Source organism: Actinomadura flavalba DSM 45200, assembly GCF_000374305.1.
Lineage (GTDB): Bacteria > Actinomycetota > Actinomycetes > Streptosporangiales > Streptosporangiaceae > Spirillospora > Spirillospora flavalba.
This window is the reverse complement of sequence record NZ_KB894096.1, coordinates 228748-283915: the sequence shown is the minus strand read 5'-3', so window position 1 is coordinate 283915 and position 55168 is coordinate 228748. Positions and strand designations below refer to the sequence as shown.

Sequence of the window (55168 nt, the reverse complement as noted above, 5' to 3'; positions counted from 1 at the left end):
GAGGTCGACTCCGCGCGCACCGGCGCCCGCCGCACCGTCCACCTGCGCGCGGACGACCACGACGCCACGCGGACCACCGCCACCACGCGCGCGACCCTGCCCTGGGACGAACGCCACGAAATCCTGGTGCGCTACGACGCCCTCGGCTACCTCGACGGCCTCCCCACCTCCGTCGTCCTACGCCCCACCCCCAACAAGAAGACCAACAACCCCGACGAACCCGACACCAACCACGACGAGCGAACCGACACCAACGCCACCGCCACCGACACCGGTGCTGGTGGCGGTGCGAACGTCGACGCCGACGGGCAAGCCCGCAACGGCGACAGCGGCGCCGACGATAGCCACGGCTACGACGACGGCAGTGGCGGTGGCGGTGGTGGCGGTGGCGGTGGTGGCGGCGGTGGTGGCGGCGGTGGTGGCGGCACCCGTGCCGACGCCAACGACAACGACGGCGACAACGACGGCGACAACGACGGCGGCGAGGGCGACGGCGGCGACGGCGACGGCGACGGCGAGATCGCGTTCGCCCCGCCGGACGGTACCCGTGCCGCACGCCGCGCCCGATTCGCCCGGGAGCATCCCGCCCTGTACGCCTCCCGGCACGTCGCCCTGGCCACCGGCAAGATCCTCATCGGGCTGCTGGGGCTGAGCGTGCTCGTCCGGGCCCTGCTGCCCCGCATCGACCTGCCCGACCTCCCGGACATGCCGGATATTCCGTGGCCCGATCTGCCCGGCATCCCGTGGCCGCGGCTACCCGACCTCGTCCTGTGGGACTGGCTCAGCGCGGTCCTGCGCACGACCCAGTACTGGATGCCGATCCTCATCGCCGTGGGCGTCGCCGTCCGCGAGGTCGAACGCCGCAAGAACAAGCAGCGCCGCGCCGAAGAGACCGGGGACGACGACCGCACACCGTCCTCCACCGAATAACGCGCCCCGTGGACTCTCCCACCGTGGGAGAGTTCACCCTGGAGACGAACCGGTGATCCACCGGCCTGCCCGGACGAGGAGCGCACGGCATTGAGCGCCATGGTGAAGATCGACGCCCGCGGCGGGCAGCACTGCGAGACGACCACGCTCGGCGTGCTGCTCCGCCACCAGGACCTGGACCTGTCCGAACCGATGATCTTCGGCCTCGGCTCCGGCCTGTCCTTCATCTACTGGGACGCCAAGAACCTGGACTTCCCCTTCCTCGGCGGACGCGTCAAACCGTTCGACCTCACCCGGAACCTCGCCGCCCGCCTCGGCCTGGACCTGCGCGTCCAGGAGACGACCTCCCCCCGCAAGGGCTGGGACAACGTCGCCGCCGCCCTCGGCGACGGCCGGCCCGTCGGACTCCAGCTCGACAGCGCCCACCTGGACTACTTCAGCTCCAAGGCCCACTTCGGCGGGCATGTCGTCGCCCTGTACGGCTACGACGACGAGGTCGCCCACCTGGTCGACACCGCCGCGCAGGGCGGCGCGGTGACGACCACCCGGACCGGCCTGGCCGACGCCCGCGCCGCGCGCGGCCCGATGACCGCCCGGCACCGCTCCTTCACCCTCACCGCCACCCCGGACGCGCCCGCCCCGCACGACCGGATCATCCCCGCGATCACCGCCTGCGCCGACGCGTTCCTGCACCCGCCCATCGCCAACCTCGGCCACCGTGGCGTCCAGAAGGCCGCCACGCTCGTGCCCGGCTGGCTCGAGCGGACCGACGACCCGGGACGCGACCTCCCCCAGGCCGCCCGGCTGATGGAGGAGGGCGGCACCGGCGGCGCCCTGTTCCGCGTCCTCTACCGCGACTTCCTCGCCGAATCTTTGACGGTCGTGGACAGCCGTCACCTGCGCGCCGGCCACGACCTGTACGCCGAGGCCGCGCCGCTGTGGACCGAGGTCGCCGCGCTGATCACCCGCGCGGGTGAGAGCGGCGACGCCGCGTGCCTCCGGCGGGCGGGCACCGTCCTGCACGACCTGTCCCGCATTGAGCACGACGCCATGCGGGCCCTGAGCCGCCTGGCCGACGACGCGCCGCGTCCGGTCAGCCGCTGAGCAGCGCGAACAGTCCCGCGCACGTCAGCGCCACCATCACCACCGCCACCGGGAGCTGCCCGCGCAGCGCCCGGCCCGGCGGGGTCGTGCGCAGCGCCAGGTCGTGCGCGGCCAGCGTCGCCAGGATGTGGCCGATGACGATGCCGTTCACCTGCACCTGCGCCGTCAGCGTCGGCCCCGCCAGGTCGCTGTCAACGCGGTTGCCGGTCGAGCCCAGCAGGTTCCAGCCCGCGCCGAACGGGTCGCTGGCCAGGATGAACGTCGTCTGCCCCTCCAGCAGGAAGAACGAGAAGTAGTGCGCCAGCGTGTAGCCCAGCGCGATCGGCAGCAGCGTGGCGGCGTACCGGCCCGGCAGCTCGGCCGGGTCCTGGCCGGTCAGCGCCGCGCTGGCGCGCAGCGCGCCGAAGTACAGGACGGCCACGGCCCCGATCGCGGCCCCCAGGCCCAGCGTCCCCGCCGCCACGTTCCCCGCCGCGACGTTGTCGCGCCAGAACGTCGTGCGGGTGATGCCGTCGAACCCGGTCGAGCCGATCAGCACGCACGCGGTCGCGGCCAGCCCCGGCACGGCGACGCCGTCCATGAGGCCGGTCAGCGGCGTGCGCAGCACCGGGCGCCCGTCCGCGCGCCGCCCCAGCGGGCTCATCCGCGCCAGCAGCGAGGAATACGCCTCGAACCCGTCCCCGCGCGTGCACCAGTCGCGGCCGAACCACCAGGCCAGCGCGGTGTTCACGGCCAGGTAGCCGACGATCAGCGCGCCGACCAGGCGCGGGTCGGCGCGGCCCGGCGCGACCAGCTCCAGCCACACGAACGCCGTCAGCCACGCCGCCGCCGGCCAGTACCCCACGCCGGACGGCAGCGGACGGCGCCCGGTCACCGGCGTGCGGGTCACCGCGCACACGCCCGCGTGCAGGGTGCGGACGGGATTGACGCGCCGCCACACCGGCCCCAGCAGCACGCTCGCGGGCACCAGACCCACCCAGAACGTCACGTACAGCGCCCACGGCGCCAGGTTGCGCTGCTCGGTCGGCGGCCCCGCGAACGCCACCGCGACCACCAGCGCCGTCGCCGCCAGCGCCAGGACGCGGCCCGCCCAGGTGAGCGCCGGGCCGTCCAGGACGCGGGCGGGCCCGGCGGGCAGCGGACGCCCGCCGCCGGGGTCGATGCGCGGCCGTTTCCACGCGACCGTCAGCACCAGGAACGACACCGCGACCGCCGCGCCGCCGCCGACGATGGCGGCGACCGCGTCTAGCGGCAGGTCGGTGCGCCCGCCCAGGCCGTGCGCCAGGACGTCCACCGCTCAGCCGACCTGGAGCTCGAACAGCCGCAGGTGCGCGCCGTGCAGTTCGGCCTCGAACACCCCGGCGCGGTCGGCGCGGATCTGCACGACGGCCGGGCGGCCCGGCTCCAGCCGCGCGCTCTCGTCATAGCCGTGCAGGTGGAACTCGTCGGCGGCGTCGCTGGTGACGGTGATCTTCACGGTGGTGCCGCGCTCGGCGCGGACGCGCGTCCCGGGCTGGACCGAGGCTTTCCCCGCGGATACATTCACTGTGACGTTCGTAACGTGTTGCTTACCTGCGGGCTCGGTGACGGGAGCCGAGGGGGTCGTCGGCGTGGTGGCCGGGCCGGTCTCGTCGGCCGGTTCGCCGCAGGCCGTGAGGGAGAGGAAGACCCCGGTCAGTGCCGAAATCGCGAGCTTCCTGAGTATGTGCACCGTGACAGTCTCCTGTTCCCGACAGATCCCGCACAAGACCGTGACACTAGACAATGACACATTGATGGGTGACACTCTCCGGCGCGGGGTGGTTTGTACCCCGTTCTCAGGGCAAGGGGAGCATCCGTGTTGGATCGAGTGTCAAGAACCGGAGGGGACCTGCTGCCCCTCCTCGCCCAGGAACCCGCCAAGCCCGCGGGCGGCGCCGCGCTGGACCAGATCGTCATCGCCACCGGCGGGGCCGCCGCGCTGACGGCCGTCCTGCTCGTCCTCGGCTGGGGCCACCGCACCGGCCGCATCACGCTCCTGCAGCGCCTGGCCGACCTGTCCGAACGCGGACCCGGGCGCGGCCTGCCCGGCTGGGCCGCGCTCCCTTCCGTCGTCGCGATGCTGTCCCTGCTCACCGCGCTGCTCGGCATGTACTGGGACATCTCCCTGCACATCTCCCATGGCCGCGACGAAGGCCCGCTGGCCAACATCGCCCACTACCCGATCCTGTTCGGGCTGTTCGGCATCTTCACCGCCGGGGTCCTGTCGGTCGTCCTGCCCAAGGGCGAACGGCCCGGCCGCGCCGCCGTGCGCATCACCCGCGACTGGTACGCGCCCGCCGGCGGCGTCCTGCTGGCCGGAGCCGGGTTCTACGCGCTGCTCGGCTTCCCCCTCGACGACGTCTGGCACCGCATCTTCGGCCAGGACGTCACCCTGTGGGGCCCCACCCACCTCATGCTCATCGGCGGCGCCGGGCTCTCCCTGGTCGCGATGATGATCCTGGAACGCGAGGGACGCCGCTCCTTCACCGGCCCCGCCGACGCGCGCGGGTCCGCCGTGACGCGCTGGGTCCGCCGCGGCATGCTCGGCGGCGGCCTGCTCATCGGCCTGTCGGTCTTCCAGGCCGAGTACGACTTCGGCGTCGCCCAGTTCCGGCTCGTGCACCAGCCGCTGCTCATCGCCCTGGCCGCCGGCTGCGCCCTGGTCGCCGTGCGGCTGTGGGGCGGACGCGGCGCCGCGCTGTTCGCCGTCGCGTTCTACATGCTGGTCCGCGGCGGGGTGTCGGTGCTGGTCGGTCCCGTCATCGGCGAACTGTGGGCGTCGGTGCCGCTGTACATCGCCGAGGCGCTGCTGGTCGAGCTGGCGGCCCTGGTCCTGATCCGCCGCCCGCTGCTGTTCGGCGCCGTGTCCGGCCTGCTCATCGGCACCGCCGGGTTCGCCGCCGAGTTCGCCTGGACGCAGGTCGCGTTCGCGATGCCCTGGACCGGCGACATCGTCGTCGAGGGCGTGCTGCTGGCCACCGTCGCCGGTGTCGCCGGGGGCGTGTGCGGCGCGATGCTCGCCGAGGGACTGGAGGGACGCCTGCCCCGGCCGCAGGTCGCGCGGCCGCTGTTCGCCCTGGCGATCGTGGCCGTCGGCGTCGCCGTCGCCAACGGCCTGATCATCCACGTGCCCGAGGGGCAGCGCGCCACCGTCACCCTCACCGACGTGCGCGGCGGCGAGGACGACCGCACCGCCCACGCCCGCGTCGAGCTGTCCCCCCGCGACGCCGTCGACGACCCCGCCTGGATCGCCGTCACCGGCTGGCAGGGCCTCGGCCTGCACGTCGAACCGCTGATCCGCGAGGCGCCCGGCGTCTACCGCACCAGCGCGCCGATGCCGCTGCACGGAAGCTGGAAGACCCTCATCCGCATCCACGACGGCCGCACCCTGGCCGGCGTCCCGATCTACCTGCCCGCCGACCCGGCGATCGGCGCCGAGGCCGTCCCCGCCGACCCCGAGTTCACCCGCGACGTGCAGAGCGAGAAGTCGATCCTGCAACGCGAGCTGAAGTCCGACGTGCCCGGCTGGCTGTGGCTGGCCGCCTCGGCCGTCGTCCTGCTGTGCACCCTGGCACTGCTGATCGCGCTCGGCTGGGGCGTCGCCCGCGTCTCGCGCGAATACCCGCACCGCGCCGCCGAGACGCCCCGCGAGATGGCCGCCACGTGACGCCCCTGGACGGCGTGCTGGCCACGCACCCCATCGTCAGCGCCGTACCGTTCTTCGTCCCGACGTTCATCGTCGTCGGCGTCATCGGCGTCATCATCTGGCGCGACCGGCGCCGCGGCGACGAGGAGGACGGTGCCGGCGAGTCCTAGAGTGCCGCCATGAACGACTACCTCGAGGAGATGTTCGGCCTGCGCGGACGGGTCGCGATCGTCACCGGCGGCAGCTCGGGGATCGGGAAGGCCATCGCGACCGCGCTCGCGCGGGCCGGAGCGCGGGTCGTGCTCGTCGCACGCGGCGCGGCGGCACTGGAGGAGACCGCCGCCGCGCTGCGCGCCCAAGGGCACGAAGCGGCCTGGATCACCGCCGACCTGGCCTCCCGCGACCAGGTGCGGCGCGCGGGCGACGAGGCCGCCGCCGTGTTCGGCGAACCCGACATCCTGGTCAACAACGCCGCCGTCAACCTGCGCCCGCCCCTGAACGACCTGGACGAGCACGTCTGGGACACCACGATGGCCGTCAACCTGGACGCCCCGCACCTGCTCAGCATGCGGTTCGGCCCCGGCATGGCGCGGCGCGGCCACGGCCGCATCCTGCACCTGTCCTCCCAGCAGGCGTTCCGCGCCTACGCCGACAGCGGCGCCTACGGCGTCGCCAAGGCCGGGCTGACCGCGCTGGCCCGCTCGCAGGCCGAGGCGTGGTCGCCGCACGGCGTCACCTGCAACGTCATCGTGCCCGGCGTCGTGCTCACCCCGCTCAACGCCCGCCTCGCCGGCGACCCCGCCACCGCCGCCGCGCTGGCCGCCCGGACCCTCACCGGCCGCAACGGCCTGGCCGAGGACTTCGCCGGGACCGCCGTCTTCCTGGCCTCGTCCGCCGCCGCCGCGATCACCGGGCAGGCGGTCTTCGTGGACGGCGGCTTCTCCGCCCACTGATCAGCGGCCCCGCGCGACCAGCGCCTCCAGGCCGTCCATCAGGACGCCCAGCCCGAACTCGAAGTCGGCGTCGGTGTCGGCGCTGAAGCCCTCCTGTTGCAGGACGCCGGAGGCGATGACCGACGCCAGCTCCGGATAGGCGGCCGCGTCCAGCCGCGTCAGCAGCGCGCCCAGACCGCCGTCGGGCGCGGCCACGCCGCCCTGCGCCGCGACGGCCGCCGCCGCGTCCGCCAGGTCGCTCTCCAGCGACACCTGGGTGCGGACGAACCCGTTGACCAGCACCAGCACGCCCAGCCGGGTCGCCGCGTCCACCCCCATGCCGCGCATCGCCCGCATGCCGGTCTCCATCCACGCCACCGCGTTCGGCATGATCGGCGGCCCGCCGATCGGGACGCGCAGCAGCCACGCCATCGACGCCGCCGACGCCCGCAGCGCCCGCGTCCACGCCTCCAGACCCGCGCGCCAGTCCGTCCCCGGATCGGGCAGATCGGCGGGCGGGGGACCGACCGCCGCGTCGGCCATCAACGCGAGCAGCTCGTTCTTGGACTCCACGTACCGGTAGAGGGCCATCGTGGAGACGCCGACCTCCCGGGCGACGCGCCCCATCGACACCGCCGCCAGCCCGTCGGACTCCCCCACCCGCAGGCCCGCCGCCACGATGTCGCCCAGCGCCAGCGTGCGCGCCGGGCCCTTGCCCGGCGCCGGGCGCAGCCCCCACGCCAGCTCGACGCTGCGCGGCAGCTCCGTGCCCTCACCCATCACCGACCCCCTGGCTGCGTAGGACCTACACGGTAACGGCCCGTCCCGCCGTTGACGGCACCCACCCTGCTGTGTATACCCTACGCAGTAATTCAGCGTATGCGATACGCAGTACTGGTTCCTGGAGGACCCCGTGACCCACACACCGGCGATCGAGACGGCCGCCCTCGGCAAGTCCTTCGGCGCGGTGCGCGTGCTCGGCGACATCACGCTCACCGTCCCGGCGGGCGGCGTGTTCGCGCTGCTCGGGCCCAACGGCTCAGGCAAGACGACCCTGGTCCGCGTCCTGTCCACCCTCACCCGGCCCGACGCGGGCACCGCCCGCGTCCTCGGCCACGACGTCGTCTCCGAACGGCGCGCCCTGCGCGCCCGCATCAGCCTCACCGGCCAGTACGCCGCCCTGGACGAACTCCAGACCGGCACCGAGAACCTGGCGATGATGGGACGCCTGCGCGGCCTGGGCCGCACCGCCGCCCGGCGCCGCGCCGACGAGCTGCTGGAACGCTTCGACCTCACCGGAGCCGCGCGCCGCCGCGTCCTCACCTACTCCGGCGGCATGCGACGGCGCCTCGACATCGCCGCCAGCCTCGTCACCCCGCCCGACCTGCTGTTCCTGGACGAGCCCACCACCGGCCTGGACCCCCGCAGCCGCCACACCATGTGGGACATGGTCACCGACCTGACCCGCGCCGGCGTCACCGTCTTCCTCACCACCCAGTACCTGGAGGAGGCCGACCGCCTCGCCGACCGCATCGCCCTGCTGGACGGCGGACGCGTCGCCGCCGAGGGCACCGCCGACCAGCTCAAGGCCCGCGTGTCCACCGGACGCCTGGACCTGGTCCTGGACGGCCCCGCCGCCTTCGCCGACGCCCTGCGCGCCCTCGGCGACCGCGCCGTCCACATCGACTCCGAGCACGCCACCCTCGGCGTCACCACCACCGGCGGCGCCGCCGAGATCCGCGCCCTGCTCGACGAACTCGACCCCGACCGCACCGCCGTCCGAGCCTTCACCGTCCGGCCCACCACCCTCGACGACGTCTTCTTCGCCCTCACCGGCCGCGCCCAGGAGGCCACCCGTGTCTGACGTGCTCGCCTACCCCGTCCTGGCCGCCCGCGCCGCCCGCCTCAGCCTGCGCACCGTCGACGCCCTGTTCACCGCGCTGCTGCTGCCCGTCATGATCATGCTGCTGTTCGTCTACCTGTTCGGCGGCGCCATCCAGACCGGCGACACCCCCTACGTCGTGTACGCGCTGCCCGGCGTCCTGGTGCTGTGCACCGCCTACGGCGCCTCGATGACCGCGCCCGCCGTCACCTCCGACATGACCGCCGGGATCATCGACCGGTTCCGCTCCATGGACGTCGGCGGACGCGCCCTGCTCGCCGGGCACATCACCGCGGGCGCCGTCCGCAACCTGGCCTCGGTGGTCCTGGTCGTCGGCGCCGCGCTGCTCATCGGGTTCCGCGGCGACGGCGGCGCGCTGGGCTGGCTCGCCGCGCTCGGCGTGCTGATCGCGTTCATCGTCGCGCTGTCGGCTCTGTCGGCCGCCGTCGGGCTGCTGGCCCGCTCGGTCGAGGCGGCGGGCGGCTTCACCTTCGCCGTCCTGTTCCTGCCCTACCCCAGCAGCGCGTTCGTCCCCGTCGAGACGATGCCCGGCTGGCTGCGCGGCTTCGCCGAACACCAGCCCTGCACCCCCGTCATCGAGGCCGTCCGCGCCCTGCTCACCGGCGCCCCCGCAGGCTCGGCACCCTGGATCGCCCTGACCTGGTGCGGCGGCATCTTCACCGCCTCCCTGGCCCTGGGAAGCTGGCTGTTCCACCGCCGAACCCGCTGAACCCCCCCGAAGCCACCCGCCCGACCTCTGCGGGCGGCCTTCCCACCACGTCCCGGGAGACCGGACCGGCACGTGCGGGTCGCCCTTTCCGCCGGGTGCCAGGAGGCGTCCCGTGCAGCCCGGCGAACCCACCCACGCCCGGACGAGACCGGACCGGCACGTGCGGGCGGCGGCGCGCCGGATGCCGGGAGGCGTCCCGTGTGGGCGGCGGACCCGGTGAACCACGTCCCGGTGGCAACGGGACCGGCGTCTGCGGGCGCGCCCTCCCGCCAGAGAGGGCGGCGGACCCGCCACGTCCGGAGGAGACCGGACCGGCACGTGCGGACGAGCCCTCCCGCCGCGTCCCGTGCCACCGGCGGACCCGCCCACGTTCCGGGAGGCGACGGGAGCGGCGCATGTGGGTGAGCCGGTCCGACCGGCCTTCCGCTCGGCGGTGGGCGGCGCTCTCGTCCGTCGGCGGACGCGCCGGACCGGGTGCGAGAGGCCGGACCGGCACGCGCGGGCGTGCCGGTCCGGCCCCTTCTCACTGGGTCAGGTCGCGTTGCGGCGGACCGTGATCTGGTCGATCTGCTCGGCCAGGTCGAAGTCCCTGGCGGTCAGGCCGCCCGCGCTGTGCGTGGTGAGAGCGAAGCGCAGGGTGCGCCACCGGATGTCGATGTCGGGGTGGTGATCGGCCTTCTCGGCGGGCTGGGCGACCTCGTCCACGACCGCGATCGCCTCCGGGAACGACGGCGCCGTCACCGTGCGGACGATCTCGTCCCCGCTGCGCTCCCAGCCCGACAGCTCGGTCAGGCGCGCGGCGATCGCCCCGTCGCCCAGCGTCTCGGCCATGGTGGAAACCTCCTCGGTCCGGTGCTCGGTCCGTGCTGCTCCTTCCCGCCCGGCACGATTCCTCACTTCCCGGGCGTCAGATCGGAGCGGGCGGCCGGCCCCGCGCCGCGAGGCCGTCACGACGCACCGTCCAGCCGGTACAGGCCGGTGACGGTCGAGCCGCCGACCCGCACGGCCGTGCCGTTCTCCCGCACCCACGCGGTCACCTCGGCGTTCCCACCGCCGGGACCACCACCGCCGCCGACCTGCACGAAGCGCAGCTTCCCCGACGCGGCGTACGCCTTGAGCTTGGCGACCGTCATCGCCGGGTCGCTCCCGGTGAAACCACCCATGGCGATCACGGGCTCACCCGTCTGAAGGATCAACGACGAGGCCGCCTGCGCACTCGGCACCGCCACCAGCCAGCGCGCACCCCCCTGGTTCTGCCGCAGATAGGCGACCGTCGCACGGTCGAGCCCACCCCCCGGCCCACCCATCACGCGCCCGCCACCACGCCGATCCGACACCCCATCCCGCCCCTGCGACCCGGACGACCCGCCCCCCGGCCGCGACCCACTCCAAGCGGAACCAGGCGGCAACCCCGCACCACCACCGGGCGGGTTCACGGAAGCCCCACCATTCCCACCCGAGGCAGCACCACCGGGCGGAGCGCCCGAGGACCCACCGTCACCACCGGGCGGCGTCGCCGAGGAGCCGCCGGTCCCGCCGGGGGCCGTACCGCCAGGCGGCGTACCAGAGGACCCACTGTCACGCCCGGAGCCCGCACCACCGGGCGGCGTGCCCGAGGAACCGCCGTCGTCGCCCGAGCCCGCACCGCCCGGCGGCGTACCAGAGGAGCCGCCGTCACCCCCGGAGCCCGCACCGCCCGGCGGCGTGCCCGGGGAACCGCCGTTCGCGTCGGGGGCCGCGCCGCCGGGTGGTGGGCCGGGCATTCCGCCGGTCTGCCCGTTCGGGGCGGCGCCTCGGCGGGTGCCGGGGAAGCCTCGGCCCATGGGGGCGCCGAAGCCGCCCGAGGACGGGCCCGCCGTCGGGTTCGTCCCGTTCACCGGGGACGACGCCGCCGAGAGCGCGTAGGCCGCCGGGCCGAGCAGGCCCGCCACCAGCGCGGCCCCGGCCGCGACGACGCCCAGCCGCCGGACCCGGCCGCGCAGCAGCAGCCCCACAACCGCCACCACCGTCGCCGCGACGACGACCCACCGCAGCCACGGCACCCAGTCCGGCGTCCGCGCCAGCAGCGCGAACGCCCACGCGCCCGTCACCGCCACGGCCACCGCCAGAACGAACCGCCCCACACCGCCGCACCGCGCGAGCGTCACCGCGCCCGCCTTGCTCGGCGCCGCGCCCGCCCCAGCGCCCGCCGCGTCCGCCCTGCTCGGCACCGCGCCCGCCCCGGTTAGCGCTGCGCCCGCCCTGCTCGGCACGGCGTCCGCCTTGCTCGGCGCCGCGCTCGCCCCGGTCGGCACCGCGCTCGCCCCGGTTAGCGCTGCGCCCGCCCTGCTCGGCACGGCGTCCGCCTTGCTCGGCGCCGCGTCCGCGCCGGTCGGCACCGCGTCCGCGCCGGTCGGCACCGCGCCCGCCCCGGTCGGCACCGCGCCCGCGCCGGTTAGCGCCGCGTCCGCCTTGCTCGGCACGGCGTCCGCCCTGCTCGGCACGGCGCCCGCGCCGGTCAGCGCTCCGCCTGCGCTGGTCGGCGCTGCGCCTGCCGTGCTCGGCGCCACGCCTGCGCCGGTCAGTGCCACGCCTGCGCCGGTGAGCGCTGCGATCGCCGGGGCCATCGCCGTCGTGTAGTACGGGTGCAGCGTTCCCTCCGCGAGCGAGAACACCACGGCGTGCACGGCCAGCCAGCCGCCCCACAGGAGCAGCGCGGCGCGCGGCAGGTCCGTGCGCGGACGGCGCCCGGCCAGCGCCAGGCCCGCCACCAGCATGATCACCGCGAACGGCAGCAGCCAGGAGATCTGACCGCCGAGCACGTCGTTGAACATCCGCAGCGCGCCCGGCTCCCCGCCGAACCCGCCGCCGCCCCCGCGCCCACCGGGACCGCCGCCCTGCCCGAAGATCCGCCCCAGCCCGTTGTAACCGAGGACCAGGTCGCGGACGGTCCCGTCGGTGCTGCCGCCGACGAACGGACGCCGCGACGCCGGAATCGCGTCCACCACGACCATCCACCACAGGCTCGACACCGCCAGCACCACCCCGGCCGCCAGCAGGTGCAGCAAACGCCGCGGCAACGACGGACGCGCCGCCACCAGGTACACCAGCGCCAGCGCCGGGACGACCAGGAACGCCTGCAACATCTTGGTGTTGAACCCGCACCCGACCAGGAACGCCGCCAGCAGCAGCGGACGCAGCCGCCCCCGCTCGACCGCCCGCTGCGCCGCCCACGCGGCGCCGACGAGCAGCAGCACCAGCAGCGTGTCGGGGTTGTTGTCCCGGTTGATCGCCACCGTGATCGGCGTCAGCGCCAGCACCGCCGCCGCGACGATCGCCGCGACCGGCCCGGACGCCCGCCGCACCGTCGCGTGCAGCACCGCCACGGCCGCCACCCCGGCGATCACCTGCGGCAGCAGCAGCGCCCACGTCCCGTAGCCGAGGACGCGCGCGAACAGCCCCATCACCCACAGCGCCAGCGGCGGCTTGTCCACGGTGATGAACGACTCGGCGTCCAGCGACCCGAAGAAGAACGCCGACCAGCTCTGCGTCCCCGACTTCACCGCCGCCGAGTAGTACGCGTTGGCGTCCCCGGCCGCGCTCAGCCCCCACCCGTACAGCAGCGCCGCCACGGCCAGCACCGCCAGCAGCGCGGGCCGCGACCAGCCGGGTTCGCCCCGCCACCGCCGCGTCCGGCGCTCCTCGGCGGCCGGCGCGGGCGCCGTCGTCGTCGCGGTCATCGCGTGCCTCCGATCCGGCGGGGGTGGAAGATCCACGCCCGCATCAGCAGGAACCGGACCAGCGTCGCCAGCCCGTTCGCCGCCACCAGCGCGGCGACCTCCACCGCGCGCGACGCGCCCGGCGCCAGGACGTGCAGCAGCGCCAGGCCGCCGGTGCTGAGCGCCAGGCCGAGCAGGAACGCCAGCCCGCCCTCCACCTGATGACGCAACGCCCCCCGCGACCCGGTCACCCCGAACGTGAAGCGGCGGTTCGCGGCGGTGTTGAACACCGTCGTGACCACCAGCGACACCGCGTTGGCCGCCAGCGGCCCGAGCACGGTCCGCAGCAGCACGAACAGGACGAGCTGCGCGGCCGTGCTGACCGCGCCGATCACCGCGAACGCCGGAAGCTGCCGCCCCATCCCGCGCGGCAGCCGCGCCCGCACCGGCGCCCCGGATCCGGCGCCGCCGCGCAGGCCCTGCCGCGCGACCCGCGCCATGCCGCGCAGGTCGTCCAGCGCGGTGCGCACGACGTCCACGCGGCTGTCGGGATCGTCCACCCAGTCCACCGGCACCTCGTGGATGCGCAGCCCCGACCGCTCGGCCAGCAGCAGCAGTTCGGTGTCGAAGAACCACTCCTCGTCGCGGACCTCGGGCAGCAGCACCTGCGCGATCTCGGTCCGCACGGCCTTGAACCCGCACTGGGCGTCGGTGAACCGCGCCGCCAGCGCCGTGCGCAGCAGCAGGTTGTAGCAGCGCGAGATCAGCTCGCGGCGCGGGCCGCGCACGACGGCCGCGCCGCGCGTCAGGCGGCTGCCGATCGCCAGGTCGCTGTGCCCGGAGATCAGCGGCGCCACCAGCGGCAGGAACGCGTCCAGGTCGGTGGACAGGTCGACGTCCATGTAGGCGACGACGTCGGCGTCACTGCCGCTCCACACGTGCCGCAGCGCGCGCCCGCGCCCCTTGGCCTCCAGCCGCACCGCGCGGACGCCGGGCAGCTCGGCGGCCAGCGTCCCGGCGACCCACCAGGTCGCGTCGGTGCTGGCGTTGTCGGCGATCGTGATGCGGAACGGATACGGGAACGTCCCGGACAGATACGCGTGCAGCCGCCGCACACTGGCGGCCAGCACCCGTTCCTCGTTGTGGACGGGCACGACGATCTCGACCAGGCGGGTGCGGCGCGCGTCCGGCGCGGCCCCGCCGGGAGCCCCCGGCTCGGTGGTCACATGGTTCATGCCGACGAGGCTGCGCACCGGGTGTGGGAGCGGGCTGAGGCGCCGATGAAGGCGGGATGAGAAAGTTCAGCCCGGGGTGCCGGGGAAGGTGAGGCGCGCGAGCGTCCCGCCGCCTTCGGCGGGTTCGAGGACGACGGTGCCGCCCGCCTCGGCGACCACGCGCGCCACGATCGACAGGCCGAGCCCCGAGCCGGGCAGGCTCCGGGCCGACGGCGACCGCCAGAACCGCTCGAAGACGTGCGGCAGCTCGGCGCCCGGGATGCCCGGCCCCTCGTCGCGGACGGTCAGCTCCCCGCCGCGCAACCGGACCGAGACCGTGCCGCCGGACGGGCTGAACTTCACCGCGTTGTCCAGCACGTTGACGACCGCGCGCTCCAGCGACGACGGCTCGCCGCGCACGAACCACGGCTCGGCCGCGGCGTCCACGGTCAGCCCCGGGCCGCGCAGCCGCGCCCGGTCCACGGCACGGCCGACGACGTCGTGCAGCGCGACGTCCTCCTCGGCGGGCGCGGCCTCGTCGGGACGGGCCAGCTCCAGCAGGTCGCCGACGAGGCTGGACAGCTCGCGCATCTGCGCCTGCACGCTGACCAGCAGCCGGTGCCGGGTGCCGGACGGCAGCGCGCGGCCGGTCTCCTCCGAGCGCAGCAGCAGGTCGATGTTGGTGCGCAGGCTCGTCAGCGGCGTGCGCAGCTCGTGCCCGGCGTCGGTGATGAGGCGCTGCTGGCGTTCGCGGGAGGCGGCCAGCGCGGCCGTCATCGTGTTGAACGCGCGGCTGAGCCGGGCGATCTCGTCGGCGCCCTGCGCGGGGATGCGGGTGTCGAGGTCCTCGGTGCGGGCGATGTGCTCGACGACGCCGGTCAGCTCGTCCACCGGCCGCAGCGACGCCCGCGCGATCATCAGCCCGGCCCCGGCCGACACCAGCACGCCGAGCGCCGCGACCGCCGCCAGGGTCAGCGCCAGGTCGTTCAGCGGCCGATTCACCTGGTCCAGCCGCAGCGCGTAGGAGACGGCACCCGCCCGCCCCTCCGGAACCGGGATGGGACGGGTGATCACCCGCACGTCCACCGCCTCACCGTCGGCCGTCGTACCCGAGCCGTCGTGGCGGGCCTCGGCCGACGTCCCGGCGGCGACCGCCCGGTCGGCGCCGGTGATCTCCAGCGTGCCGCCGTTCGGGACGGCGCAGGCGCGGCCGTCCGGGGTGACGAGCTGGACGACGTCGTAGGGCGCGGGCGGGCGCAGCCCCGCGCCCGGGTCGGTCCGCCCGTCGGCGCAGGCGGCGAGCTGCGCGGCGAAGTCGCGGGCGCGCCGGTCGAACATCGGGCCGCCGGGCGGCCCGCTCAGCGCGTCCAGCCGCCGGTCCAGCTCGCGGTAGAGCTGTTCGCGGACCAGGAACCAGCTCAGCGTCGCGCACAACGCCACCGCCACCGCCACCGCCGTCGCGATGAGCAGCGCCAGCCGCCCGCGCAGCGGCAGCCGCCTCATGCGCCCGCGCGCAGCACGTAACCGACGCCGCGCACCGTGTGCACGAGCCGGGACGCGCCGCCCGCCTCGGTCTTGCGGCGCAGATACATGACGTACACGTCCAGGGAGTTGGAGGCGGGCTCGAAGTCGAACCCCCACACCGTCTCCAGGATCTGCTCGCGGGTGAGGACCTGACGCGGGTGCAGCAGGAACAGCTCCAGCAGCATGAACTCGGTGCGGGTCAGGCCCAGCGGGCGCCCGTCGCGGGTGACCTCGCGGGTCGCGGTGTCCATCCGCAGGTCCTCGAAGGCCAGCACGCCGTCGGCCCCGGCCGGGACGGCCATCGCGCCCCGGCGCAGCAGCGCCCGCACCCGCGCCAGCAGCTCGTCCAGCTCGAACGGCTTGACCAGGTAGTCGTCGGCGCCCGCGTCCAGGCCGGTGACGCGGTCGCCGACCATGTCCCGCGCGGTCAGCATCAGCACCGGCACGGTCTCGCCCCGCGCACGCAGCCGACGACACGCCGTCAGGCCGTCCATGCGGGGCATCAGGACGTCCAGCACGACCAGGTCGGGCCGCCCGTCGGCCACCCGGTCCAGCGCGAGCAGCCCGTCGGCGGCCTCCTCCACCCGGTAGCCCTCGAACTCCAGGCTCCCGACCAGCGACTCCCGCACGGCGGGCTCGTCGTCCACGACCAGAATCCGCGCCCCGTCCATCCACCCACCGTAACCAGCGCCGACACCCGGCCCACGCCACCCCGGCGCATTCTCATGCGCTTCTCATCGAGCCCGCCCGACCAGGCACGGGCAGGCCGCGACGCGTGCGGGCTTCACCTACGCCTGAGACGAAGGCGGTCCGGCACGTGCGGGGCATCCGCCTTCCCCGCTTCGGAACGAGGGCCGTCAGGACGCGTGCGGGGCGTGTCCGCCTCACCCGAGGGCCGTCAGGACGCGTGGGGCGGGCGGATCTCGATCGGGTCGGTGGTCAGGATCGCGGCGGGCTCGGCGGACGGTGCCGCCGGGCGCGGGACGCGGCGCGGGAACGGGCGGTAGCGGGCGGCGTTGCGCAGCGCGCTCACGGCGATGGCCGGGGCGTGGCGGGGCAGCGTCGTGACGGTCGCGCGGACCGTCACCGTCGTGGCGGCGGCCCAGGCGTCGCCCGGGACGCCCGCCACCGTCGTCGCGGCGCGCGCCAGGGCGCCCGGCTCGTCGTGCACGACCGTCGCCGTCGCGGTCACCGGCTGCGGGCGGGTGGCGGCCGTCCAGCTCGTGCGCATCACGTCGACGACGACGTCCTTGGCGACGTCGCGGAGCAGGTCGCGCAGGCGTTCCTTCATGGCCAGCCGCAGCGCCTCGCGCATCACCTCGGCCATCACGGTCTCCACCGCGATGACGGTGGCGCGGGTCGCGGTGCGGGCGGCCAGGTCGGTGGCGGTGCGCGCCACGGCGCTGCCCGCGAACGCCGCCAGCAGCCCGCCCGCCGCGCGGGCCGGTTCGCTGCCCGCCGCGCGGGCGGCCAGGTCGGCGGCGGCAGCGGCCACCGGGTACTCCTCGGCGCGGGAGCGCACGGACCCGGCCAGCTCCCGGGCCGCCTCGCGCGCGGTCTCCTGGACGACCTGCACGACCACGTCGCGGCCGACGTCGAGCGCGACCTCCACGGCCACGTCGGCGACGGCGTCCACGATGGTGTCGACGACGATGCGGGACGCGGCCTGCACGACCGGGGCCGTCACGGCGCGGCCCGCGACGTCGCGGGCGGTCTCGGTGGCGCGGCGCGTGAACGGGTTGCGGCCCGCCAACCGGGCGATCTCCTCGGCCAGCGCGCTGGCCGCCGGATGCTGCGCGGCCTGCCCGGCCAGCGCCATCGCCGCCGTCGTCGCGTCGAACGCCGCGCCGGTGACCGCGTTGGACTGGGCGGCGTTGCGCGCCTCGGTGACGGCGCGGTCGGCCGCCGCCGACGCCAGCGAGACGGCGGCGTCGCGGGCGGCGCGGTCGATCGCGCGCCCGGCGGGCGTGCCCGACAGCCGGTCCAGGGCGCGGCCGGCCGCGACGTGCGCGGCGTCCCACCCGGCGGCGCGCACCGGGCCGGTCAGCGTGACGGCGCCCCGGGCGGCGCGCTCGGCGGCGGGCGCCAGGTCGGTGTACAGGTCGCGCAGGGCGCGCGCGGTGGCGCGGTCGAGGCGCGCGGCGAGGTCCGTCCAGTCGGGCGGTGCCGCGTCGTTGCGTTCGTCGTCCATGACCGCGCCCCCACTCAGGTCAGCTCCTGCTGTCACGATAACCGCCGTTCGTCCGGTACCGACTCCTTCTCACGGTGGAACCGGACGTCGTCCGAATGGCCACGGCCCGCATGGGTAGGACCCGTCACGCAGCGTTACGACGGCAAATGGGGGGATTTGCATGGGCGGCAAGAAGATGGAAGGCGACGAGAACCAGCGCCGCAAGAAGGCCCGCGAGGCCCGCAGGGCCGGTTCGACGCCCAGCGCGGAGAACGTGACGACCGGCGCGTCCAAGCAGCCGCACTCCGCGCCCGAGCACGACCCGCACCATCACGCCGAACGGCTCGCGAACATCCACCGGGGCAAGCAGCAGGACACCTCGCCGCGCCCCAAGCCCGGCTACGGCGAGCCCGCGTCCAAGCGGCGCCGGCAGAGCTGATCACCGAGACCACAGGGGGCGAACATGCGGATCTCCGATCCCGGACGGCTGAAGGACGTGCTCGGCGACCTGGCCTTTCCCGCCGACAAGGAGCGCATCGTCGCGCACGCGCGCGACCACGGCGCCGACGAGGTCGAGCTGAAGGCGCTCCGGGCGCTGCCGCTCGGCGAGTACGACGCGCTCTACCAGGTGGAGCGCTCGGTGCCCGTCGACCCGGCGCCCGAACGCACCGGCACCGAACGCGCCGAGCAGCGCCGCGACCACCGGCACGCCGACCTGGCCGAGTACGAACGCCCGGCCCACCGCTCACCCATCGAGGAAGAACTCGACAACGGCTGAACCCACCACCACACCACCCGGCGGCGCCCCAATAGGGCGCCGCCACCCGCCCCGGAGCGGCACGGCCCGCGCGTCGGTCTCGCGAAACGGCAGAGCGGCCCTGTCGCTGGACGACGCCGCGAACACGCGGGGCCGGTCCACCTGGCCGCCCTCGACGCTCGCCGTGCCCAGGTCGGCACGGAGCGCGCGTCCGTCTCGCGGACGATAGAGGGGCACTGTCGCTGGACGACGCCGCAGGCACACGGGGCCGTCCACCCGGCCGCCCGCCGTGCCCGGGTCGACACGGCGAGCGCGTCCGTCTCACGGACGACAGAGCGGCACGGCCGCTGGACAACGGCGCGAACACGCGAGGCGGTCCACCTGGCCGCTCTCGACGCTCGCCGTGCCCGGGTCGGCACGGAGCGCGCGTCGGTCTCGCGGACGGATTGAGCACGCGCCGCTGGAGAGCGCTGTGAACATGGGTGCGCCGGGTTCACCCGGCGGTCACGTGGCGCCCTTGCTCGGGGCGGCCAGGGGCGTCGTCGTGGCGTGCGAAAAGGGCGTGCGGTTTTGGGGGCGTGGTTGTTACAGTGGGGTCGATCCATGAGGAGGTGGACTATGGCCGTCGTTGACGTCGCTGCCCTGTGCAGCGTTCCGGCCGACGTCGACCTCCGGGTGCGCGGCTGAGCGAGGCTCGCCGCCGCCCCTTTCACTCAAGGGTTTCCCACCGTGTCCTTCGCGTCTTCGCACGCTCTGTCCAACCTGGGCTGGAACGACCGGCTCACCGACTCCTTCACCGACCACGCCACCGCCGGGCTCGTGCCCGCCCGCGTCGCCGCCGTGGACCGCGGCCGGTGCGACCTCCTGACCGCCGACGGGCCCGTCAACGCCGCCACCGGCGCGGGTCTGGCGCCCTGCACCGGGGACTGGGCGGCGCTGCGGCCCGGCGACGATCCGGCGATCGTCGCGCTGCTCCCCCGCGCCACGGCGATCGTGCGGGCGTCCGCCGACCGCACCTCGCACGGCCAGGTGCTCGCCGCCAACGTCGACACCGTCGCCGTCACGGTCTCGCTGGAGACCGCCGTCGACCTCGGCCGCGTCGAGCGGATGCTCGCGCTGGCCTGGGAGAGCGGCGCCCGGCCCGTCGTCGTGCTCACCAAGGCCGACCGCAGCCCCGACCCCGACGGCGACGCCGCCGAGGTCGGCCGGGCCGCGCCGGGCGTCGACGTCCTGACCGTCAACTCCCTGGACGGCACCGGCCTGGACGCCGTCGCGGCGGCGCTCACCGGCACCGTCGTGCTGCTGGGCACCTCGGGCGCGGGCAAGTCCACGCTCGGCAACGCGCTGCTGGGCGCCGACCGCCTCGCGGTCGGCGCGGTGCGCGCCGTCGACGGCAAGGGACGCCACACCACCGTCCGCCGCGAGCTGGTGCCGCTGCCGGACGGCGGCGTGCTCATCGACACCCCCGGCCTGCGCGCCGTGGGCCTGTTCGACGCCGCCGGCGGCCTGGCCGCCGCGTTCGCCGACATCGAGGAACTGGCCGGGCACTGCCGGTTCCACGACTGTGCCCACGACGCCGAACCCGGCTGCGCCGTCCAGGCGGCCGTCACCGACGGCGACCTGCCCGAACGCCGCCTGGCCAGCTACCGCAAGCTGGAGCGCGAGAACGCGTGGGCGGCCCGGCGCGGCGACGCCCGGCTGCGCGCCGAGCACGAGCGCCGCTGGAAGACCATCGCCAAGGCGCAGCGCCGGATGTACTCCGACCGCGACACCTGGGGACGGTGACGTCCCGGCCGGGCGCGGGCCGCGCGGCCCGCGCCCGGCCGCTCACCGGTCCCGCCGCTGGGACCGGCGCACCGCCAGGGGCAGGAACACCGCCGTGATCAGCAGCGGATAGAGGACGGCGAGCCACAGCGCGTGGTCGGCCGCGAACGACGCGCCGCCGACACCCGGGTTGCCGAACAGCCCGCGCACCGCCGTCACCGTCGCGGTGACGGGGTTCCACTCCGCGACGACGCCGAGCCAGCCCGGCATCTGCGCGGGCGACACGAACGTGCCGGAGATCATCGTGATCGGGAACAGCGGCGCCCACGCGCCGCCCGCCGCCTCGGGCCTGATCATGAGCCCGACGACGATTCCGACCCACGTCAGCGAGAACCGCAGGAGCAGCAGCAGCGCCAGGGCCGCCAGCGCCCGCAGCGGACCCTCGTGGAACCTCCAGCCGACCACCAGCGCGCACCCGGCCAGGATGGCCAGTTCGAGCACCGAGTTGACCAGGTCCGCGACGCTGCGGCCGAGCACCGGCGCCGACGGCGACATCGGCGTCGTGCGGAACCGGTCGGTGACGCCGCGCGCCGCGTCCGTCGCGACGATCGTCAGCGTGGTCGCCACCCCGAACACCATCGACTGCGCGAACAGGCCCGGCATGAGGAACGCGCGGTAGTCGCCGCCGCCCTCGACGACCATGGCGCTCCCGAACACGTACCCGATCATGAGCACCAGGCCGATCGGCCAGGCGAGCTGGTAGCCGAGCGCGGCGGGGCTGCGGACCCAGTGGAGCAGGTCGCGGCGGGCGACCGTCCAGGCGTCGGACAGCGTCCAGCGCAGGCGCTCCCGGGCCGGGCCGGGAGCGGCGGCGGGGGGTGCGAGGGTCACGCCGCCTCCGCCGCCTGGTGGCCGGTCAGTCTCAGGAAGACCTCGTCCAGCGTGGGCCGGCGCAGCGCCGCGTCCGCGACCCGCACGTCCGCGTCGGCCAGGCCCGACAGGACGGCCGTGAGCGCGGCGATCCGGTCGCGGACGGGCGCGCTGACGCGCAGCTCGCCCGCGTCCACGTCCGGCGCGGCACCGGTGGTGCGGGCGACGACGCCGGTGGCGGCGGCCAGGTCGGACGGGTCGCACAGCACCACCTCCACGCGGTCGCCGCCGACCGCCGACTTGAGCCGGGCCGGGCTGTCGTCGGCGATGACGCGGCCCCGGTCCAGGACGACGATCTGCCCGGCGAGCCGGTCGGCCTCCTCCAGGTACTGGGTCGTCAGCAGGACGGTCGTGCCGCCCGCGACCAGGTCGCGGATCGCCGCCCACACCTCGTTGCGGTTGCGCGGGTCGAGGCCGGTGGTCGGCTCGTCCAGGAACAGCACGCGCGGCGCCCGGACGAAGCTCGCCGCCAGGTCCAGGCGGCGGCGCATCCCGCCGGAGTACCGCGCGACGCGCTTGCGGCCCGCCTCCGCGAGTCCGAACCGGTCGAGCAGTTCGTCGGCGCGGCGCCGCGCGGCCGCCGGGGTCAGGTGGTGCAGCCGTCCCCACATGACCAGGTTCTCGCGGCCGTCGAGGATCTCGTCGACGGCGGGCGTCTGCCCGGCCAGCCCGACGCACCGCCGGACCCGCGCGGCGTCGGCGGCGACGTCGTGCCCGGCGACGGTGACGCGCCCGGCGTCGGCGCGCAGCAGCGTCGCGAAGATCCGCACGGCCGTGGTCTTGCCCGCGCCGTTGGGGCCGAGCAGCCCGCAGACCGTGCCCTCGGGGACGGTCAGGTCGATGCCCGCGAGCGCGTCGGCGCGGCCGTAGCGCTTGCGGACGTTCTCGGCGGTCAGCGCCGCCGTCGTGCCACCCATGCACACCTCCGGTGAACCATTTTGGGACTCTGATGTCTCATTTAGAGTGCCATACGTTCCACCGAAGGTGTCAAGAGATCCGTTCAGCGCTCGACGGCGGCCAGTTCGCGGCGCAGATGGGCCCGCTCGGGCTCGGTCCCCGCCAGGGCCAGCGCCTCGCGGTACGCCTGCGCCGCCTCGGCGGTCCGGCCCAGGCGGCACAGCAGGTCCGCGCGGGCGGCCGCGTAAGGGTGGTGCCCGCGCAACCGGGGCTCGTCCGCCAGCTCGTCCAGCAGCGCCAGCCCCGCCGCCGGGCCGTCGCGCATCGCCACGGCCACCGCGCGGTTCAGCGCCACCACCGGCGACGGGGTCAGTGTCAGCAGCACGTCGTACAGGGCGACGATCTGCGGCCAGTCGGTCGCGGCCAGGTCCGGCGCCTCGTCGTGCACGGCCGCGATCGCCGCCTCGACGCCGTAGGGGCCCGGCGGGCCGCCGGTCAGGGCCGCGACGACCAGCGCCCGGCCCTCCTCGATCATCGGATGGTCCCAGCGCGAGCGGTCCTGGTCGGCCAGCAGCACCAGCGCGCCGTCCGCGCCGATCCGGGCATGACGGCGGGCGTGGACGAGCAGCATCAGGCCCAGCAGTCCCGCCGGTTCCCGCTCGTCCGGCAGCAGCCGCCGCAGGATGCGGGCCAGCCGGATCGCCTCCTCGGCCAGGCCGGGACGCTGAAGCTCGGGGCCGGTGCTGGCCGCGTACCCCTCGGTGAAGATCGAGTAGACGGCCTGCAGGACGCCGGGCAGCCGGTCCGGCAGCTCGGCCGGGCCCGGCACCCGGAACGGGATGCGCGCCGCGCCGATCTTGTGCTTGGCGCGGACGAGGCGCTTGGCCATCGTCGCCACCGGCACGAGATACGCCCGCGCCACCTCGGCCGTCGTCAGCCCGGCCAGGAACCGCAGCGTCAGCGCGCCCCGGTCCTCGGCGGGCAGCGCCGGATGCGCGCAGGTGAAGAACAGCGCCAGCCGCTCGTCGGGGAAACCGTCGTCGGACGCGACGGGCGCCGCTCCGCGCTCGGCGTCGGCCTGCAGGACGGCCAGCCGCGCCGCGTAGACGCGGTCGCGGCGCAGCCGGTCCACGGCCCGGCGCCGGGCCGTCGTCATCAGCCAGGCGCCGGGGTTGGGCGGGACGCCGTCGCGGGGCCAGCGCGCCAGCGCGGTCTCGACCGCCTCGGCGGCGACCTCCTCGGCCAGGTCCAGATCCCCGAACCGGCGCACCAGCGCCGCGAGGAGGCGCCCGTGCTCCTCACGGAAGACCGCCTCGACGGTCGCGTGCGCGGCGTCCCGCCCGTGCTCCACCGGCGTCAGGCGAAGTCGGCGATCGGGCGGACGGTGATCGCGCCGCCGCCGTGCGAGCCGGGGCAGCGCGCCGCCCAGTCCAGCGCGGCGTCCAGGTCGGGGACGTCGATGACGTAGAAGCCGCCGAGGACCTCACGGGTCTCGGCGAACGGGCCGTCGGTCACGGTCCGCTCCCCCGCCGCGTCCACCTGGACGGTGGTGGCGGTCGTCAGGTCGGCCAGCGACTCGGACGAGACGAGGATGCCGGCGGCGCCGACCTCCTTGTCGTAGGCGACCCAGTCCTGCACGGTGCAGGTGTTGTCCATGTCGGCGGACTCGGCCTGGATCAGCAGCATGTACTTCATGGTGGATCTCCTTCGTCGTCGTGTGCCCTCTCCACGAACGGGCCCCGCCCGGATGGACACCACCCGAGAAGAAATTTTCCGATCACGGCAGCGGACGTCCCCGCGCGGCCAGCCACAGCCCGTACCACTCCTCGTGGGTGAGGGCCGGGTCGCGGGTGGCGGCGTCGCGGCAGGCGCGGACGCGGTCGGGCCGCGCGGTGCCGATGACGGGCACGATCCCCGCCGGATGCCGCCGCAGCCACCACAGCACGATCGTCTCGGGCGTGGTGCCCTTGCGGTCGGCCAGGCCGGCGACGAGCCGCGCGGTGGCGTGCTCCTCGGGCGTCTCCTGGCGGCCGGTGTAGCGGCCCCGCGCCAGCGCGCCCCACGCCTGGAGCGTGATCCCGTGCGCGCGGCAGTGCTCCAGGGTGCCGTCGGAGAACCCGACGTCGGCGGCGGCGGGGGTGTTGACCAGGACGCCCTGCTCGACCCACGCCCGGCTGTGCAGGCTCATTTCGAGCTGGTCCGCGACGACGGGCAGGTCGAGTTCGGCCTGGAGCGCGGTGATCTGCGCGGCGCTCATGTTCGACACCCCGACCGCGCGGACGCGCCCCTCGGCGTGCAGGGCGGAGAGCGCGGCGGCGACGTCGCGCGGATCGGCCAGCGGGTCGGGCCGGTGCAGCAGCAGGACGTCGACGGCGTCCACCCGCAGCCGTTCCAGGCTCTCCCGCACCCGGGCGCCGATGCTCGCGCCGCGCAGGTCGTAGTGGCCCGCGCGTCCGTTCGCGGCGAGCCGGATGCCGCACTTGGTCTGCACGGTGATCCGCTCCCGCAGTCCCGGCGACCGCGCCAGCACCTCCCCGAACACCGCCTCGGCCTTGCCCCGGCCGTAGATGTCGGCGTGGTCGAACGCGGTGATCCCGCTGTCCAGCGCCGCCTGCACGACCGCCTCCGCGTGCTCGATCTCGGCGGCGCCGTAGGTCTCGGCGTTCCACTCGCCGCCGAGCCCCATGCACCCGTAGATCACCCGTCCGGCCTCGTCCACCGCGCTCACCCCTTCCGACGTCGCGCGTCCGCTTCGCCTCCCAGCCTCTCACCCGCCCTCAGCGCGGCCAGGTGCCGCGTCAGCGCGACGGCGGCCGCGACGGCGACCAGGGCGCAGACGCCCGTCCAGCCCAGGTGAGCGTAGAGGCGCAGGCCCGCCCAGGAGCCCGCCGTCCCGCCCAGGTAGGAGCACGTCATGTAGGCCGTGTTGAGCCTGCCGCGCGCGTCGGCGCGCAGCGCCAGGACGCGGGACTGGTTGGCGACCGTACCCGACTGCATCGCCACGTCCAGCACGAGCGTCCCGGCGGTCAGGGCCACCAGCCCCACCGTGCCCCCGCGCGCGCCCGCCGCGAGGATCGCCGCCGCGGCCAGGAGGCCGAGCAGGCAGACCAGGGTGACCGCGTCGGCGCCCCGGCGGTCCACCAGGCGTCCCGCCAGGGGCGTGCACGCGATCGTGGCCGCCCCGACCAGGGCGAGCAGGCCCACGGCGCGGGTGTCCAGCCCGTAGACCGGGCCGGTGAGGAGCAGGGCGACGCACGTCCAGACGGCCGAGAAGCCGCCGAAGGCCGCCGCCTGGTACAGGCACGAGCGGCGCAGCTCCGGCTCGGCCCGCAGCAGGCGCAGCGGGTCCAGAAGGGACGGGCGGCCGCCGCGCGCCGCCGGAACGGTGACCGGCAGGACGAACGCCAGCACCCCCGCCAGCAGCAGCACCACCACGGCCGCCGCCAGATAGGGCGCGCGCCAGCCCAGCCACTCCCCGAGCGTCCCGCCGAAGGCGCGGGCCAGCAGCATCCCGGCCATCGACCCGCTCAGCAGCGTCCCGAGCACCGTGCCCCGGCGCCCGCCGTCCACCAGCCCCGCCGCCATCGGCGCGATGACCTGCGCCGCGATCGTCGCGACGCCGACCAGCGCGCTCGCCGCCACCAGCACCGGCAGCGCCGGGGCCGCCGCCGCCAGCAGCAGGCCCGCGCCCGCGACGGCGAGCAGCGCGACGAGGAACGGACGCCCGGGCAGCCGGTCCCCGAGCGGCACCAGCAGGAAGATCCCGGCGGTGTAGCCGAGCTGGATCGCGGTCACCACCGGCGCCGCCGCGCCGGGCGGCACGTCCAGCCCGGCGGCGATCAGCGGGGTGATCGCCTGCGGGAAGTAGAGGTTGCCCACCCCGACGGCGCAGGCGAGGGACAGGAGCAGCAGCAGGCGGGTGCTCATCGCGTCGGCGCGTGCCGGTGCCGTGGTCGTCATGCCCGGCAGTCCACGCCACCCGGGCGCCGCCGCCCAGCACGGTAGCCTGGAGCTTAATGATCACCTTTGAGCTGGGCGTCGAGGACCTCGCGGACACGCGGTTCGCGCTCTCGCCGCTGTACGAGACGGTGCTCAGCCTGCGCGTCCTGCGCGAACCGGGGCTGTCGGCGCTGCACCTCCCGTGGCGGCGGGCCGCGCTCGCCCGGCTCGGCGGGCTCGACACCGGGCTGCTGCTGTCGCTGGTCGCGGCGCGGCGCACCCTCCCCGACTTCCTCACCCCGCGCCCGGCGACGTTCGCCGCCGCGTTCGACGAGGAACTGGCCGTCGTCCGCCGCGCCTCCCCCGCGCTGGTCCGCCGCGACCTGGCGGCCGCGCACGCCCCCGAGCCCCTTCCGGCGCCGCTGCGGGACGCCGCCACCGGCGACGACGCGTCCGTCGCCCGGCTCCGCGACACCGTCTGCGACCTGCTGCACCGGTACTGGACGGTCGCGCTCCGACCGGCGTGGCCGCAGATGCGCCTGGTGCTGGAGGCCGACATGACCTACCGGGCGCGGCGGCTCGCGGTCGGCGGCGCGCGGGCGCTGTTCGCCGACATCCACCCGCACCTGCGCTGGCACGACGGCGTCCTGTCCATCGACCGGACCATCGGCGCGGGCTACCGTGCCGCGTCGTCGGGCCGGGGGCTGCTGCTCGTCCCGTCGGTGTTCGCGCACAAGCCCGCGCCGCCGGTCGGCGCGGACGAGGCGCCGGTGCTCGGCTATCCGTGCCGGGGCGTGGCGACGCTGTGGCATTCCGCGCCGGTGGCCGACGTCTCCGCGCTGACGTCCCTGGTGGGCGTGCCGAAGGCGACGCTGCTCGGCCTCCTGGACGAGCCGCTGCCCACCGTCGAACTCGCCCGCAGGCTCCGCGTCACCCCCAGCGCCGTGTCGCAGCACCTCAAGGTGCTGCACGCGACCGGGCTGGTCACCCGCGCCCGCGACGGGCGGCAGGTCCTCTACCGGCGCAGCGGCCTCGGCGACGGCCTCGTCGGCGCGCGGCGCCCCGGGGTGGTAGGTGTGGGCCATGACTGAGAGCGTGACCGGGGTGCGCGGGCGGACGCGGCGGGCCATTCTCGCCGCCGCGGCGGCGGTCCTGGCGCGGGACCGGGCCGCGACCGTCGCCGACATCGCACGCGCCGCCGACGTCGGGCGCAGCACCGTGCACCGGTACTTCCCGGAGCGGGACGACCTGGTCCGGGCCGTCGTGGAGGACTCGCTGGAGGTCGTCGAGCGGGCCGGGGCCGACGCGCGGCTCGACCAGGGGACGCCGCTGGAGGCGCTGCGGCGGCTCATCGCCGGATACGTCGCGGCCGGAGACCGTATCCGCTTCCTGTGGGGCGATCCGGACGTCCTGGCCGGTCACGGGACGCCCGCCGACGACCCGGACTGCCCGCCCGTCCAGGACCCGATGCTCGACCTGGTCACGCGCGGCCAGGCCGCGGGCGTCCTCGACCCGGACGTCGAACCCGTCTGGGTGCAGAACGTCCTGTGGGCGCTGGTCTACACCGGCGTCGAGCTGGCCGAGCAGGGCGTGCTGCCCCGGCACGGCGTCGTCGCGCACGTCGTCCGCACGTTCGAGAACGGCGTGCTGGCGCGCTGACGCCCCGGCCACCGCGCCGGGCCGGGGCGCCGGCGCGTCAGACCTCCAGCGTCTCCTCGATCGAGCGCAGCCGGTGGCGGGCCAGGGCGAGGTTGGCGCGGTTGCGGTCCAGCGCCATGTACATGAACAGGCCGGCGGACTTGCGGCCGGTCACCGGGCGGATGATGTGGTACTGCCCGGACAGGGAGATGAGGATGTCCTCGATCTCCTCCTTGAGGTTGAGCTGCTCCATCGTGCGCAGCTTGGCCCGCACGACCTCGGTGTTGCCCGCCGCGGCGACCTGGAGGTCGAGGTTCTTGGAGCTGCCGAGCATGCCGAGCGCCATGCCGCTGCTGTAGTCGACGACGGCGGCGCCGACCGCGCCGTCGATGTCCATCATCTCCTTGAGGGCGGTGTCCAGGTTGCTCATCGTGCGTCCTTCCGTTGGGGTTCGGGACCGCCGGGGGCGGCCAGGAGGCCCGCGATGGCGCGGGCGACGGGGCGCGACTCCAGGTGGAGCCGGCCGACGTTCACGGCGGGTGCGGCCAGCACGGTCAGCGACGCCGTCCACCCGGCCGCGTAGATCACCACGTGGCCGCCGGTGCCGTGCACGACGACCTCGCGGAACGCTCCACCGTGCGCGGTGGAGGCGAGCCGGTGCGAGAGACCGAGCTGGGAGGCGGTCAGCGCCGCGAGGCCGTCGGGTTCCAGGTCGGGGGGCAGGTCGTGCGCGACGAGCAGCCCGTCCGACGACGCGACGAGGCTGCCGACGAGGTCGGGGAGGCGGTCGCGCAGCGCGTGCAGTTCGGCGCGCACGGCGGGGTCGGGGTCGGGCGGCGGCAGTTTCACGGGCCTCCTCATCAGTTCACCCAGCCGTCTCTTCCGCGGGGTCACGCAAGCTCCTCCAGCGCGGCGCGCAGCCGGACCAGCACGTCGTGGTCGGGCGGCGTCCAGAACGCGGGCGGCTCGCCCGGCGCGGGCGCCGTCGCGAGCGCCGGGGCGACGGGACGGACGGCGGGTCCGGGCCGTTCGATCAGCCGCGCCGCCGCCAGCGCCCGGACGGCGAGCAGGCAGCCGAACGTGGTGCGGCCGAGGTCGAGCGCCAGCCCGGCGGCGGTGCGGTGGCCGTCGGCGTTGAGCAGCAGCTCGGCCTGTAGGCCGGTGAGGATGACGCGCTGCCGCCGCACCCGCCGCACCGGCACCACGGGGGCGGTGTCGGCGCGGTCGTCGGGCCATTCGGCGTCGAGCCGGTCGCGGCGGCGCGTCCGCTCCAGCACCAGCGTCGCGGGCGTGATCCGGCAGACGGGCGCCAGCCAGTGCGGCGGTCCGGCCTCGAAGCGCGGCTCGGCGGCCGAGCCGAGCAGGGACGAGGCGGCGTCGAACGCGGCCAGCAGCGCGAACATCTCCAGCCGCGCCCGGCCGAGGCCGGGGGCGCGGCCGGCCTCGCGCAGCGGCGCGCCGTCGCGTTCGGCGACGGCGAGCAGGACGCGCCCCCACTCCTCGGCCGACACGGTGCCGGACGACATGACGAGCCGGTCCAGCCCGGTCGTCGCCCGGTTCGTCACATAGGTGACGGCGCCCCGGTCGAGGAAGAACGCGCCCTCGTCACCGGCGTGCAGGACGCCGGTGCGCTCGTCGGCCTCGGCGCGGCGCAGCGCGGTGACGATCGGGGGGTCGGCGTGGGCCGGGGCGACGCCCGGATCGGCCGCCGCCGCGCTACGCACCCTCCCCTCCCGCCATTTCACCGAGCAGTTCCCGCACGCGCAGCCGGGCCAGCGCGAGATTGCCTTTGTCGCGGTCGACGAGCAGGTGCAAGAACAGCCTTCCCTCGAACGCGTCGTTGATCAGTGCGATGAGGTGATAGCCGCGCGTGCCGCAGACGATGATCTCCTCGATGTCGTCGCCGGTGCGGGTGGTGCTGAGCGCCGGGGTGGCCAGCACGGCGCGGACGACGTCGGTCGTACCGGCCGCGTCCTCGTGTTCGTCGACGGGATCGGCGCGTCCCGCAGCGGCGACCGCCAGCCCGCTGGCCCCGTCGACCAGCGTCGCGCTGTGGGAGCCGGGGATCTCCATGATCTGTTTCAGGCAGCCGTCAATGCCCAGCACGCCGTCCCCTCCGCCGCGTGAGAGTTGCAGGAAGTCAGACGTTACACCGAACAGAACGTTGCGTGCCGTCATTCGTCAAGACAAGTCTAAAAAAGCAGGTGATGCCTGGCAGGCAGGCATTATCGCCATTCGGGGGAAGCATACCGTTGAGTATTTCGTGATCCTCGGTGCATGTTCCACATACGCGTTGAAATGGCTCAATTCCCCGGTGTCGCGACCGCCTCGGCGGACCGCTCGGCGAGATTCCGGACGTACGTCACCAGCTCCGGCGGCCCGTGCACCGTGAACGGGCGGCCGCTCATGATCAACCGCATCGCCACGAACTCCACCGCGTCGGCGTGGCCGCGCACCCGGACCTCGTCCGGCCCGATCTCCTCCAGCTCCCCCGAGCCGCCCGACCACCGCGCGGCCTCCGCGACGGGCATGCGCAGCGTCACGTCCGTCTCCACGTGCCGCACCAGCGCCGCCATCCGCTCGGCCAGGAACTCGGCCGGGTCGCCGCCGGGCACCGCGCGCCCCGCCGACCGCTGGCCGATGCCGCGCGGTCCGGAGATCCGGTCGACGCGGAACGTGCGCCAGTCGTCGCGGTCGATGTCGAAGGCCAGCAGATACCAGCGGCGGCCCGCCACCACCAGCCGTTCCGGCTCGACCAGCCGCCGCGTCTCGGCGTCGTCGGCCGCCCGGTAGGAGAACCGCAGCCGCTCCCGGCCCGCGACCGCGACCGCCAGCGCCGCCAGGTCGGACGGCGAGACGCCCGGCCCCCGCCCGGCCGACCACGGCGCCGCCGCCACGGTCGCCGCCGTCAGCGCCGCAAGCCGGGGCCGCAGCCGCGACGGCAGCACCTGCTCCAGCTTGGCCAGCGCCCGCGCCGACGCCTCCCCGATGCCCTCGACCGGCTGCGACGCGGCGGCCGACAACCCGACGGCGACCGCCACGGCCTCCTCGTCGTCCAGCAGCAGCGGCGGCATCGCCGTCCCCGCCACCAGCCGGTACCCGCCCGCCGGTCCCATCGCCGCCCGCACCGGATAGCCGAGGTCGCGCAACCGCTCCACGTCGCGTCGAACGGTGCGGGTACTGACCCCGAGCCGACCGGCCAGCTCACCGCCCGCCCACTCCCGGGGCGTCTGAAGCAAGGACAGCAACGCCAGCAGCCGCGAGGAAGTACTCATACCCCCAGCATGCCCGAGTAGCGGACGCTTCCCGTCCGGCACCCGGCCTCGCCCGCCGGGGTGGCCTCAGCGCCACCTCATGACGGAACCATCGGCACGGTTCTCTCACCGTCCCGCCAGGTCACGGCATCGAGACGCGCCCTGTCGCGCACACGGCGGCGGGGCCGCCGACGCCTCCGACACCGGCTCCCGGCCACCCGGCTTGTGCCGACTGGGTGGGATACCGGACGTCGACGAGACGGAGCGACCGGTCCGTTCCGTGGCCTGGCGCCGGGTTCCGGGTACGCACGGCCTTCGCCCGAAATGAGCCAGAGGTCGCGACCGAGCACTCCACCGCACCGCCGTCACCCCTCTCCCGGCACAGCCCTCGGCAAACACTCTTTGTGATAAATCCATCACCGAAAGTGCGACCGTCCGCCCGTGCGGGCGCATCATCCGATCGAACGGAGAACCTGTGTCCCTTCCCCTCGTCAGGCCCGGCGCCGTGCTGGTGCTGGGTCTCGCGTCGGTCCTGTCCGCGCCGCTGCCGTCGTCGGCGGCGGAGGCGCGCGCCGCGCAGCTCGTCATCACGGCCAATCCGTCCACCGGCCTGGCCTCCAGCACCGCCGTCGGGGTGGGCGGTCGTGGCCTCAACCCTCAGTACACCTACTACGCCCAGCAGTGCGGGGTCATCAACGAGGCCACCGGGGAGTGGGCCTGCGACCCCAACACCCGCGTCCGCCTCACGCCCGACGAGGGCGGCGCGTTCAGCACGCCGTTGAGCGTCCGCAAGCACTTCGAGGGCGTCCGCGGCAACGGCGAGTACCACTCCATCCACTGCGGCCGCATCCAGTGCGTGGTCGGCGTGGCCGCCACCGACGGCGGTGACGCCACGACGGCTCCGCTCGAGTTCCGCTGATCCGTGGCCGGGCCGGACACCGCCGCCGTCCGGCCCGGCACGCGGTCACTCCCAGCAGGTGTCGCCGAACACGAAGGGGGACTCCTCGCACTGGGCGATGAAGTCGCCGGGGAAGCCGAGGGCGAAGTCGGCGGCGCCGTCCAGGCGGGCGGCGGCCTCGTCCGGGAGGGTCAGGCCGGCCGCGCCGAGGCTGTCGGTGAGCTGGGCGGCGGTGCGGGCGCCCACCAGCGGGTGCACACCGGCGTACTTGGCGCGCGTCCAGGCCAGCGCGACCTGCGCCGGGGTCGCGCCGATCTCGGTGGCGACGTCGCGGACGGTACGCGCCACCGCGTGGTCGCGGTCGGTGAGGGTGCCGGGATCGACGCGGGTCTCGCCCGCCGGGGTCGCGCCGGTGAACTTGCCCGACAGCACGCCGCGCGCCAGCGGCGCCCACGCCGCCACGCTCAGCCCGAGCCCCTCGGCCATCGGCAGCAGCTCGCGCTCGACGTCGCGTTCCAGCAGGTTGTAGGGCACCTGGAGGCCCGCGAACGGTGTCCAGTCGCGCCACTCCGCGAGCGTGTTGGCGCGGGCGACGACCCAGGCGGGGACGTCGGAGACGCCGACGTGCAGCACCTTGCCCGCGCGGACCGCGTCGTCCAGCGCCCGCATCGTCTCCTCGACCGGCGTGCGCCGGTCCCAGACGTGCACCCAGTACAGGTCGATGTAATCGGTGCGCAGGGCGCGCAGGCTGTCTTCCAGCGACCGGACGAGGTTCTTGCGGTGGTTGCCCGCCGCGTTGGGGTCGGTGCGGTCGCGGGTCAGCGTGTACTTGGTGGCCAGGACGGTCCGGTCCCGGCGGCCCGCCAGCAGCTCACCGACGATCTCCTCGCTCGCGCCGTACGAGGAGGCGGTGTCCACGACGTTGCCGCCCGCCTCGAAGTAGGTGTCCACGATCGCGCGGTAGTCGGTGATCCGGTCGCGGTCGTGGAAGGTCATGGCGCCGAGGAACAGCTCCGACACCCGCAGCCCGGTGCGGCCGAGTGGGCGGTAACGCATGAATGGTCCCCTTTCGTTGCGGGACCGAGCCTGCCGCTCCGCGGCCGTCTCAGGGAGACCGGCGTGAGGCTGGCCCTCGCGGGGCCACGCAACCCCGATAGCCTCGGGACCATGGGAGACAACGAGCTGGGCGGGTTCCTGCGCGCCCGCCGCGAGGCGCTCACCCCCGAGCTGGCGGGGCTGCCCGCCGGGCCGCGCCGCCGCACGCCGGGGCTGCGCCGCGCCGAGCTGGCGACGCTCGCCGGCGTCAGCGTCGAGTACCTGACCCGGCTGGAGCAGGGCCGCGACCGCCGTCCGTCCCCCGAGATCATCACCGCGCTCGCCGAGGCGCTGCGGCTCTCCCCCGACGAGCGGCTGCACCTGCACCGGCTGTCCAAGGTCGCGTCCGGCGCCTACTGCGCGGACGCCCCCGAACCCGACCGCACCGTCCGCCCGGCCGTGCGGGCGCTGCTGGCCGCGCTCGAACCGGCTCCGGCGGTGGTCGTCAGCCGCATCGGGGAGGTCCTGGCCCGCACCGAGGGGTTCGCCCGCCTCGCCGGGCCGCTCGGCCTGCTCGACGGCGAGCCGCCCAGCCTGGCGTACTACGTCTTCACCGACCCGCGCGCCCGCCTGGCGTTCCCCGACTGGGACACGGTCGCGGCCGCGCGCGCCGCCGAGCTGCGGACGGCCGCGTCGCTCGGCGACACCCACGCCGCGTACGTGGCCGACGAGCTGCGCGTCCTGGCGGGCCCGTCGTTCACCGGCCACTACGCGGGGTCGGCGCTGCCCGCGCGGACCGGCGTCGAGCGGTGGGCGCATCCGCGCGCGGGCGAGCTGCGGCTGTTCTACGAGTGCCTGGCGCTGCCCGAGACCGACGAACAGCAGCTCGTCGTGCGCCTGGCGGCGGACGCGGCCACCGAGGCGGCGCTGACGGCGCTGACGGAGGCCGTCGTCACGCGGTGAGGTCGAGCCGCCAGTCGTTCCAGAGCCCCCGGGTGCCGGGCGGGAAGTCGAGTTCCGTGGCGCCCAGCAGGGTGAAGCCGAGCCTGCCGCACAGGGCGTTGGACGCCGCGTTGTCCACCGAGGAGAACGCGTGCAGGTGCCGGTGCCGCCCGTCAGCGCGGGCCCTGTCCACCAGCAGCCGCCCGGCCGCCGAGGCGATGCCGCGCCCGTGGTGCTCGGCCACCACCGCCCAGCCGGTCTCGTAGACCAGGGCGTCGCGCCACTCCCGCTCCCAGAAGCCGATGAGGCCGACCGCGTCGTCCCCGGCGTGGACGCGGTACATCATCCCGGGCGCGGTCCCGGCCAGGTCCAGGTAGCGGCGGTGCCGTTCGAGCAGCCGGTCCGGGGTCTCGACGCCGCCGAGGTGGCGGCGCGCGTCCGGCGTGTTGAGGGCGTGCAGGACGTTGATGCCGTCCGTGGTCCACGGTTCCAGGCGTACCGGCTGCATCCGCCGATTCTGGCACGTTCCACGACAGCCGGGGAGGCGCCCCTCAGCCGGTGAGGTCGAGCCGCCAGTCGTTGCAGCGCATGAGCGAGCCGGGCGGGAACTCGAAGTCCGTGGGGCCCAGCAGGGTGAAGCCGAGCCTGCCGCACAGGACGTTGGACGCCGCGTTGTCCACGCTGGGATACGCGTGCAGGTACCGGTGCAGCCCCTCGGCCCGCGCCGCGTCCACCACGAGCCGTCCGGCCGCCGAGGCGATGCCCTTCCCCTGCCACCCGGGGACGATCGTCCAGCCGGTCTCGTAGACGACCTCGCCCCGCCACTCCTTCTCCCAGAATCCGATCACGCCCACCGAACCGGGCTCGTCACCGACGAGCACGCGGTACATGGCGCCCGGTCCGGACGAGCCGAAGGCCAGGTAGCGCCGGTGCCGGGAGAGGATCTGCTCGGCGGGCTCGACGCCGCCGAGGTGGCGGCGCGCGTCGGGGGTGTTGGCGGCGTGCAGGACGTGCAGGTCGGCCTCGGTCCAGGGTTCGAGCCGTACGGTGTTCATGGTCGCGATTGTGGCACGCTCCACCGACGTTCTCCGGCCCGGCGACCCCTCGCGCGGGACGGACGGCTAGCGGGGACGGACCAGGCGGGCGACCTCCGCGCGGTCGGCGTCGGCCCGTTCGGCCGCCGCCTGCTCGGCCGCCACCCGCACGTCGTAGTCGGCGCGGGCCCTGGCGATCTGGCCCTGGTGCTCCTCGGTCCAGGTGACGAGCGCCTTGATCGTCGTGTGCAGGGTCGCGCCCAGCTCGGTCAGCTCGTAGTCGACGCGCGGCGGGACCGTCGGGTGGACGGTCCGGCGGACCAGGCCGTCGCGCTCCAGATGGCGCAGCGTTCGCGTGAGCATCCGCTGGCTGACGCCGTCGATCATGCGGCGCAGCTCGGTGAAGCGCAGCGACCGCTGCTCCAGCAGCGCGATCACCAGCAGCGACCACTTGTCGGCGACCCGGTCGAGGATCTGCCGGACCTCGCAGTCCTCGCGGGCGTCCCAGTGCGTGTAGTCGAAGTCCTCGCCGCCCGGGTCGGTATCACAGCGGTAACCGGGTGACGTCGATGTTCCGTCTTCCATGCCTCCCGATGGTGTCCCACGATGGGGCCGGTTACAAGAGGGAACCGGCCCACGTTCGGGATACCGGCCCTTCCCGTCCCCGGAAGGAGTGGACCCGTGTCCACCACCCACGACCGCGTCAGCGGACGCGCCTGGGCCGTCCTCGCGGTCCTCGGCGGCGCGATGTTCCTGGAGGGCATCGACGTCGCGATGATCAACGTGGCGCTGCCCGCGATCCGCGCCGACCTCGGCCTGTCCACCGGCGTGCTCAGCGGCGTCGTCAGCGCCTACGTCCTCGGCTACGGCGGGTTCATGCTGCTGGGCGGACGCGCCGCCGACCTGCTCGGCCGGCGCCGCATGTTCCTGCTGTGGCTGGGCGTGTTCATCGCCTTCTCGGGCCTGGGCGGGCTGGCCACCGAGGGCTGGATGCTGCTGCTCGCCCGCTTCGCCACCGGCGTCGCGTCGGCGTTCATGGCCCCGGCCGGGCTGGCGCTGCTCACGTCCGCGTTCCCCGAGGGCCCGCTGCGCACCAAGGCGCTCGGCGTCTACGCGGGGCTGGCGGCGGGCGGGTTCTCGCTCGGCGTCGTCGCGGGCGGGATGCTCACCGCGCTCGGCTGGCGCTGGGTGTTCTTCGGGCCCGTCGTGCTGGCCTCGCTGATCCTGCTCGGCGCGCTGGCACTGCTGGACGTCGAGCCGCGCACGCCCCGGACGGGACGGTTCGACCCGCTCGGCGCGCTGAGCATCACCGGCGCGATGCTCGCGCTCGTCTACGGCATCGTCCGGCTGGAGAACCCCTCGCACGGCCCGGCGCTGACGGCGGCGCTGCTCGTCCTCGGCCCGGCGCTGCTCGCGGTGTTCGTCGTGGTCGAGCGGCGGCACCCCCAGCCGCTGGTCCGGCTCGGCATCCTGCGGTCGGCGCGGCTGGTGCGCGCCAACGTCACCGCGATGCTGTTCCTGGCCTCGTTCGCCGGGTTCCAGTTCGTCGCGACCCTCTACCTCCAGGAGGTCCGGGGCTGGACGCCGCTGCAGACCGGCCTGGCGCTGCTCGTCGCGGGCATCGACACGATCCTGGCGCCGACGCTCACGCCGCGCCTGGTGAACCGGTTCGGCAACCTGCGGGTGCTGTTCGGCGGGACGCTGCTGGCGGTCACCGCCTACGCGCTGTTCCTCCCGGTCGGCACCGACACCGTGTACGCGGCGATGTTCCCCACGATGCTGCTCATCGGACTGTCGTTCGCGCTCGCCTACGCGCCGCTGACGATGGCCGCGACCGAGGGCGTCCCCGACCACGAACAGGGACTGGCCGGCGGGCTGCTCTACACCTCGATCCAGTTCGGCACCGCGCTCGGCCTGTCGGCCGTGACGGTCGTCGGCGTCGCGGCGGGCGGGGGCCTGCCGGGGGTGCGGGCGGCGCTGCTGGTCCCGCTCGTGACGGCGCTGCTCGGCGCGATCGTCGTCGCGACCGGCCTCCGGCGCCGCGACCCGTCCGTCCCGGCCGACGCCGCGCCCGTCGCCCACCAGCCGGTCGGAGCCTGATCGCTCGGCCATCCGGGACCTGTGCGCCCGGCCGCCCTCGCTCGATGATCGGTGGGGGGGGGGCCACGGGTGCTCGCACAGTTGGCCGGGGGCGCTCCGGCCCCGCACGAGTGATCGGTGCGGGGCCGGAGCGTCGTCGAGCGGGTGGGGGCTCAGCGCTCGGCCAGGACCTCCAGGTAGTGCGCGTTCTCCATGATGCCGAGCACGTTGCCGAACGGGTCGCGGACGGCGGCGGGCACGAAGCCCTCGCCGCGTTCGATCGGCTCCTGGACCGGGGTCGCGCCGAGGTCCAGGAGCCGCCGGTAGGAGGCGCGCACGTCGTCCACGTGCCAGAACTGGACGGGTCCGGCGGGCCTGCCGTCGCTGTCGGCGTAGCGGTACCGGCCGTCGACCAGCCCCAGTTCGTGCCGGTAGTCCCCGACGCGGAACTCGACGTAGCCGTCCACGCGGAAGTACGGCTCGATGCCGAGCACCTCGGTGTACCAGGCGACGGCGGCCTCCAGGTCGTCGGCCCAGTAGTTGATGGTCGCGAATCCCCGCAGCATGGTGGTCCCCTTCGTCCGTTCCGTTGCTCCGCACGTTAGGGAGCCATCAGGACAGTGAACGTCCGCATGGTTGACTGGCCCGATGCGTGATCCGTCCGCACGGCTGCTGCGCCTGCTGTCCCTGCTCCAGACCCCGCGCGACTGGCCCGGCGCCGAGCTGGCCGACCGGCTCGACGTCACCGTCCGCACCATCCGCCGCGACGTGGACCGGCTGCGCGAACTGGGCTACCCGGTGGTGGCGGCGCGCGGCAACGTCGGCGGGTACCGGCTGACGGCCGGGACGGCGATGCCGCCGCTGCTACTGGACGACGAGGAGACCGTCGCCATCGCCGTCGCACTGCGCACCACCGCCGAGACGGACCTGCCGGGCGTCGAGGACGCGGCGCTGCGCGCCCTGGCCAAGCTGCAACAGGTGCTGCCGAAGCGGCTGGCGCACCGGCTGGGCGCGGTGGCCGAGGCCGCCGTCCCGATGCCGGTGGAGGGCGGCCCCGCGACCGACCCGGCGACGCTCGCGACCCTCGCCGGCGCCTGCCAGGTCGGGGAGAAGGTCCGCTTCGCCCACACCCGGGCGGACGGCACCGCGTCGCGCCGCCTGGTCGAGCCGCACCGGCTGGTCGCGGCGGCGCGGCGGTGGTACCTGGTCGCGCACGACGACGCCCGCGCCGACTGGCGCATGTTCCGCGTCGACCGGATCACCGAGGTGCACCGCACCGGCGTCCGCGTACCGGCCCGTGCCCTGCCCGGCGGCGTGGACGCCGCGACGTTCGTCCACCGGTCCCTCGGCGCCGACGCCGTCCGCGCCCGCGTCCTCCTGCACGCCCCGCCCGCCGAGGCGTCCGTGGCGGCCCGCCTGGGCGACCTGACCCCGCACGACGCCGCCACGACCCTTCTCACCACCCGCCCCGGCTCCCCCGCCTACCTGGCCCACCGCCTCACCCTGCTCCCCATGCCCTACACCGTCCTGGACCCCCCGCCGGTCGCCACGGCCCTCGCGGACCTGGCCGCGCGCGCCGCCGCCGCGTCCGGTCAGGCGGAGGCTCCGCCGTCCAGGACGAGGTCGGCGCCCACCGTGAAGCCGGAGTCGTCGGAGGCGAGGTAGAGGACGGCGGCGGTGACCTCGTCGAGCGTGCCGACGCGGCCGAGGGGGATCGTGGGCGCGAGGCGGGCGTCGCGGTCCGCGACGGTCTCGCCCGGCCGCACGGACATGGGCGCGTCGGCCGCGCCGGGGCTGACGGCGTTGACGCGGACGCCGTCTGCGACGTGGTCGCGGGCGGCGGCGCGGGTCAGGACGCTGACGGCGGCCTTGCTCGTCGCGTAGGACGCCAGGCCGGGCAGGCGCACGTGCGCGCCGATGTTGGACGCGGTGTTGACGATCGCGCCGCCGCCGTGGGCGCGCATGTGCCGGATCTCGTGCTTGAGGCACAGGAACACGCCGGTCAGGTTGACGTCGAGGGTGCCGCGCCAGGCGGCGGCGTCCAGATCCGCGAGCGGGGCGGCCTCACCGAGGACGCCCGCGTTGTTGTGGGCGACGTGCAGGCCGCCGTGCCGCTCGACCGTCGTTTCGACCAGGCGGGCGACGTCGTCCTCCACGGTGACGTCGGCGGTGACGGCCTCGGCCTTGCCGCCGTCGCGCGCGATGAGCGCGACGGTTTCGTTGAGGGCTGCGGCGTCGCGTCCGGCGACGACGACGGTCGCGCCCTCGGCGGCGAAGGCCCGCGCGGTGGCGCGGCCGATGCCGCTGCCGCCGCCGGTGACGAGCGCGACCCTGCCCTGGAAACGAGACATGTGGTTCTCCAATTGTAGAACGTACGGTCAATTATGGAGGCGTGCATCAGCGCCGCCCCCGCGGAGGGATTCAGTCGAGAACGGACAGCGCCGTCGCCGCCGCGTCGCGCAGCCGGGCGGGATCGTCCGCCCCCTTGCCCACCACGCGCATGCCCTGGAGCACCGTCAGCACGAACCGCGCGAGCGCCCGGGGGTTGCGGTCCGCCGCCAGCTCGCCCTGGGCCGCCGCGCGGGTGAGCGCCGAGGTCAGCGTCGCCTCGACGAAGTCCCAGTTGGCGGCCACGCGCCGCGCCGCCGCCGCGTCGTGCGGCACCAGCTCGACGGCCGTGTTCACGACCAGGCATCCGCGCTCGGCGCCGGGCCCGGTGGCGTCGGCGGCGAACCGCTCCACCAGCGCCCGGACGGCGGGCAGCACCGGGCCCGGCTGCGATAGCAGCCCGGCCCAGTCGACCCCCAGCTCCACGTACCGGTCGTACGCCTTGAGGTAGAGGTCGCGCTTGCCGCCGAACGTGGCGTAGATGCTCGCCCGTCCGATGCCCAGGTGCTCGACCAGGTCGGCCATCGTCGTCGCCTCGTAGCCCCGGGCCCAGAACAGCTCCATGGCGCGGTGCAGTACCGCGTCGGGGTCGAACTCCTTGGTCCGTGCCATGGCGGTGAACCTAGGCCATTGTGGAACGATCGGTCAAGATAGGTGACGAAAAGAGGGCGGCGCCCCACCGCGTGGTGGGGCGCCGCCGGTCCGGTGGACGGGAGGTCAGGGCAGGTGGAAGCCCGCGCCCACGTCGCCCCGGGCGTTCATGTCACCGATGATGAACTCGATCGAGGTATGGCCGGGGAATCCCCAGAGGTTGCCGACGAGCGTGGTCCCGTCGACGACGGGACCACCGGAGTCGCCCGCGTTGGTGGCGACGGCGCTGATGAAGCGGCCGATGTTCGCCGGGCCGTGGCCGGTGACCTTGCCGCAGGTCAGTCCGGTCCGGTGACCCATCTTGCACAGGCGGGTGCCGACGGCCGGGCGGGCTCCGAGCGACGTGATCGTCAGCGAACCCGACGGGCTGGAGACCGTGTTCGTCGGCCGCACCTTGGTCTCGTCGAACTTGATCACGGCGTAGTCGGGTCCGGCCACGCCGCCGGTGAAGTACCCGTTGCCCTCGCTGATGTAGGTCACCTCGCCGATCACGCCGACGTCGAGGAAGTCGAGGCTGCTGGGCGGCGGAGCCGGGTTGAAGAAGGTGCCGTGCGGCGACCGGTCGAGGTAGACCTTGTCGCCGTGGACCTTCTGGCCCGCGTCGTTGACGAAGCAGTGCGCGTTGCTGAGGCCCACCAGGTTGCCCGCGCCGTCATAGCCGACCGCGGTCAGCGTGCAGCTCTTGACCTTCATCTCGGTGGGCGTCTGCACGAACTGCTGATAGATCCCCGTGCCACCACCGATCGGGTGCCGGGTGTCCGCCTGGGCGGCGGGAGCGACGGGGGTCAGCAACGCGGCCACCGTGGCCGCGACCAGAAGACCGGCCTTGCGCATGAAGCTGGGCATGTTCACTCGCTTCTCGGAAGGATCAAGACACCCACATTCAAGCAGACACACATGTCTTTTTGAAACTCCCCCCAACCACCAAAGACCCCGACCGCCCGCAACGGGCACCCTGGCCGCGCTCCCGGAGGACCCGGCACCCGGCGGCCCCGCCGGAAGGCGTTCTTCCGGAAGGCCGTCGCCCACGGAGCGCCCGGCGCACGGTATTGCCCGGATGGTGCAGACATGCCGGACGCGCCGACTCGCTGGCGGTCTCCTCGCACGCGGCGCCCACGTACACGTCTTGTCGCGGCTGACGCGCCCGTTGCGGGATCGGTGGTGCGTCTGGGTCGGCGGCGGCCGCGACGACTGGCTGCCCGCCGAGGAAGACGCCCGCGAGGCGAGCGTCCCCACCACGTAGCTGGGCGCAGCCGCGCTCGGGCGCGTCCTGCCGTGCACCGACGGCCTTGCGTTACGCCCCGTCGAGCGGCGTGGCCTGCTCGCGCCGCGACGACTGGCTGCCCGCCGAAGACGACGTCGGCGAGGCGGGCGTCTCCGCCGCATAGCTGGGTGCGGCCGCGCTCGGGCGTCCTGCTGTGTATTGACGGCCTTGCGCGTTACGCCCTGTTGGAGGGCATGAACTCTCGTCCTGCTGGCGGTCGCCGCCCGCGCCCTCGTTGAGGGCGGCGTCGCCGTCGTCGTGCTGCCTTACGCCTTGGTGGCGTGGGGACGTGGACGCCTGCTCGGGCGAATTCAGTCGGGCGGGCGGTGGGGGCGTGTGGCTCACGGCGATCGGCGGGCCGTGGCCGGGGGCGGCGGTGGCGGGCGGGCGTGTGTCGTCGTCTTGGGTCCCAGGTGGGGGCGGCAGGGGTCGTCGTGGGGCCGGGCAGGAAGTCGGAGATGACGACGCGCAGGCCGCGGCGTGTTGCCCGGGGCGGCGCCGGTTTTAGGTTGCGGCCTTGGTTACGAGGTCGGTGATGTGTGCCTCGACGTCGGTGGTGAGGTTGGTCAGGGCGAAGGCGGTCGGCCACATGGCGCCGTCGTCGAGGGTCGCGACGTCGTTGAAGCCGAGGGTGGCGTAGCGGGCCTTGAACTTGGCGGCACTCTGGAAGAAGCAGAGCACCTTGCCGTCCTTGGCGTAGGCGGGCATGCCGTACCAGAGCTTCGGCTCCAGGCCGGGGGCTGCGGCGCGGACGAGTTCGTGGACGCGCTCGGCCAGGACGCGGTCGGCGTCCTCCATCTCGGCGATCTTGGCGCGGATGTCGGCGTCGCCGTCGGCCTTGGCCTTGCCCCCGCTGCGGCGCCGCGCGGTCCGCACCTCCTTGGCGCGCTCCTTCATCGCGTCGCGCTCCTCGGCGGTGAAGCCCTCGCTCTGCTCGGCCTTGGTGTTCGCCATGTCGATCCCCTTCTCGCTGCGTGTGCTCCCATCCTCCTTCCGGCAACGGCACGCCGCTTCTCAAAAACTGATCGTTAACACCCCACGCCCATCCCCACTCGTGACCGTCGCAGACACGGCGGCCATCGAGGCGGCCGCGCCTGGTCCCCGCCCAGCCGGGCAAGCCGCCGCCGAGGGCCGTGTGCGGCCCGGCTGCCGTTGGAAGGCCGGGCCGTTGTAACCCACGGAGCCCCGCCACCCGTAGGGCTTACACGCGAACCCCAGCAGCACGAAGCGGACGCCTCGCCCAGCTACGACCACGCGCACGCACAGGCGGACGCGCGGGCACCCCGGCCTCGCCCGGGTCAGCGTACGGCCGCGCGAGCTCAGGTGGGCGCGGGCACCACGGCCTCGCCCGGTGAAAGTGTGACCGCGCGCGAGTGAGCACGATGGCTCCGGCCGGGGTCAGAGTTTGCCGAGGGCTCGGGCCAGCGCGGTCGCGGTGGAGGCGATGACCTTCTCCTCGGCCGGGGTGTTGTCGGCGGTCCGGTTGGTGAAGATCGACAGGATGATCGGCGCGGTCGCGCCGGGGGGCCAGACGATCGCGAGGTCGTTGGCGGTGCCGTGGTTGCTCGCGCCGCCCGTTCCCGTTTTGTCGCCGACCGTCCAGGTCTTCGGCAGGCCCGCGCGGATGCGCTTGTCTCCGGTGACGGTGGCCTTGAGCCAGCCGACCAGCCGCGCCCGGTCGTCCGGGTGCAGGGCCCCGCCCGCCGTGAGCGCGGAGAAGGTGCGTGCGGCCGCCGCCGGGGACGTGGTGTCGCGCCGCTCGCCGGGGCTCCACTCCGTCAGGCCGGGTTCCGGACGGTCCAGGCGGCTCGTCCGGTCGCCCTGGGCGCGGAAGAACGCGGTGAGCCCGGCGGGCCCGCCGATCTGCCGCAGCATCATGTTGCCCGCGAAGCCGTCCGACCTGGTGATCCCCGCGCGGCAGAACTGCGCGGGCGTCATGCCGGTGTCGGTGTACTCGGTGGTCTCCGGGGAGTTCTCCTTCAGCTCGGCGACCTCGGACGGCGTCCAGCGGACGATCCGGTCCATCAGTCCGGGGCTGCCGTTGCGCGCCTTGTGCAGCACCGCCGCGCACGCGAAAGCCTTGAAGACGGAGTTGAACGGGAAGCGTTCGTCGGCGCGGTACCCGACGGTGCGTCCGGTGCCCAGGTCGATGCCGACCGCTCCGATGCGTCCGTCATAGGACTTCTCCAGTGCCCGCAGCGCCCTGTCCAGCCCGGGGTTCGCGGCCACCGCGGCGCTCGTCCGTTCGGCGGGACGCGCCGCGCGGTCCGGCTCGGCGCCGGCGCCGAGCGCGTGCACGCCGCCGGTGGCCAGCGCGCCGAGGGCCAGAGCGGTGACGCCGGTCCGCAACCAGAGCTGTCGTCTCATGTCAGAAGCAGATCAGGAACCGGCCGGGCCTGTCCAATATCGCTACGGACGCCCGGCCATACCCGAACGGCTATGGGTGCGACGGCTCAGGGGCTGGCGGCACCGAACCACCGGGGCAGATGGTCGACGAGGTCGCGCCGGTCCTCCCCGGCCCACGCCACATGACCGTCCGGACGCAGCAGCACGGCGGGCGCGTCCACCTCCTCGGCGGTGTCGACGACGTGGTCGATCCGGTCCTCCCAGCCCGCCACCGAGAGTCGGCCGGTCTGGTCGAGCAGGAGCCCCCGGCCACGGTGCGTCAGCTCGTAGAGGCGCCCGTTCTTGAGCCGGACGTCGCGCATCCGCCGTCCGAGCAGGGGATGCCCCTCGCCGAGGTCGTAGCGGACGCTGATCGCGGTGATCTTCTCGATCAGGTACCGGTTCACCTCCTCGAAGTCCATCAGCTCCGACAGCAGCCGCCGCACGGCCTGCGCGCCCGGCGCGGTGGAGACCAGCTCGGACTGGGCGCGGGTGTTGTCCAGCACGGCGGCGGCCACCGGGTGCCGCTCGGTCTCGTAGCTGTCCAGCAGGCCGTCGGGCGCCCAGCCGTCGATCTCGGCGGCCAGCTTCCAGCCGAGGTTGAACGCGTCCTGGATGCCGAGGTTGAGGCCCTGCCCGCCGAGCGGCGGGTGGACGTGGGCCGCGTCGCCCGCCAGCAGCACCCGCCCGGCCCGGTACTTCTCGGCCTGCCGGGTCGCGTCGTTGAAGCGCGACAGGCGGCGCGGCGAGTGCGCGCCGAAGTCGGTCCCCGCCGTGGCGTCGAGCCGCCGCCGGAACTCCTCGAACGTGGGCGGGACCGTGCGATCCTCGGCCACTCCCCCGGCGGACACGACGAGGCGGAACATCCCGTCCCCGAGGGGCATCACGCCGAACCGCAACTGCGTCTCGCGGACCTTCGCGACGACCTCGGCGACCGTCGCCGGGTCCTCGGTCAGCGCCATCTCGCCCAGCAGCGTCTCGGCCGTGGCGGGTTCGCCGGGGAAGCCGACGCCGAGCAGCCGCCGGACCGTGCTGCGGCCCCCGTCGCAGCCGACGAGGTAGCGCGAGCGCAGCCGCGTGCCGTCGGCCAGCTCGACGGTCACCCCGTCGTCCTCCTGGGTCAGTCCGACCAGTTCGCTGCCGCGTCGGATCTCGGTGCCGAGTTCCAGGGCGTGTTCGGTCAGCAGACGCTCGATGACCGGCTGCGGAATGCCGAGAACGTACGGATGCGCGGTGTCCAGCCGATCGGGCCACCGCTTGGTGATCCCGGCGAAGAAGCCGCCGACCTGGTACTTCTTGCCGTGCGCGAGGAACCGCTCCAGCAGCCCGCGCTGGTCCATCACCTCGATGCTGCGCACGTGCAGGCCGAGCGCGCGGACGTACTCGCCCGGCTCGGCCTCCTTCTCCACCACGAGCACGCGCACCCCGTGCAGCCGCAGTTCGCCCGCCAGCATCAGACCGGTCGGCCCGCCACCGGCGATGATCACGTCGATCATGAATCCCCCGTCATCCCAGCCTGCCCGCGCCTGTTCCCGCAGGTAGCGGCTTCGGTGGACGATTGTGCGGCACGACCCGGGTCTTGCCGCAAGACCCCCTGTGCGCTATACCTTGAGAGTGGCGAGGAGTGCGGGAGACTCCTTGCCTTTCTTCTTGCCCGGCCCCCCGACCGGCGCGAGCCGGGCCGGGTCAGGGAGCGGTCGAGCGGATGGAACGCCACCAGGTCGCGGTGTACCTCGGCGCCATGGCGGCGGGGCTGCTGCTCGGACGGGTCGCGCCCGGCCTCGGACCGGGGCTGGAACACGCCGTCAACCCGGTACTGGGCGCGCTGCTGTTCGTCACGTTCCTCCAGGTACCGGCCGCCGAGCTGTTCCGTTCGCTGCGGGACGGGCGTTTCCTCGCCGCCGCCCTGCTGGTCAACTTCGTGGTGGTGCCGCTGGTCGGCGCCGCGACGTTCGTCCTCCTGCCCGCCGACCAGGCCGTGCGCGTCGGCGTCCTGCTGGTGCTGCTGTGCCCGTGCATCGACTACGTGATCGTCTTCGCCGGGCTGGCCGGTGGGTCGGGGCGGCGGCTGCTCGCGGCGACGCCGCTGCTGCTGGTCGCGCAGATGGCGTTGCTGCCGGGGTTCCTGTACCTGTTCCTGGGCTCGGAGCTGGCCGACGTCGTGGAGGCCGGTCCGTTCGTCGAGGCGTTCGTCGTGCTGATCGCCGTGCCGCTGGCGCTGGCGTGGACCGTCCAGGCGTGGGCCGCCCGGAGTCCCGCCGGGGAGAGGGCGGCGGCCGCCGCCGGGACCACGATGGTGCCGCTGATGGCCGCGACGCTTCTCGTCGTGGTCGCCTCCCAGGTTCCCAAGATCGGCGACAGTCTCGGCGACGTCGCCGCCGTGGTGCCCTTCTACGTCGCCTTCCTCGTGATCATGGCGGTGGCGGGCGCGGCCGTGGCCCGCCTGTTCCGTCTCGACGTCCCGGCCGGACGCGCCATCGTGTTCACCGGCGCCACCCGTAATTCCCTGGTCGTTCTCCCCCTCGCGCTGGCGCTGCCCGACCGGTTCGCCGTCGCCGGTGCGGTCGTGGTCGCGCAGACGCTGGTGGAGGTCGTCGGCATGGTGGTGTATGTCCGCGTCGTCCCTCGCCTGGTGCCTGACCGCCGCGTTCCGACGGCGGTCACGGCAGCGGAGGGGGAAGGGCCAGGCCGGTCTTGACGGTGTCGAAGACGAGCAGCGTCTCGTACCGCCTGATGTTGTCGTCCGCCTTGAACAGGCGGTCGCCGGCGCGGCCGCAGTCGCGCATGCTGCGGGAGGCCAGGACGACCACGTAGTCCCACGGGCCCGCGACGCGGTAACACTGCTGGACCTGCGCGTCCGCGCGCATCCGGGCCGCGAACGCGCGGTGGTGCTCGAACGACTCCTGGTCGAGGGTGACCAGGACGGTGGCCAGGACGGTCGGGCCGAGGCGGTGCGGATCGAGCACGGCGACCTGCCGGGTGATGAGGCCGTCCCGGCGGTAGCGGGCGATGCGCCGCTGGACGGCGCTCGGGGAGAGCCCGACGCGTTCGCCGAGGTCGTGCAGGGTGCGGTCGGCGTCGTGCTGGAGCAGGTCCAGGAGCAGCGCGTCGATCTCGTCCAGGCGGGGCGGTGGCGCTTCGGGCATGCAAGATTATTGCGTCCGGACGCGAAAATTCTCAATCGGGTCGATCGGGCGTTCGATTAGCGTCGGCCGGGTCGGCACGAGGAAGGGTGGCGCGCATGGACCTGGACGTGGCACGGATCGAGAAGGCCGCGCGGGTGATCGACCCGGTGTTCCTGAACACCCCGCAGTACCTGGACGAGCGGCTGTGCCGGGAGCTGGGCGGCCGCGCGGTGACGGTCAAGCTGGAGACGGCCAACCCGGTGCGCAGCTTCAAGGGCCGGGGCGCCGACCTGATGCTGAGCACGCTCGCGCCCGGCACGCCGGTGGTGTGCGCCAGTTCGGGCAACTTCGGGCAGGCCGTCGCGTATGCCGGACGAGTGCGCGGGATGCCGGTCGAGGTGTTCGTGCCCGCGACGATCAACCCCGGCAAGCAGGAGCGGATCGAGACCTTCGGGGCCCGGGTCGTCGTGGTCGACGGGGACGGCACGGCGGCGCGGCGGGCCGCCGCCGCGCACGCCGAACGTCACCCCGGCCGCGTCCACCTCCAGGACGGCGTCCAGGCGGCCATCGCCGAGGGTGCCGGGACGATCGGCGCCGAGCTGACCCGCGCCGGGACCGGCTTCGACGCCGTCGTGCTCCCGGTGGGCGACGGCGCGCTGATCAACGGTGTGGCGCGGTGGATGCGGGAGCACGCTCCCGGCACGCGGATCGTGGGCGTCAACGCGGCGGGCGCGCCGTCGATGCTGGAGAGTCTGCGGGCGGGCCGCGCGGTGGACCTCGAACGAACCCGGACCTTCGCCGACGGCATCGCGGTGGGCGCGCCCTCGGCGGAGTCGGTGCGCCGGGCGAGCAGGCTGGTGGACGAGATCGTCCTCGTGCCGGACGAGGCCATCGCGGACGCGATGGAGCTGGCGGCGCGCACGCTGGCCGTCCTCCTGGAACCGGCCGGCGTGGCGGGCCTGGCGGCGATCGCCGCGAACACGATCCCCGGCCACCGCCTGGCGACCGTGCTGACCGGAGCGAACCCCCGCCCGGAACAACTACGCGACCTGGCGTCCCGCCTGGCGCAACCCACCCCCTGACCAGCCCAAGCCCACAAGGACGCACCGACCCAGGCCAGCCGGGTTGGGTCAGGGTGCGGGGTCCGTCGTGGGTGTGGGCGGGGTGGTGGTCTCGGAGCGGGCGGTCGCCTGGTGGAGCAGGAGCTCGGCGGTGGCGGCGCGTTCGCGGAGGCGGTCCGCGTCCTGGCGGGCGGTGAGGAGATCGCGTTCCAGGCGGGCCACGCTGTCCCGGTGGGCCTGCTCGGCGGCCTCGGCGGCGGCGCGGGCGGCGGCGGTCTGGGCGGACTGCTCGGCCGCACGGTCGGCGTGGGCGGCGCGGTCGTGTTCCGCGCGGTCGAGTGCTTCGCGGAGCCGGGACAGTTCGGCGGTGGTGTCGGCGCGGACCTGTTCGGTCGTCCGTTCGGCCTGCTGGAGCAGGGCGGCGGCGCGCTCGCGGTCGGCGGCCGTCTCCCGGCGGAGATCGGTCAGTTCTCCGGCCAGACGTGCGCGCTCGGCCTGTTCGGTCTTCAGGGCCTCTTGCGCGGTGCGCGCCTCCTTCTCCAGTTCCCGGTGTGCGTGCCGCCCGGTCTCCAGGGCCTGGCGGGCGGCTGACAGGTAGCCGGTCAGTTCCGTGACGCGTTGCAGCGCCTCGCGTTCGCGCTGGGACGCCTGGGCGCCCGCCTCCAGCGCGGCTTCGGCGCGTCCGTCGGCGGCCAGCGCGCGTTCGGTGGCCTCCTTCTCGCGTTCGACGGCCTCGGCGCGCTCGCGTTCGGCGCGTTCGGCCTGCCGGGACGCGGTGGCGGCGCTGCGCCCGGCTTCCTGGGCGTCCTTCTCGGCCAGTCCCGCGTCGCGGCGGGCGCGTTCGGCCTCGGCCTCGGCCGCCTCGACGCGGCTGACGGCGGCGGCGTCGATCTCCTCCAGGTGGCGCAGCAGGGTGTGCAACGCCTGCTGCTGGTCGCGCAGCGAGGGCAGTAGCCGTTCGGCCAGCTCGGCCGCCCGCTGCTGGCCCGTCGTCGTGACGGCCGCGGCGGCGGCGCGCTGCAACCGTGAAGCCTTGTCGGCGTGCGCCTTGCAGCAGTACTTGCTGCGCCGCCCGCCGCGCGGCCTGCCCTTCTCGTCGGTGGGCGGAGCCGGAAGCGGCTCCCCGCAGCGGTTCCCCCGCTCGTCGACGAGCTGGCACCGCCCGAAGGGATGGTCCCGCTCTCTCCTGGCGTCCGTCTCGTCCTGCGCGAGCACCGAGGGATCTTCCAGCCGCGTCATGTCTCCGTCTTCCACGCCGCACACGCTATATCCGATCGCGTACGCGTGCACGCGTTTGCTTTCACGACACGCGCACGCGTTTGATCGCCATAGAGCCACTTGCGATAACATTCCCTTATCGCAAGTGGTTTCGAGAGGAGCGCCGCACGGTGAAGCACGACCCGGACAGCCCCATGGACGCCCCTGCCGAGACCACACCCGCCGAGCAGGCCGTGGAGGCGATCGTCGGTGATCTGTCGTCGACGACCGAGCCCGTTCCGGCGCCTCCGGGGGGCGGCCTTCTGGGAGGCGGTTCGCGGGCGGGGTCCGTTGGTGATTTGTCGTGGAGTGCGGCGGCTTACATTGAGCGGGCGCAGGCCGTTAACACGCGGCGGGCGTATGAGAGGGACTGGGAGCAGTACGACTCGTGGTGTTTCGCGAGCGGGCGGGGTCCCCTGCCCGTGAGTCCCGGGCAGCTCGCGTCCTGGGCCGCTCATCTGGCCGAGGGGGGCCTGGGGCGGACGCTGGCGCCGTCCACGATTCAGCGCAAGCTCGCCGCCGTCACGTCGCGGCATCGCAAGATGACCGGGGAGAAGGTCGACGGGTCGCTGGCCGCCGACGTCCTGCGCACCTATCGCAGGGAGCGCGGGAGCCCCCGGCCCCGGCGGGCCGCGCCGGTCACCGTGGACGTGCTGCGGGAGATCGTGACCGCGCTGCCCGACACGGCCCAGGGGTCGCGGGACCGGGCGCTGCTGGTGCTGGGGTTCGCCGCCATGCGACGGCGCAGCGAGCTGGCCGCACTGGACATCGGGGACGTCACCGCCGTGCGCCAGGGCCTTCTGGTGTGGCTGCGCTCGTCCAAGACCGACCAGGCGGGCCACGGGCACGAGATCCCGCTGCTGTACGGCTCCCGCCATCTGACCTGCCCGGTGCGGGCCGTCCAGGAGTGGATCGCGCTGCTGCGCGAGCGCGGCGTCACCGACGGCCCGTTGCTGCGCCGCGTCGACCAGCGCGGCCGCGTCGCCGGAGAGCCGGGCTACACCGGCCGCTCAGCCGACGGTCACCGCATGACCGGCGCCGGGATCAGCCACGCGTTCAAGCAGGCGTGCGCCCGCGCGGGCCTCGACCCCGAGCGGTGGAGCCCCCACGGCCTGCGCGCGGGCGGCGCCACCAGCGCGGCCGACGCCGGCGCCAAGGCCGCCGCCATCGAGACCATCGGCGCCTGGTCCCCCCGCTCGCGCCAGGTGCACGAGTACATCCGCCAGCGCGACCGCTGGGACGACCACCCCATGCGCGACGTCGGCCTCTGAGCCCGCCCGCCGGCGCTCGATCCCCCGGTCCGCCTCGGGTTCCCGTCACCTCCGTCAGCGCGGCCGGTGGGACGAGCGGCCGCGCGCGACGTCGGCCTCTGAGGCGAGGTCGTGCTCAAGCAGTGTTCGAGCGGCCGAGTACGCAGAAGTCGTTGCCCTCCGGGTCCGCCAGGACGATCCACGAGACGTCGCCCTGGCCTACGTCGGCGGGTTTCGCGCCGAGGGCCAGTAGGCGGGCGACCTCCGTGGCCTGGTCGCCGCCGGGGTAGGGCAGTACGTCGAGGTGGGCTCGGCTGCGCGCGCTTTCGCGGTCGGGTGTGCGGAAGAAGAACAGGTACGGTCCGACGCCCTCGGCCGAGCGCAGCATCGCGCGTTCGTCGGTCACCTCGTGGACGGTCCAGCCGACGGCCTCGCCCCAGAACCGCGCCATGGCGCGCGGGTCGGCGCAGTCGACGTTCACCGACGCGATCGGCCCGGTGTCCCGGTAGATCTCGCGGGGCTCCAGCACGCAGAACACGTTGCCCTCCGGGTCGGCCATGACCGTCCACGGGACGTCGCCCTGGCCGATGTCGGCGGGCGTGGCGCCCAGCTCCGTCAGCCGCGCGACCAGTTCCGCCTGGTGCGCGGCGGACGTGCTCGCGAGGTCGATGTGCGTGCGGTAGCGCACCGTCTCGGGATCGGGGACGGTCACGACGTCGATGCACACGGCAGTGGGGTCCGGCCAGTCGAAGCCGACGGGCTCGACGTTGGTCACGCCGGGCCCCTCGCTGGAGACGCCCCAGCCGAGCGCGTCCGCCCAGAACCGTCCGAGCGCCGCGTCGTCGCGCGCCTTGTAGTTCACCTGAACCAGTTGCAACCCCATGCCGCCGACCCTACGTCCGCCGCACCCACGGCATCGAATCGGATTCGACCGGCCGCAACGGCGACGGTGGACGCCGCGCCGCTGCGGCGTCCACCGTCGCCCGAGTCCCGAGCGGCCCGTCAGCGCAAGGAGCGGAAGAAGCCGCGCAGGTCCTCGACGAGCAGGTCGGGGGCGTCGTGGGCGGCCCAGTGGCCGCCCCGGTCGTACTCGTTCCACGACACGATCGCGGTGTGGTCGCGGTCGGCGAAGCGGCGCAGCGGGCGGAAGTCGTGCGCGAACGACGCCAGCCCGAGCGGGAACGTCGTCGGCTCGGCCGCCGGTTCGGCGCGGTGGTTCTCGTAGTAGAAGCGCGCCGAGGACGCGGCGGTGTTGGTGAGCCAGTAGATCGTGGCGTTGGTGAGGACGACGTCCGGGTCGGGCAGGCCCGCCAGGAGCTGGCCGATCCACGCGAGCTGGCCCGCCGGGGAGTCGGCCAGCGCGTGCGCGAGGGTCTGCGGCTGGGCCTGCTGGACGCGGTCGTGCACGGCGTGCTCGACGAACGCGCCGAGGAACGCCAGGTACCCCTGCTCGGCGGCGGTGAGGTCCGCCAGCTCGGCGGGGTCGCCGGACGGGAACGAGAAGATCTGGTTCACGTGCACGCCGAGCACCCGGCCGGGGTGGCGGCGGCCGATCTCGGGGCTGACGATGGCGCCCGCGTCGTTGCCGTGCGCGCCGAACCGGTCGTAGCCGAGGCGGGACATCAGCTCGGCCCAGGCGTCGGCGGTGCGGGCCGCGTCCCAGCCGCGCGTGCGGGTGGGGCCGGAGAACCCGAACCCGGGCAGGGACGGGACGACGACGTGGAACGCGTCGGCCGGGTCGCCGCCGTGTGCGGCGGGGTCGGTGAGCGGGCCGATCAGGTCGACGTACTCGACGAACGTGCTGGGCCATCCGTGGGTGAGGACGAGCGGAACGGCGCCCGGCTCCGCCGAACGGACGTGGACGAAATGCACGTTCTGCCCGTCGATCTCCGTGGTGTACTGCGGGAAGGCGTTCAGCCGCGCCTCCTGCGCGCGCCAGTCGAAGCCGTCGCGCCAGCGCTCCGTCAGCTCGCGGACGAACGCGCCGGGCACCCCGTACTCCCAACCGGGCTCGACCGGCCCGCGCCGCACCCCGTCGGTCACCTGCCCGGGCGGAAGCTCCTCCGCGTGGCGGGTGCGGCCGAGGCGGGCGGCCAGGTCGTCGAGGTCGGCCTGCGGGATGTCGATGCGGAAGTCGCGGATCTCGTTCATGAGGTCCACTCTCGCGTGCCTTTAGGCTGGCTTCGTTCCTAATGGTCGGGCATTCTGCGTCCATGCTGGAAACCTCCGCGCGGCTGCTGCGCCTGCTCGCCCTGCTCCAGTCGCCCCGCCCCTGGACGGGCGGCGAGCTGGCCGACCGGCTCGGCGTCAGCGGCCGGACGGTCCGCGCCGACGTCGAGCGGCTGCGGTCGCTCGGCTATCCCGTGGAGGCGACGCGCGGATCGGCGGGCGGGTACCGGCTCGGCGCGGGCGCGGCCGTGCCGCCGCTGCTGCTGGACGACGAGGAGGCGGTCGCGGTCGCGGTGGGGCTGCGCACCGCGACGGGCGGGTCCGTCGCCGGGCTGCCCGAGGCGTCGCTGCGGGCGCTGGTGAAGCTGGAGCAGGTGATGCCGTCCCGGCTGCGGCACCGGATCGCGACGCTGCACGGCGCGACGGTCGCCGTCCCGGCGGATTCTCCGGGCCCGACGGTGGCCGCGGAGGTGCTGACGGCACTGGCGGCGGCGTGCCGGGCGCACGAACGGCTGCGGTTCGACTACACCGCCCACCAGGGCGCGGCGACGCGCCGCGAGGCCGAGCCGTACCGGCTGGTGAACTGGGGCCGCCGCTGGTACCTGCTGGCCTGGGACGTGGACCGGGCCGCCTGGCGCACCTTCCGCGCCGACCGGATCGTCCCCCGCGTGCCCAACGGCCCCCGGTTCACTCCGCGTCCCCTGCCGGAGGAGGACGTGGCCGCGTACGTGTCCCGCCGGGCGTCGGCGGCGGCCTGGCGCTACCACGCCACGGTCACGGTGCGCGCGCCCGCCGCGACGATCGCCGCCCGCGTCAGCCCCGCCGTGGGCACCGTCGAGCCGGTGGACGACGCGTCCTGCCTCCTGCGCACGGGCGCCGACACCGTGGAGAGTCTCGCGGTCCACTTGGGCCTGCTGGACGCCGATTTCGAGGTGACCGGCCCGCCGGAACTGGTCGCCCACCTGCGCACGCTGGCCGACCGCTACGCCGCCGCCCTCCCGCCGCCGGGGAGCTGACGTTCAGCCGGTGACGTCCATGCGCTGCGTGCCGATCACCGACAGCAGGCGCAGGGCCTCCTCCGACGGGGAACCCGGCGTGGCGGTGTAGAGGATGACGCGCTGGTCGCGGTCGGCGATGTCCAGGACGTCGCAGTTGACGGAGACCGGCCCGACCAGCGGGTGCTGGAACGTCTTGCACAGCGTCGGGCCCGCCGTCACGTCGTGGGAGTTCCACAGCCGCGCGAAGTCGGCGCTGCCCGCGCGCAGCTCGCGGACGAGCGCGGTCAGCTCGGGGTCGCCGGGGTAGCGGGCGGCGGCGCCGCGCAGGTGCAGGACGGACGTGCGGGCGAACTCGTGCCCGTCCGTGATGCCGTAGAGCAGGCGCCCTTCGGGGTGCGGGCCGAGGAACGCGCGGCGGACGAGGTTGCGGTCGCGGCGCGGCAGCGCGGAGAAGTCCTCCAGCAGCGCCGCCGCGAGGTCGTTCCAGGCGATCACCTCGTAGGCCGCCGACAGGACGAGCGCGGCGGCGTGCGGCAGCCGGTCCAGCAGGTCCAGCACGCTCTGCCGCACCTCGCGCGGCGGCCCCGGCGGCGGCGCGGGCGGGGTGCCGGCGAGGTGGTGCAGGTGGACGTTCTCGGCGTCGGACAGGCGCAGCGCGCGGGCGAGCCCGGCCAGCACCTCGCGGGACGGGACCGGCCCGCGCGCCTGCTCCAGCCGCGTGTAGTACTCGACCGAGATGTGCGCGAGCCGGGCGGCCTCCTCGCGGCGCAGGCCCGGGGTACGGCGGCGCGGCCCGGCGGGCAGGCCGACGTCGGCGGGGGCGATCCGCTCGCGTCGGCTGCGCAGGAACGCGGCCAGCTCTGCTCTGTCCACGGGTCCAGTGTGCTCGGCCGCCGCCCGCCCAGCCAGGTACCGGCGGTGCCTGGCTACGGAGGCTTCGGTCACAGCAGGCTGAACGGCATGACCACGACAACCACCACGGTGACGGCGGGCCTGCTGGCCGGCAAGGTCGCCTTCGTCACCGGCGCCGGGCGCGGCATCGGCGCCGCCGCCGCACGTCTGTTCGCCCGCGAGGGCGCCCGCGTCCTGCTCGCGGCCCGCACCGAGGACGAGCTGAAGTCCGTCGCCGAGGACATCCGCGCGGCGGGCGGCGTCGCCGACCACGTCCGCTGCGACCTGGCGGACGCGGCGTCGGTCCGCGCCGCCGTCGACCGGGCCGTCGAGCTGCACGGACGCCTGGACGTCGCGTTCAACAACGGCGCCACGATCGCCCCGCCGGGGCCGCTGGACGAGGCCGAGGAAGCCGACCTCGACCACGTCTACGCGGTGAACCTCAAGGGCACGTGGCTGGCGATGGCCGCCGAGGTGAAGGCGATCCGGGCGACGGCGGGCGCGGGCGCGATCCTCAACACCAGCAGTGTCGGGAGCCTGATGGGCAACCCCGAACTCCCCGCCTACGCGGCGATGAAGCGGGCGGTGAACAGTCTCACCGCGTCGGCCGCCGTCACCTACGGCCCGGAGAACATCCGCGTCAACGCGATCGCGCCCGGCACGACGCTGACCGAGATGCTGCACGCGTGGGACGCGGTGTCGCCCGGCGTC

The 55168-nt window shown here is 74.7% G+C and carries 57 protein-coding genes (2 of these 57 running past the window's edge); 21 read left to right on the top strand and 36 right to left on the bottom strand.

Annotation, left to right across the window (positions count from 1 at the left end; genetic code table 11):
• Window positions 1-930, top strand: partial view of a hypothetical protein gene (locus tag C229_RS0117315; RefSeq protein ID WP_026313884.1) — the 3' portion only. It extends 69 nt beyond the left edge of the window; only the last 930 of its 999 coding nucleotides appear in the window; its start codon lies beyond the left edge, outside the window; the stop codon is at window positions 928-930.
• Window positions 931-1029: 99 nt separating this feature from the next.
• Window positions 1030-2034, top strand: a complete 1005-nt coding sequence (locus C229_RS0117310) for a BtrH N-terminal domain-containing protein (protein ID WP_018656349.1) — start codon at window positions 1030-1032, stop codon at window positions 2032-2034.
• On the opposite strand, the gene C229_RS0117305 is transcribed toward C229_RS0117310, so the two are convergent.
• Both C229_RS0117305 and C229_RS30980 read right to left on the bottom strand, forming a co-directional pair.
• Window positions 2024-3328, bottom strand: coding sequence for a hypothetical protein (locus tag C229_RS0117305; protein WP_018656348.1), 1305 nt, complete (start codon window positions 3326-3328; stop codon window positions 2024-2026). The two genes, C229_RS0117310 and C229_RS0117305, sit on opposite strands and share 11 nt — an antisense overlap.
• 3 nt (window positions 3329-3331) lie before the next feature.
• On the bottom strand, window positions 3332-3580 hold the full coding sequence (locus C229_RS30980) for a cupredoxin domain-containing protein (protein WP_051109003.1): 249 nt from the start codon (window positions 3578-3580) through the stop codon (window positions 3332-3334).
• A 303-nt stretch (window positions 3581-3883) separates the two neighbouring features.
• Between C229_RS30980 and C229_RS0117295 the strand changes: the two genes are divergently transcribed.
• From C229_RS0117295 to C229_RS0117285, 3 genes are read left to right on the top strand one after another with little or no spacing between them, the layout of a single operon-like run.
• Window positions 3884-5722 carry a hypothetical protein gene (locus C229_RS0117295; protein WP_018656346.1) on the top strand — a complete coding sequence of 613 codons (1839 nt, stop codon included), beginning with the start codon at window positions 3884-3886 and terminating at the stop codon, window positions 5720-5722.
• Window positions 5719-5871 (top strand): hypothetical protein, encoded by a 153-nt coding sequence (locus C229_RS34330; protein WP_018656345.1) that lies wholly within the window; start codon window positions 5719-5721, stop codon window positions 5869-5871. Before C229_RS0117295 ends, C229_RS34330 begins: the two co-directional genes overlap by 4 nt.
• 9 nt (window positions 5872-5880) lie before the next feature.
• Entirely contained in the window at window positions 5881-6654 is a 774-nt protein-coding gene (locus tag C229_RS0117285; RefSeq protein WP_018656344.1) for an SDR family NAD(P)-dependent oxidoreductase, read from the top strand.
• On the opposite strand, the gene C229_RS0117280 is transcribed toward C229_RS0117285, so the two are convergent.
• Window positions 6655-7413 (bottom strand): TetR/AcrR family transcriptional regulator, encoded by a 759-nt coding sequence (locus tag C229_RS0117280; RefSeq protein WP_018656343.1) that lies wholly within the window; start codon window positions 7411-7413, stop codon window positions 6655-6657.
• A gap of 133 nt (window positions 7414-7546) precedes the next feature.
• On the opposite strand from C229_RS0117280, the gene C229_RS0117275 reads away from it, so the two are divergent.
• A complete protein-coding gene (locus C229_RS0117275; protein WP_018656342.1) occupies window positions 7547-8497 on the top strand; it encodes a daunorubicin resistance protein DrrA family ABC transporter ATP-binding protein in 951 nt (316 codons plus the stop codon).
• Window positions 8490-9245, top strand: a complete 756-nt coding sequence (locus C229_RS0117270; RefSeq protein ID WP_018656341.1) for an ABC transporter permease — start codon at window positions 8490-8492, stop codon at window positions 9243-9245. Before C229_RS0117275 ends, C229_RS0117270 begins: the two co-directional genes overlap by 8 nt.
• A gap of 531 nt (window positions 9246-9776) precedes the next feature.
• Here C229_RS0117270 and C229_RS0117265 read toward each other — a convergent pair.
• The 6 genes from C229_RS0117265 to C229_RS0117240 all read right to left on the bottom strand — a co-directional run bounded on the left by C229_RS0117265 (window position 9777) and on the right by C229_RS0117240 (window position 17872).
• A complete protein-coding gene (locus C229_RS0117265) occupies window positions 9777-10076 on the bottom strand; it encodes a 4a-hydroxytetrahydrobiopterin dehydratase (RefSeq protein ID WP_018656340.1) in 300 nt (99 codons plus the stop codon).
• Between the two features lie 116 nt (window positions 10077-10192).
• Window positions 10193-12964 (bottom strand): glycosyltransferase family 39 protein, encoded by a 2772-nt coding sequence (locus C229_RS33695; protein ID WP_018656339.1) that lies wholly within the window; start codon window positions 12962-12964, stop codon window positions 10193-10195.
• The gene (locus C229_RS0117255; RefSeq protein WP_033424514.1) at window positions 12961-14178 is read right to left on the bottom strand and encodes a bifunctional glycosyltransferase family 2/GtrA family protein; all 1218 of its coding nucleotides are present in this window, start codon (window positions 14176-14178) and stop codon (window positions 12961-12963) included. Before C229_RS0117255 ends, C229_RS33695 begins: the two co-directional genes overlap by 4 nt.
• A 66-nt stretch (window positions 14179-14244) precedes the next feature.
• Window positions 14245-15660, bottom strand: a complete 1416-nt coding sequence (locus C229_RS0117250) for a HAMP domain-containing sensor histidine kinase (protein WP_018656337.1) — start codon at window positions 15658-15660, stop codon at window positions 14245-14247.
• Window positions 15657-16352 (bottom strand): response regulator transcription factor, encoded by a 696-nt coding sequence (locus C229_RS0117245; RefSeq protein WP_018656336.1) that lies wholly within the window; start codon window positions 16350-16352, stop codon window positions 15657-15659. The genes C229_RS0117250 and C229_RS0117245 overlap by 4 nt, the downstream gene beginning before the upstream one ends.
• Before the next feature lie 227 nt (window positions 16353-16579).
• Entirely contained in the window at window positions 16580-17872 is a 1293-nt protein-coding gene (locus C229_RS0117240) for a hypothetical protein (RefSeq protein ID WP_018656335.1), read from the bottom strand.
• 160 nt (window positions 17873-18032) lie between these two features.
• Between C229_RS0117240 and C229_RS0117235 the strand changes: the two genes are divergently transcribed.
• The 3 genes from C229_RS0117235 to rsgA all read left to right on the top strand — a co-directional run bounded on the left by C229_RS0117235 (window position 18033) and on the right by rsgA (window position 20393).
• Window positions 18033-18290 carry a hypothetical protein gene (locus tag C229_RS0117235; RefSeq protein WP_018656334.1) on the top strand — a complete coding sequence of 86 codons (258 nt, stop codon included), beginning with the start codon at window positions 18033-18035 and terminating at the stop codon, window positions 18288-18290.
• Window positions 18291-18314: 24 nt separating this feature from the next.
• The gene (locus tag C229_RS0117230; RefSeq protein ID WP_018656333.1) at window positions 18315-18629 is read left to right on the top strand and encodes a DUF2795 domain-containing protein; all 315 of its coding nucleotides are present in this window, start codon (window positions 18315-18317) and stop codon (window positions 18627-18629) included.
• Between the two features lie 708 nt (window positions 18630-19337).
• The gene (gene rsgA / locus C229_RS0117225) at window positions 19338-20393 is read left to right on the top strand and encodes a ribosome small subunit-dependent GTPase A (protein WP_018656332.1); all 1056 of its coding nucleotides are present in this window, start codon (window positions 19338-19340) and stop codon (window positions 20391-20393) included.
• 42 nt (window positions 20394-20435) lie between these two features.
• Here rsgA and C229_RS0117220 read toward each other — a convergent pair whose 3' ends face one another.
• From C229_RS0117220 to C229_RS0117195, 6 genes are all read right to left on the bottom strand, one after another.
• Window positions 20436-21263, bottom strand: a complete 828-nt coding sequence (locus tag C229_RS0117220; RefSeq protein WP_018656331.1) for an ABC transporter permease — start codon at window positions 21261-21263, stop codon at window positions 20436-20438.
• On the bottom strand, window positions 21260-22219 hold the full coding sequence (locus tag C229_RS0117215; protein WP_018656330.1) for a daunorubicin resistance protein DrrA family ABC transporter ATP-binding protein: 960 nt from the start codon (window positions 22217-22219) through the stop codon (window positions 21260-21262). Before C229_RS0117215 ends, C229_RS0117220 begins: the two co-directional genes overlap by 4 nt.
• An 83-nt stretch (window positions 22220-22302) precedes the next feature.
• Window positions 22303-23550 carry an RNA polymerase sigma factor gene (locus tag C229_RS0117210; RefSeq protein ID WP_018656329.1) on the bottom strand — a complete coding sequence of 416 codons (1248 nt, stop codon included), beginning with the start codon at window positions 23548-23550 and terminating at the stop codon, window positions 22303-22305.
• Between the two features lie 5 nt (window positions 23551-23555).
• Entirely contained in the window at window positions 23556-23894 is a 339-nt protein-coding gene (locus C229_RS0117205) for a YciI family protein (protein ID WP_018656328.1), read from the bottom strand.
• An 82-nt stretch (window positions 23895-23976) separates the two neighbouring features.
• Window positions 23977-24918 (bottom strand): aldo/keto reductase, encoded by a 942-nt coding sequence (locus C229_RS0117200; RefSeq protein WP_018656327.1) that lies wholly within the window; start codon window positions 24916-24918, stop codon window positions 23977-23979.
• Between the two features lie 5 nt (window positions 24919-24923).
• Window positions 24924-26159, bottom strand: coding sequence for an MFS transporter (locus tag C229_RS0117195; protein ID WP_018656326.1), 1236 nt, complete (start codon window positions 26157-26159; stop codon window positions 24924-24926).
• Between the two features lie 56 nt (window positions 26160-26215).
• Between C229_RS0117195 and C229_RS0117190 the strand changes: the two genes are divergently transcribed.
• Together C229_RS0117190 and C229_RS0117185 are read left to right on the top strand one after the other, a co-directional pair.
• On the top strand, window positions 26216-27229 hold the full coding sequence (locus tag C229_RS0117190; RefSeq protein WP_018656325.1) for an ArsR/SmtB family transcription factor: 1014 nt from the start codon (window positions 26216-26218) through the stop codon (window positions 27227-27229).
• The gene (locus C229_RS0117185; protein WP_033424474.1) at window positions 27222-27797 is read left to right on the top strand and encodes a TetR/AcrR family transcriptional regulator; all 576 of its coding nucleotides are present in this window, start codon (window positions 27222-27224) and stop codon (window positions 27795-27797) included. Before C229_RS0117190 ends, C229_RS0117185 begins: the two co-directional genes overlap by 8 nt.
• A 37-nt stretch (window positions 27798-27834) precedes the next feature.
• Here C229_RS0117185 and C229_RS0117180 read toward each other — a convergent pair whose 3' ends face one another.
• The 5 genes from C229_RS0117180 to C229_RS0117160 all read right to left on the bottom strand — a co-directional run bounded on the left by C229_RS0117180 (window position 27835) and on the right by C229_RS0117160 (window position 31051).
• Window positions 27835-28206 (bottom strand): hypothetical protein, encoded by a 372-nt coding sequence (locus C229_RS0117180; protein ID WP_018656323.1) that lies wholly within the window; start codon window positions 28204-28206, stop codon window positions 27835-27837.
• The gene (locus tag C229_RS30965; RefSeq protein WP_018656322.1) at window positions 28203-28625 is read right to left on the bottom strand and encodes a roadblock/LC7 domain-containing protein; all 423 of its coding nucleotides are present in this window, start codon (window positions 28623-28625) and stop codon (window positions 28203-28205) included. The genes C229_RS0117180 and C229_RS30965 overlap by 4 nt, the downstream gene beginning before the upstream one ends.
• Before the next feature lie 41 nt (window positions 28626-28666).
• Entirely contained in the window at window positions 28667-29500 is an 834-nt protein-coding gene (locus C229_RS30960) for a hypothetical protein (RefSeq protein WP_018656321.1), read from the bottom strand.
• On the bottom strand, window positions 29493-29954 hold the full coding sequence (locus C229_RS0117165) for a roadblock/LC7 domain-containing protein (protein WP_240487316.1): 462 nt from the start codon (window positions 29952-29954) through the stop codon (window positions 29493-29495). Before C229_RS0117165 ends, C229_RS30960 begins: the two co-directional genes overlap by 8 nt.
• 125 nt (window positions 29955-30079) lie before the next feature.
• Complete coding sequence (locus tag C229_RS0117160) at window positions 30080-31051, bottom strand: helix-turn-helix transcriptional regulator (protein ID WP_026313881.1); 972 nt, start codon at window positions 31049-31051, stop codon at window positions 30080-30082.
• Between the two features lie 454 nt (window positions 31052-31505).
• Between C229_RS0117160 and C229_RS0117155 the strand changes: the two genes are divergently transcribed.
• A complete protein-coding gene (locus tag C229_RS0117155) occupies window positions 31506-31949 on the top strand; it encodes an enediyne antibiotic chromoprotein (RefSeq protein ID WP_018656318.1) in 444 nt (147 codons plus the stop codon).
• A 45-nt stretch (window positions 31950-31994) separates the two neighbouring features.
• Here the strand turns inward: C229_RS0117155 and C229_RS0117150 are convergent, their stop codons facing one another.
• On the bottom strand, window positions 31995-32984 hold the full coding sequence (locus C229_RS0117150) for an aldo/keto reductase (protein WP_018656317.1): 990 nt from the start codon (window positions 32982-32984) through the stop codon (window positions 31995-31997).
• 111 nt (window positions 32985-33095) lie between these two features.
• On the opposite strand from C229_RS0117150, the gene C229_RS0117145 reads away from it, so the two are divergent.
• Entirely contained in the window at window positions 33096-33926 is an 831-nt protein-coding gene (locus C229_RS0117145; protein WP_018656316.1) for a helix-turn-helix domain-containing protein, read from the top strand.
• Here the strand turns inward: C229_RS0117145 and C229_RS0117140 are convergent.
• The 3 genes from C229_RS0117140 to C229_RS0117130 form a co-directional block, all read right to left on the bottom strand.
• Window positions 33916-34413 carry a GNAT family N-acetyltransferase gene (locus C229_RS0117140; RefSeq protein WP_018656315.1) on the bottom strand — a complete coding sequence of 166 codons (498 nt, stop codon included), beginning with the start codon at window positions 34411-34413 and terminating at the stop codon, window positions 33916-33918. The two genes, C229_RS0117145 and C229_RS0117140, sit on opposite strands and share 11 nt — an antisense overlap.
• Before the next feature lie 43 nt (window positions 34414-34456).
• Window positions 34457-34960 (bottom strand): GNAT family N-acetyltransferase, encoded by a 504-nt coding sequence (locus C229_RS0117135; protein ID WP_018656314.1) that lies wholly within the window; start codon window positions 34958-34960, stop codon window positions 34457-34459.
• A gap of 66 nt (window positions 34961-35026) precedes the next feature.
• Entirely contained in the window at window positions 35027-35524 is a 498-nt protein-coding gene (locus C229_RS0117130) for a winged helix-turn-helix transcriptional regulator (protein ID WP_018656313.1), read from the bottom strand.
• Window positions 35525-35620: 96 nt separating this feature from the next.
• Here C229_RS0117130 and C229_RS0117125 point away from each other — a divergent pair, with 96 nt between their 5' ends.
• On the top strand, window positions 35621-37039 hold the full coding sequence (locus C229_RS0117125; RefSeq protein WP_018656312.1) for an MFS transporter: 1419 nt from the start codon (window positions 35621-35623) through the stop codon (window positions 37037-37039).
• A 152-nt stretch (window positions 37040-37191) separates the two neighbouring features.
• Here the strand turns inward: C229_RS0117125 and C229_RS0117120 are convergent, their stop codons facing one another.
• The gene (locus tag C229_RS0117120; protein WP_018656311.1) at window positions 37192-37584 is read right to left on the bottom strand and encodes a VOC family protein; all 393 of its coding nucleotides are present in this window, start codon (window positions 37582-37584) and stop codon (window positions 37192-37194) included.
• Between the two features lie 82 nt (window positions 37585-37666).
• On the opposite strand from C229_RS0117120, the gene C229_RS0117115 reads away from it, so the two are divergent.
• On the top strand, window positions 37667-38683 hold the full coding sequence (locus tag C229_RS0117115) for a helix-turn-helix transcriptional regulator (protein WP_018656310.1): 1017 nt from the start codon (window positions 37667-37669) through the stop codon (window positions 38681-38683).
• Here the strand turns inward: C229_RS0117115 and C229_RS0117110 are convergent.
• The 6 genes from C229_RS0117110 to rox form a co-directional block, all read right to left on the bottom strand.
• Complete coding sequence (locus tag C229_RS0117110) at window positions 38611-39369, bottom strand: SDR family NAD(P)-dependent oxidoreductase (RefSeq protein ID WP_018656309.1); 759 nt, start codon at window positions 39367-39369, stop codon at window positions 38611-38613. The two genes, C229_RS0117115 and C229_RS0117110, sit on opposite strands and share 73 nt — an antisense overlap.
• Window positions 39370-39439: 70 nt before the next feature.
• Window positions 39440-40018, bottom strand: coding sequence for a TetR/AcrR family transcriptional regulator (locus C229_RS0117105; protein ID WP_018656308.1), 579 nt, complete (start codon window positions 40016-40018; stop codon window positions 39440-39442).
• 105 nt (window positions 40019-40123) lie between these two features.
• A complete protein-coding gene (locus tag C229_RS0117100; protein WP_018656307.1) occupies window positions 40124-40903 on the bottom strand; it encodes a chymotrypsin family serine protease in 780 nt (259 codons plus the stop codon).
• Window positions 40904-41825: 922 nt separating this feature from the next.
• Window positions 41826-42275: an iron chaperone gene (locus C229_RS0117085; RefSeq protein ID WP_018656304.1), complete on the bottom strand. Its 450-nt coding sequence runs from the start codon at window positions 42273-42275 to the stop codon at window positions 41826-41828.
• Window positions 42276-42719: 444 nt separating this feature from the next.
• Window positions 42720-43688, bottom strand: a complete 969-nt coding sequence (bla, locus tag C229_RS0117080; protein WP_026313880.1) for a class A beta-lactamase — start codon at window positions 43686-43688, stop codon at window positions 42720-42722.
• Between the two features lie 86 nt (window positions 43689-43774).
• A complete protein-coding gene (gene rox / locus C229_RS0117075) occupies window positions 43775-45202 on the bottom strand; it encodes a rifampin monooxygenase (protein WP_018656302.1) in 1428 nt (475 codons plus the stop codon).
• Between the two features lie 209 nt (window positions 45203-45411).
• Here rox and C229_RS0117070 point away from each other — a divergent pair, with 209 nt between their 5' ends.
• Window positions 45412-46404, top strand: coding sequence for an arsenic resistance protein (locus C229_RS0117070; protein WP_018656301.1), 993 nt, complete (start codon window positions 45412-45414; stop codon window positions 46402-46404).
• Here the strand turns inward: C229_RS0117070 and C229_RS0117065 are convergent.
• Entirely contained in the window at window positions 46367-46852 is a 486-nt protein-coding gene (locus C229_RS0117065) for an Lrp/AsnC family transcriptional regulator (protein ID WP_018656300.1), read from the bottom strand. The genes C229_RS0117070 and C229_RS0117065 overlap by 38 nt on opposite strands.
• A 95-nt stretch (window positions 46853-46947) precedes the next feature.
• Between C229_RS0117065 and C229_RS0117060 the strand changes: the two genes are divergently transcribed.
• Window positions 46948-47913 carry a threonine ammonia-lyase gene (locus C229_RS0117060; RefSeq protein ID WP_018656299.1) on the top strand — a complete coding sequence of 322 codons (966 nt, stop codon included), beginning with the start codon at window positions 46948-46950 and terminating at the stop codon, window positions 47911-47913.
• 48 nt (window positions 47914-47961) lie between these two features.
• Here the strand turns inward: C229_RS0117060 and C229_RS0117055 are convergent, their stop codons facing one another.
• On the bottom strand, window positions 47962-49146 hold the full coding sequence (locus C229_RS0117055; RefSeq protein WP_155884894.1) for a coiled-coil domain-containing protein: 1185 nt from the start codon (window positions 49144-49146) through the stop codon (window positions 47962-47964).
• Window positions 49147-49571: 425 nt separating this feature from the next.
• Here C229_RS0117055 and C229_RS0117050 point away from each other — a divergent pair, with 425 nt between their 5' ends.
• Complete coding sequence (locus C229_RS0117050) at window positions 49572-50420, top strand: tyrosine-type recombinase/integrase (protein WP_018656298.1); 849 nt, start codon at window positions 49572-49574, stop codon at window positions 50418-50420.
• Between the two features lie 115 nt (window positions 50421-50535).
• Here C229_RS0117050 and C229_RS0117045 read toward each other — a convergent pair whose 3' ends face one another.
• Both C229_RS0117045 and C229_RS0117040 read right to left on the bottom strand, forming a co-directional pair.
• Window positions 50536-51282, bottom strand: coding sequence for a VOC family protein (locus C229_RS0117045; protein WP_026313877.1), 747 nt, complete (start codon window positions 51280-51282; stop codon window positions 50536-50538).
• Window positions 51283-51401: 119 nt separating this feature from the next.
• Window positions 51402-52550: an epoxide hydrolase family protein gene (locus C229_RS0117040; protein ID WP_026313876.1), complete on the bottom strand. Its 1149-nt coding sequence runs from the start codon at window positions 52548-52550 to the stop codon at window positions 51402-51404.
• A 62-nt stretch (window positions 52551-52612) separates the two neighbouring features.
• Between C229_RS0117040 and C229_RS0117035 the strand changes: the two genes are divergently transcribed.
• Entirely contained in the window at window positions 52613-53584 is a 972-nt protein-coding gene (locus tag C229_RS0117035; RefSeq protein WP_018656295.1) for a helix-turn-helix transcriptional regulator, read from the top strand.
• A 3-nt stretch (window positions 53585-53587) separates the two neighbouring features.
• Here C229_RS0117035 and C229_RS0117030 read toward each other — a convergent pair whose 3' ends face one another.
• A complete protein-coding gene (locus C229_RS0117030; protein ID WP_018656294.1) occupies window positions 53588-54439 on the bottom strand; it encodes a helix-turn-helix transcriptional regulator in 852 nt (283 codons plus the stop codon).
• Between the two features lie 87 nt (window positions 54440-54526).
• On the opposite strand from C229_RS0117030, the gene C229_RS0117025 reads away from it, so the two are divergent.
• Window positions 54527-55168, top strand: partial view of an SDR family NAD(P)-dependent oxidoreductase gene (locus C229_RS0117025; RefSeq protein ID WP_018656293.1) — the 5' portion only. Its footprint extends 144 nt past the window's final position; the window shows 642 of its 786 coding nt (coding positions 1-642); it begins with the start codon at window positions 54527-54529; its stop codon lies off the right edge, out of view.

Excerpts from the sequence above, each read along its gene's own strand:
- C229_RS0117100 (WP_018656307.1), bottom strand. The coding sequence starts at position 40,903 with ATGCCCAGCTTCATGCGCAAGGCCGGTCTTCTGGTCGCGGCCACGGTG.
- C229_RS0117255 (WP_033424514.1), bottom strand. The coding sequence starts at position 14,178 with ATGAACCATGTGACCACCGAGCCGGGGGCTCCCGGCGGGGCCGCGCCG.
- C229_RS0117065 (WP_018656300.1), bottom strand. The coding sequence starts at position 46,852 with ATGCCCGAAGCGCCACCGCCCCGCCTGGACGAGATCGACGCGCTGCTC.
- C229_RS0117215 (WP_018656330.1), bottom strand. The coding sequence starts at position 22,219 with ATGGGTGGCACGACGGCGGCGCTGACCGCCGAGAACGTCCGCAAGCGC.
- C229_RS0117280 (WP_018656343.1), bottom strand. The coding sequence starts at position 7,413 with ATGGGTGAGGGCACGGAGCTGCCGCGCAGCGTCGAGCTGGCGTGGGGG.
- C229_RS0117130 (WP_018656313.1), bottom strand. The coding sequence starts at position 35,524 with ATGGAAGACGGAACATCGACGTCACCCGGTTACCGCTGTGATACCGAC.
- C229_RS0117245 (WP_018656336.1), bottom strand. The coding sequence starts at position 16,352 with ATGGACGGGGCGCGGATTCTGGTCGTGGACGACGAGCCCGCCGTGCGG.
- C229_RS0117105 (WP_018656308.1), bottom strand. The coding sequence starts at position 40,018 with ATGGCACGGACCAAGGAGTTCGACCCCGACGCGGTACTGCACCGCGCC.
- C229_RS0117165 (WP_240487316.1), bottom strand. The coding sequence starts at position 29,954 with ATGACGGCACGCAACGTTCTGTTCGGTGTAACGTCTGACTTCCTGCAA.
- C229_RS0117110 (WP_018656309.1), bottom strand. The coding sequence starts at position 39,369 with ATGTCTCGTTTCCAGGGCAGGGTCGCGCTCGTCACCGGCGGCGGCAGC.
- C229_RS0117060 (WP_018656299.1), top strand. The coding sequence starts at position 46,948 with ATGGACCTGGACGTGGCACGGATCGAGAAGGCCGCGCGGGTGATCGAC.
- C229_RS0117230 (WP_018656333.1), top strand. The coding sequence starts at position 18,315 with ATGCGGATCTCCGATCCCGGACGGCTGAAGGACGTGCTCGGCGACCTG.
- C229_RS0117195 (WP_018656326.1), bottom strand. The coding sequence starts at position 26,159 with ATGACGACCACGGCACCGGCACGCGCCGACGCGATGAGCACCCGCCTG.
- C229_RS0117250 (WP_018656337.1), bottom strand. The coding sequence starts at position 15,660 with ATGAGGCGGCTGCCGCTGCGCGGGCGGCTGGCGCTGCTCATCGCGACG.
- C229_RS0117070 (WP_018656301.1), top strand. The coding sequence starts at position 45,412 with ATGGAACGCCACCAGGTCGCGGTGTACCTCGGCGCCATGGCGGCGGGG.
- C229_RS0117285 (WP_018656344.1), top strand. The coding sequence starts at position 5,881 with ATGAACGACTACCTCGAGGAGATGTTCGGCCTGCGCGGACGGGTCGCG.
- C229_RS0117120 (WP_018656311.1), bottom strand. The coding sequence starts at position 37,584 with ATGCTGCGGGGATTCGCGACCATCAACTACTGGGCCGACGACCTGGAG.
- C229_RS0117235 (WP_018656334.1), top strand. The coding sequence starts at position 18,033 with ATGGGCGGCAAGAAGATGGAAGGCGACGAGAACCAGCGCCGCAAGAAG.
- rox (WP_018656302.1), bottom strand. The coding sequence starts at position 45,202 with ATGATCGACGTGATCATCGCCGGTGGCGGGCCGACCGGTCTGATGCTG.
- C229_RS0117085 (WP_018656304.1), bottom strand. The coding sequence starts at position 42,275 with ATGGCGAACACCAAGGCCGAGCAGAGCGAGGGCTTCACCGCCGAGGAG.
- C229_RS0117265 (WP_018656340.1), bottom strand. The coding sequence starts at position 10,076 with ATGGCCGAGACGCTGGGCGACGGGGCGATCGCCGCGCGCCTGACCGAG.
- bla (WP_026313880.1), bottom strand. The coding sequence starts at position 43,688 with ATGAGACGACAGCTCTGGTTGCGGACCGGCGTCACCGCTCTGGCCCTC.
- C229_RS0117035 (WP_018656295.1), top strand. The coding sequence starts at position 52,613 with ATGCTGGAAACCTCCGCGCGGCTGCTGCGCCTGCTCGCCCTGCTCCAG.
- C229_RS0117040 (WP_026313876.1), bottom strand. The coding sequence starts at position 52,550 with ATGAACGAGATCCGCGACTTCCGCATCGACATCCCGCAGGCCGACCTC.
- C229_RS0117240 (WP_018656335.1), bottom strand. The coding sequence starts at position 17,872 with ATGGACGACGAACGCAACGACGCGGCACCGCCCGACTGGACGGACCTC.
- C229_RS0117140 (WP_018656315.1), bottom strand. The coding sequence starts at position 34,413 with ATGCAGCCGGTACGCCTGGAACCGTGGACCACGGACGGCATCAACGTC.
- C229_RS0117190 (WP_018656325.1), top strand. The coding sequence starts at position 26,216 with ATGATCACCTTTGAGCTGGGCGTCGAGGACCTCGCGGACACGCGGTTC.
- C229_RS33695 (WP_018656339.1), bottom strand. The coding sequence starts at position 12,964 with ATGACCGCGACGACGACGGCGCCCGCGCCGGCCGCCGAGGAGCGCCGG.
- C229_RS0117150 (WP_018656317.1), bottom strand. The coding sequence starts at position 32,984 with ATGCGTTACCGCCCACTCGGCCGCACCGGGCTGCGGGTGTCGGAGCTG.
- C229_RS0117135 (WP_018656314.1), bottom strand. The coding sequence starts at position 34,960 with ATGAACACCGTACGGCTCGAACCCTGGACCGAGGCCGACCTGCACGTC.
- C229_RS0117310 (WP_018656349.1), top strand. The coding sequence starts at position 1,030 with ATGGTGAAGATCGACGCCCGCGGCGGGCAGCACTGCGAGACGACCACG.
- C229_RS0117205 (WP_018656328.1), bottom strand. The coding sequence starts at position 23,894 with ATGAAGTACATGCTGCTGATCCAGGCCGAGTCCGCCGACATGGACAAC.
- C229_RS0117160 (WP_026313881.1), bottom strand. The coding sequence starts at position 31,051 with ATGAGTACTTCCTCGCGGCTGCTGGCGTTGCTGTCCTTGCTTCAGACG.
- C229_RS0117045 (WP_026313877.1), bottom strand. The coding sequence starts at position 51,282 with ATGGGGTTGCAACTGGTTCAGGTGAACTACAAGGCGCGCGACGACGCG.
- C229_RS0117145 (WP_018656316.1), top strand. The coding sequence starts at position 33,096 with ATGGGAGACAACGAGCTGGGCGGGTTCCTGCGCGCCCGCCGCGAGGCG.
- C229_RS0117180 (WP_018656323.1), bottom strand. The coding sequence starts at position 28,206 with ATGAGCAACCTGGACACCGCCCTCAAGGAGATGATGGACATCGACGGC.
- C229_RS0117185 (WP_033424474.1), top strand. The coding sequence starts at position 27,222 with ATGACTGAGAGCGTGACCGGGGTGCGCGGGCGGACGCGGCGGGCCATT.
- C229_RS0117115 (WP_018656310.1), top strand. The coding sequence starts at position 37,667 with ATGCGTGATCCGTCCGCACGGCTGCTGCGCCTGCTGTCCCTGCTCCAG.